Origin of the sequence: Rathayibacter sp. AY2B9 (assembly GCF_002931595.1) — a bacterium.
Lineage (GTDB): Bacteria > Actinomycetota > Actinomycetes > Actinomycetales > Microbacteriaceae > Rathayibacter.
In genome coordinates, this window is sequence record NZ_PSUB01000016.1 from 1 (window position 1) to 56,421 (window position 56,421).

Genomic DNA, 56,421 nt, shown 5'->3' on the forward strand with positions numbered 1-56,421 from the left:
GACCTCGTCCGCGTGATCCGACGCGACTGGCGCCCCCGCGGTGCCGGCCTCGTCGCCGCGGAGGGCGTCTACACCGTCACGGCCCCGCGACGTCGTCGGCATCGTCGGCCTCGTCCTCGCGATCGTCCTCGTCCTCGCGCAGATCGGGCGGACCGCGCTCACCACGGCCATCCCGGTCCTCGCGTTCCAGGGCGGCTTCGACACCACGCAGATCGGGGCGCTCTTCGCCGCCCTCGGGGTCACGATGCTCGTGCTCGCGACGGCGACCGCGATCGTCGGCGTCATCGGCGTCGCGCGGAAGGACCGCGCCCGGCTGCTCTCGGCCGTCACGCTCGGCGTCGGCGCGAGCGTCGCGATCGTCGAGCTGGGCGCGCTCGTCGTCCCGCCCCTGGTCGGCCTCTCCCTCCAGTACTGACGAGGCCCGCCGGAGCGGATCCCTCCGCCCGCCCTCGCAGGATCCGCACGGCGCCGCGTCCGTTCCTCGCGCTCCGCTGCGCCGCGACGGCTCTGCCGGCTTCCCGGCGATGCGCCAGGATGGGGGCATGACGACACGCGTGGACGGCCTCTTCGTCTACCCGGTGAAGGGCTTGACCCCGCAGCCGCTCCCCCGCGTCGAGCTCACCGCCGGCCGCGGCGTCCCCTTCGACCGCACGATCGCCCTCGCCCGCCCCGGCGGCGCCTACCGGCCCGGCATGCGGCACGGCATCTCCAAGCGCGAGTACTTCGTGCTCGTCGCCGAGGCGCGCCTCGCCGGCCTGACCACGCACCTCGACCCCGACAGCGGAGTGCTCACCGTCGACGTCCGCGGCCACCGGGTCCTCTCCGCCGACCTCGGCGCGGAGGACGGCCGGGCCGCACTGCGCTCCTTCGCCGCCCGCGTGCTCGACCTGCCGCCCGGCGTCGAGCCCGTGATCGCCCAGGACGCGGGGCGCCGCTACACCGACACGGCCCACAACTCCGATGTCGAGATGGAGTACGTCTCGCTGATCAACCTGGCGAGTGTCCGCGACCTCGCCGAGCGCACCGGCCGGAGCGTCGATCCGCTGCGGTTCCGCGGGAACATCCACCTCGAGGGGCTGCCCGCGTGGAGCGAGCTCGAGCTGCTCGGGCGCGAGCTCACCGCGGGCGGGCTGCGGCTGCGGATCACGAAGGCCACCGAGCGGTGCGCCGCGACCGAGGTCGAGCCGGGCACCGGTCGGCGCGACCTGCCGGTCCCTCGCCTGCTGCACGAGACCTACGGCCACGAGCTCCTCGGCGTCTACGCGGAGGTCCTCGACGGCGGCACGCTCGGCGTGGGCGACGAGCTGGTGCTCCGTGGCTGAGCTGCGGCTCGTGGTGGCCGAGCGCGAGGCGCTCACCCCGGCCGTCACCCGCTTCGTGCTGCGGAGCGAGGACGGCGCCCCGCTGCCCGGCTACTCCGCCGGCGCGCACCTCACGCTCACGACCCCCTCCGGCGAGCGCCGCAGCTACAGCCTCGTCGAGCCGGGATCCGCGGAGCCGTCGCACTACGCGATCGCGGTGCGCCGCGAGCCCGGGGGTCGGGGCGGATCGCGGAGCCTCCACGACGACGTCCGCGTCGGCGATGTCCTCTCCTCCGCGCCGCCCGCGAACACCTTCGCCCTCCGGCCCGCCGCCCGCTACCTCCTGATCGCCGGCGGGATCGGGGTCACCCCGATCCGCGCGATGGCCGCCGAGCTCCGGGCGCAGGGATCGGCCGTGCAGGTCGTCTACCTCAGCCGCACCCCCGAGGACACCGCGTGGCTCGACGAGTTCTCCGCCGACGGCTCCCTCGTGCACCACAGTGCGATCCACGGCCGGCTCGACCTCTGGCCGCTCGTCGCCGAGCCCGACGACGACACCCGGATCTACTGCTGCGGTCCGTCCGCGCTGATCGACGAGGTCCTCGCCCTCACGATGCACTGGCGCCCGAGCCGGATCCACGTCGAGGACTTCGCGGGCGTCGACGCCGTCGGCGACCGGGCCGTCCCCTTCGCCGCCGTCTGGGAGCCGACCGGAGCCGTCGTGGAGGTCCCGGCCGACCGCTCGCTCCTCACCGCGCTCCGCTCCTCCGGGATCGACGTCGACTCCTCCTGCGAGTCGGGCACGTGCGGCACCTGCCGCCTGCGCCTCGTCGGCGGGACGGCGGAGCACCGCGACCTGGTGCTGACCCCCGAGGAGCAGGACCGCTGGATCATGCCGTGCGTCTCGCGCTCCGCCGGCGGCGAGCTGGTCGTCGCCCCGGAGTGACGGAGCGACGGGGCCGGTCCCCACGCACGCCGGCCGACACGCGTCGGCCGTCGTGTGACGCCGCGTGACGGGCGCCCGGCGCCCGGTCCCGCGCATGCCTAGGCTCCCGGACGGGGGACCACGACCGTCACGACCGAAGGACTTCCGATGACCAGCACCTCCGTCCGCACCCAGCTCGACCAGTTCACCGTCGGCTTCGACGAGACGGTCGGCCCCGAGCTCGCCGCCGTCTTCTCCGGCGAGCGCGACGACCTCGTCGCCGCCGGCGCCCCGAGCGGAGCCGTCACCGCCGGCGACGCGCTTCCCGCCGCCTCCGTCGTGACCGTCGACGGCGACACCGTCGACCTCGCGGACGTCCTCGGCGCGGGCCCGGCCGTCCTCGTCTTCTACCGCGGAGCCTGGTGCCCGTACTGCAACATCACGCTCAAGCACTACAACGAGACCCTCGCCCCCGAGCTCGCGTCGCGCGGAGTCGCCCTCGTCGCGATCAGCCCGCAGACCCCCGACGGGTCGCGCGCGGCGGTCGCGAACGGCGACCTGGGCTTCACCGTCGTCTCCGACCCCGGCAACACGCTCGCGAGCGCTCTCGGCATCGTCACCGCCCCCAGCGGCGAGGCGCAGGAGGCGCACACCGCGCTCGGCTTCGCCGTGAAGGACAGCAACGCCGACGACACCCCGGCCGTCCCGTACCCGACCGTCCTGGTCGTCGACGCCGACCGGATCGTCCGCACGGCGGACGTGCACGTCGACTACACGACGCGCACGGAGACCGAGGAGATCCTCGCCGCTGTCGACGCGCTCTGACGCCTCCGCTCGCACCCTGAGCACGCGCGGCGGGTCGAGCGCACCCCCTCGCCCGCCGCGCCGCCGCTCCCTAGGCTCGACCCGTGACAGCGGAGACGGACGTGCTCGTGGTCGGCGGCGGTCCGGTCGGACTCCTGCTCGGCGCGCTCCTGGCGCGGGCCGGAGTGGACGTGCAGGTGTGGGAGCGGCGCTCCTCGGTACCGCGCGGCTCGCGGGCGATCGGCATCCATCCGCCGTCGCTCGACGCTTTCGCCGCGGTCGGTGCCGATGCTCCCGTGCTGGCCGAGGCCACCCGGGTCCGCGAGGGCGTCGCGCGCAGCCGGGGCCGCACCCTCGGCACGCTCTCGTTCGCACGCGCCTCCGCGACGCACCCCTACGTCGTCACCCTCGACCAGCACCGCACCGAGGCGATCCTCCGCGAGCGCCTCGAGGCGGCGTCCCCGGACGCGCTGCGCCCGGGGGTCGCGCTGACCGGCCTGCTCCGCCGCGGCTCCACCGTCGAGGCGACCGGCACCGGACCGGGCGGCGAGCCGGTCTCTGTCCGCACCGCCTTCGTCGTGGGAGCCGACGGCGCCCGGAGCACCGTCCGCGACCTGCTCGGGATCCGCACCACCGGCCGCGACTACCCGGACCGCTACGTGATGGGCGACTTCGCCGACCCCGAGCCCGGCGGTCTCACCGGCACCGCGCTGGTCGACGTCGGCCCGGCCGGAGTGGTGGAGTCCTTCCCCCTGCCGGGCGGTCGGCGCCGGTACGTCGCCCTGAGCGGCCCCGACCGCTCCCTCGGCGCCCCCGCCTGGCGGCCCGAGGAGGCCCCCGACCAGGAGGCCGCGCGCGCCCTGGCCGCCGCTGTCCGCGACCGGACGGGCGCAGACGCCGACCCGGAGACCTGCACGATGCTCAGCGGCTTCCAGGTGCGGCGCCGCGAGGCCGAGCGGATGGGCGTCGGCCGCGTCGTGCTCATCGGCGACGCCGCGCACGAGATCAGTCCGATCGGCGGGCAGGGCATGAACCTCGGCTGGCTCGACGCCGCCGAGCTCGCCCCGCTCCTGGCCGGTGCCGTGCGCCGCGGCGAGGCCGGCCCCTGGCCCGGCTTCGCCCGGCGGCGCACCACCGCGGCCCGGCGCGCGGCGCGGCAGGCGGAGGCGAACATGGCCCTCGGACGCCCGCTCGGCTCGCTCGCGCACCGCGGCCGCGAGGCGTTCCTCCGCACCGCCCTCGCCCTGCCGACCTCGGACCTGCTCGCCCGCGTCTACGCGATGCGCTGGTCCTGAGGGCGGCCGGTCAGCCGATGAGCCGCGCGCCCGCCAGCCCGAGCTCGACCACCAGCACGAGCGAGGCCGCGATCACCAGCCGGAACAGGGTGCGCGTGGGCGGGCCGGTCAGCACCAGGCGGATGCCCGCCGCGGCGAGCACGACCACCGCGAGGGTCCCGATCACCGCGAGCACCACGCCCGTCCCGCGCACCGGCTGGTCGCCGACGAGCTGTCCGACGAGCACGAGCAGCGCGGCCACCACCAGCGACCCGAAGGCGACGACTCCGGAGAGCCGCAGGCCGAGGCGGTGCGGGAAGCCGCGGACCCCGGTGGCCTCGTCGTCGACCAGGTCGGGGAGCACGTTCGTGCAGTGGATCGCGACGCCGAACACGGCGCCGGTCGCGATCGCCCACCAGGCGGGGACCCGGCCGTCGCCCGCCGCCACCGCCACCACCGGCAGCAGCCCGAAGGCGACCACGAAGGGAACGACGGACCAGACCGTGCGCTTGAGCCCCGCGTCGTAGGCCCAGCCCGCGGCGACCAGCACCAGGTGCGCGACCGCGGCGACCGGTCCGAGCAGCAGCGAGAGCACCACGGCGGCCGCGGCCGTCCCCAGTGCGGCGGTGCGGACGGCGCCCACGCCGATCAGCCCCTGCGCGACCGGCTTGTCGGTGCGCCCCACCGCGCGGTCGCGATCGGCGTCGATCCAGTCGTTCGCGAGCCCGATCGAGAGCTGCCCGAGCAGCACGGCGAGCGCCACCAGCACGACCTGCCCGAGCGGATGCCCGGACGCCGCCGCGATCACGGTCGCCAGCACGGTGACCGTCACGGTCGGCCCGGGGTGCGACGAGGCCAGCAGGAGTCGCACCCGGGACGTCATCCCGCCAGCCTACGGTCGCGGCAGCACAGCGGGGCGCCGGTCGCGCTCCCCGCCCCGGAGCGGGATCCAGCGTGGTCCGAGCGCGGCGCCCGCATCCGCCCGCGACGGGAATGGCCCGGGATGGGGCAGGGTTGCACCACCCGGCATCCCGACTCAGGAAGAAGGCCTCGTGGACCTCGTGCACTGGCTGTTCGACGCGCAGATCGTCATCGGCGAGCAGACCGTCCTCTGGCGGGAGGTCATCGGCAACGTCTTCGGGCTCCTCAGCGCCCTCGGCGGGATGCGGCGGAAGGTCTGGGCCTGGCCCGTCGGCCTCATCGGCAACGTGCTGCTGTTCACGGTCTTCATGGGCGCCCTGTTCGGCACTCCGAACCCCGTCAACCTGCTCGGCCAGGCCGGGCGGCAGGTGATGTTCATCCTGGTCAGCGTCTACGGCTGGTACCGGTGGACCCACCGCCCCGACGACTCGACCACCCTGATCGAGCCGCGCTGGGCGTCGTGGCGCACCCGCGGCCTGCTGGTGCTCGGGATGGTCGGCGGCACCGCGGTGCTGACTCCCGTGTTCCGCGCGCTCGGCTCCTACGAGCCGGTCTGGAGCGACGCGTGGATCTTCGTCGGCTCCGTCCTCGCCACCTACGGCATGGCGAAGGGCTGGACCGAGTTCTGGCTCATCTGGGTGGCCGTCGACCTGGTCGGCGTGCCGCTGCTGTTCTCGGCCGGCTACTACGCGTCGGGGCTGATGTACGTCTTCTACGGCGCGTTCACCCTGGTCGGCTTCTTCGTCTGGATGCGGCAGGGGACCCGTCCGTCCGCCGCTCCGATCACGGTCGGCTAGCTCTAGCAGCCCGCCGCCGCCGGCGGAAGTGGCCGTGCGGGAGGCGCTGTCGGTGGTCCACTGGGAGCGGAGGCGCCCGCCTCCCCCACCAGGAACGGACGCCATGCTCTCCCTCGTCTACTCCAGCCGCACCTCCGCCGGCTTCACGGACGCCGACCTCCCCGCGCTGCTCGCCCAGTGCCGCGCGAACAACGAGCGCCTCGGCCTGACCGGCATGCTCCTGCACCGTGACGGCCGATTCCTCCAGGTGCTCGAGGGGCCGGACGAGGTCCTGCGCGAGCGGATGGCCGTCATCGCCGCCGACGAGCGCCACGCGCAGCTGCGCACCCTCCTCGAGGAGCCGATCCGGGAGCGGCTGTTCCCGGAGTGGTCGATGACGTTCGAGTCCGCCGCCGACGCCGAGGCCGCCGGGCTGCGCACCTCCTTCGACGACCTCGACGACGCCGAGGCCGAGAGCGCGACGCTCCCGGCCCTGCGCGAGCTCATCCGCTTCTTCCGCGAGCGGAGCTAGGCGGAGCTGGGCGGAGCTATACGGGACGCCGGGATCGCGGCCGGTCCGCCGCCGGAACCCGACGCCCGTCAGTCCTCCGCCGAGGGAGGAGCGAGCCGGTCGAGCCGCGCCAGGAGCGGGGCGAAGCCGTCGCCGAGCAGGGCGCTCAGCGGCTCGCCGAACCAGAACCGCCAGACGGAGTCGAGCTCCTCGCCGGTGATCCGTCCTCGGCGCAGGAGGATGCTCGCGATCGGGGCCGCCTCAGACGCGTGCTCGTCGCGGGGAGCGCCGTCCTCGCGACCCGGCTCGAGTCCGTACGGATCGACCGCGTCGAGCTCACGCAGGACGGCCGCCAGCATCGCGTCACGGCGTTCCGCGGTCGCGCCGTCCTGATTCGTCGGTGCTCGGCGCTCCATCGCGAGAAGGTACCGAGCCCACTCCTCGTCGTCCATTCGTCGTCTCCGATCTGTCCGGATGCCGAGCCTTCTCGAGGCCTTTCTCTTCCTTCGGCGCCGGCTTGTCGAGGCACGGGGGAACCGCCTCTCCGACGGCTTGTCATCCCCCCGCGAGAAAGGCGCGGACGCCTTCCCGCGTCAGCCCCGAGGCGACGGCGAGCCGATGCTCGACGGCCCCGAGTCGGGCGGCTCCTCGGAGGGCCGCGGCCCTTTCTCCGCCCTCGCCGGAAGTCCCGCTCTGGAATGCCGCGAATTCCGCGGACACCTTATCGAGAGCGTCGGCGACATCGCCGGACACGCTCTCCGGCGGCTCGCCGAGATCGATGCGCCAGCCTCTCCCGGACTTCTCGTCGCTGTCGTTCACACCCGGGAAAGTACCCCGGACCGCAGGGTGGCGCCTGTGATCGCCCGACGCCGTCGCGCCCCAGGGATCCGTCGTCGACGTCCGAGCGCACACGCCTCCCGGTCCGGAGAGGACGGCCTTCGAGGACTGTCCCGCGGACCTCGTCGCCGTGCTCCGCTCCGATGCGGCCTTCGCCTCGGCCGAGGTCTTCGACGGCTGACCCGACCGCGTCGACCACCCGCTGCGACGACCGCGGGGCGGAGGCGCGGATCGCGTCGTTCCGGCGCGCCCGCACCAGCGGTGCCGGAACGTCCGGCCGATCCGGGAGCGGCACGCGTCCGAGCCGTCGAGGTTCCGTCGGTGTGCAGGGCCCCGCGCCGAGGGACGTAAAGTGTGCTCACACGCGCCCGCGGACGGGCGAGCCGCCCGTGAGGGCGCCCCGGTCCTGCGTCGGAGGCGCCGATCACAGAGAGCCGCGGTGCCCGATGCCGGAAGACAAGCCCGCGTCGCGGGCGCCGAGCATCTACGACGTCGCCCGCGCGGCCGGCGTCTCGCACCAGACCGTCTCCCGGGTCCTGAACGACCACCCGAGCCTCCGCGCCGAGACGAAGAAGCGCGTGCTCGAGGTCATGGCCGAACTCGACTACCGCCCCAACCTCGCCGCGCGGGCACTGGTCACCAGCCGCACCCGCACCGTCGGCGTGCTGTCCTCGCAGAGCCTGCAGTACGGTCCGGCCTCCAGCATCCAGGCCATCGAGGTGGCGGCGCGCGACGCGGGCTACCTCGTCGTCACAGCCAACGTCGACGGCACCGACGGCGCGTCGATCCAGGCCGGGATCCGGCATCTGCTCAACCAGGCGGTCGAGGGCCTCGTGGTCGTCGCCCCGCAGATCCGCGTCTTCGACATCCTGTCCGGAGTCGCGCTGCGCATCCCGCACGTGACGCTGCAGACGAGCGAGGACGACCGCGACGACGCGCTCTACGTCGACCAGATGGCCGGCGCCCGCATCGCCACCGGGCACCTGATCGACCTCGGGCACACCGAGATCGTGCACCTCGCCGGCCCGCAGGACTGGATCGAGGCCGAGGCGCGGATGCGCGGCTACCTCACCGAGCTCGACCACCGCTCGATCCCGCTGCGCCCGCCGCTGCTCGGCGACTGGAGCGCCGAGCGCGGCCACCGCGTGGGCCTCGAGCTCTCGCGCTTCCTCGACTTCACCGCGGTGTTCGCGGGGAACGACCAGATGGCGCTCGGACTGATGAGCGCGTTCCACGAGCGCGGGGTCCGCGTGCCGGAGGACGTCAGCGTCATCGGCTTCGACGACATCCCCGAGGCGGCGTTCTACTGGCCGCCGCTGACCAGCGTCCGCCAGGACTTCGTGGAGCTCGGACGCCGGTGCGTGGCCGCGCTGCTCAGCCTGATCGAGGGCGACCGGCCGGAGAAGGCGGCGCCGATCGCTCCGCAGCTGGTCGTCCGCGGATCCACGGCCGTCCCCCGGAGCGCGAGCGTCACCGCCTCGCGCTGACCGGCGGCCGCGACGCCCTCGCGCCGCGACCGCCCGGGATCACTCGCCGTGAGCAGCGATCGACACGTCGTTCCAGCGCTTCCAGGTCTCGAGGCGCGACTCGTAGTCCGCCGTCGCGATGCCCAGCGGCGCGCGCCCGAAGAAGATCCGCAGCGGCGGCTCGTCCGCGTCCACGACCGCGAGGATCCCGAGGCGCGAGGCCCGCGGGTCGCCCTGCTGAGCGGCGGAGGGGCGTCGGCTCGCTGCCTCCCGGACCTCGTCGTACGCGGCGATCGGCTCGCTGCGCGACGCGGAGGGACCGGACCAGTCGGTCGAGTACCCGCCGGGCTCGACGAGGGTCACGTGGATCCCGAAGCCGGCGACCTCGGCGGCCAGCGACTGGGTGAAGCCCTCGAGCGCCCACTTCGACGCGTGGTACGCGCCGATCGAGGGGAACGCGCTGATGCCGCCGATGCTGGACACCTGCACGATGTGCCCCGAGCCCTGCTCGCGGAGGATCGGCAGCGCGGCCTGGGTGATCCAGAGGGCGCCGAAGACGTTGGTCTCGAGCTGCGCGCGGACCTCCTCCTCGGTGAGCTCCTCGATCATGCCGAAGTGCCCGTAGCCGGCGTTGTTGATCACGACGTCCAGCCGGCCGAACCGCTCGGCCGCGGCCTGCACGGCGGCGAAGCCGGCCTCGCGGTCGGTCACGTCGAGGGTCAGCGGGAGGAACGTGTCGGGGTACTCCTCGACGAGGGCGTCGAGGGTCTCGATCCGGCGGGCGGTGCCGGCGACCGAGTCGCCGCGCTCGAGCGCCGCCTCGGCCCACTCGCGGCCGAAGCCCTTCGAGGCGCCGGTGATGAACCAGGTCTTCGTCATGGTGTGCGTCCTTTCGACAGTGCTGGACGCAACGCCGACGGCTCCGGCTCCCTTCCGGGGCCGGGGACCCTTGACAGCACCGCTCCGAGAGCGGACGACGCGCCGCGGGTGTCCCGTTACCGAGTCGAGACGTGCGCGTTGACACGAACGGCGCCGTCGGGTCTAGCATGACGCAATGTGATCGCTCACATGGCATCACATCTCCGCCCCGATCCCGAGGGCGGCCCTGCATCCACTGCATTCAATGACGAAGGAATCACAGTGACCACAATGAAGCGCGCTCTCATCGCCGGCATCGCCGGCGGAGCGATGATCCTCTCCCTCGCCGCCTGCTCCTCCGGAACCGGTGGCGGCTCGGGCTCGGGATCCGGCGACGGCGGCCTCGTCGGCGTCGCGATGCCGACCAAGTCGTCCGAGCGCTGGATCGCTGACGGCAACAACGTCAAGTCGCAGCTCGAGGAGGCCGGCTACCAGGTCGACCTTCAGTACGCCGAGGACGACATCCCCACCCAGGTCTCGCAGCTCGAGAACATGATCACCAAGGGCGCCAAGGCCCTGATCGTCGCCTCGATCGACGGCACCACCCTCACGAGCGTGCTCGAGGAGGCCAAGGCCAACGACATCCCCGTCATCGCCTACGACCGCCTCATCCGCGACTCCGAGAACGTGGACTACTACGCCACGTTCGACAACTACAAGGTGGGCGTCCAGCAGGCCACCTCGCTCCTCGCGGGCCTCGGTCTCACCGACCTCACCGGCGCGAAGGCCGCCGACGCCCCCGCCGGCCCGTTCAACGTCGAGCTGTTCGCCGGCAGCCCCGACGACAACAACGCCACGTTCTTCTTCAACGGCGCGATGGACACCCTCCAGCCGTACATCGACGACAAGACGCTCGTCGTGAAGTCCGGCGAGACCGACTTCAACACCGTCGCCACGCTCCGCTGGGACGGCGAGGTCGCCCAGAGCCGCATGGAGGACATCCTCACCAAGACGTACTCCGACGGCTCCAAGGTCCAGGGCGTCCTCTCGCCCTACGACGGCCTCAGCCGCGGCATCATCTCGGCTCTGACCGACGCCGGCTACACCGTCGGCTCCGACTTCCCGATCATCACCGGTCAGGACGCCGAGCTCGACTCCGTCAAGGCGATCATCGCCGGCGAGCAGTACGCGACCATCTACAAGGACACCCGCGAGCTCGCCAAGGAGGCCGTGAAGATGGCCCAGGCCGTGCTCGAGGGCACCGAGCCCGAGGTCAACGACACCGACACCTACGACAACGGCAAGAAGGTCGTCCCGTCCTTCCTGCTCGAGCCGGTCATCGTCACCAAGGACCAGATCCAGTCCGTCCTCGTCGACGGCGGCTACTACACCGACGCGGAAGTGAACGGCTAGTCCTCTCTCCTCACCCGAGAAGGAACACCCCGGGAGGGCGCCCACCGGGCGCCCTCCCCCACTACGAAGGAAGGGAGGCGGCGTGACCTCGAACATCCTCGAGATGCGCGGCATCACCAAGACGTTCCCGGGCGTGAAGGCGCTCCAGGACGTCACGCTCAACGCACAGCGCGGCGAAGTCCACGCGATCTGCGGGGAGAACGGCGCCGGCAAGTCGACGCTGATGAAGGTCCTGTCGGGCGTCTACCCGCACGGCACCTACGAGGGCGACATCGTCTTCGAGGACGAGGTGATGCAGTTCTCCAGCATCCGCGACTCGGAGGCGAAGGGCATCGTCATCATCCACCAGGAGCTGGCCCTCAGCCCCTACCTCTCCATCGCGGAGAACATCTTCCTCGGCAACGAGGTGCGCGGCTTCGGCGGCCTGATCGACTGGAACAAGACCAACCAGGAGGCCGCGGCGCTGCTGGCCCGCGTGGGTCTGCGCGAGAACCCGACCACCAAGATCATGGAGATCGGAGTCGGCAAGCAGCAGCTCGTCGAGATCGCGAAGGCGCTCTCCAAGCGGGTCAAGCTGCTCATCCTCGACGAGCCCACCGCGGCCCTGAACGACGAGGACTCGGACCACCTGCTCGACCTGATCCTGCACCTCAAGGAGCAGGGCATCACGTCGATCATCATCAGCCACAAGCTGAACGAGATCAAGAAGATCGCGGACACCGTCACGGTCATCCGCGACGGCAAGACCATCGAGACGATCGCTCACGACGACGTCACCGAGGACCGCATCATCAAGGACATGGTCGGCCGCGACCTCGACCACCGCTACCCGGACCACACGCCGCACATCGGCGAGGAGATCCTGCGCGTGGTCGACTGGACGGCCCACCACCCCCAGGACCCGACCCGCGTCATGGTGGACAAGGTCAACCTGACGGTGCACCGCGGCGAGATCGTCGGCATCGCCGGGCTCATGGGCGCCGGGCGCACCGAGTTCGCGATGAGCCTCTTCGGCCGCTCCTACGGCAGCCGCATCTCCGGCCAGGTCTTCAAGGCCGGCAAGGAGATCAAGATCCGCAACGTCTCGGAGGCGATCGCCCACGGGCTCGCCTACGCGACCGAGGACCGCAAGCACTACGGCCTCAACCTCATCGACGACATCAAGCGGAACATCTCGCTCGCGTCGCTCGACAAGGTCGCCCGCGGCGGACTCGTCGACGACAACCGCGAGTTCGAGGTCGCCAACGAGTACCGCGGCAGCATGAACATCAAGTCGCCGACCGTGCTCGCCAAGACCGGGAAGCTCTCCGGCGGCAACCAGCAGAAGGTCGTCCTGTCGAAGTGGATCTACTCCGACCCGGACGTCCTCATCCTCGACGAGCCCACCCGCGGCATCGACGTGGGTGCGAAGTACGAGATCTACACCATCATCAACCGGCTCGCGGCGCAGGGTAAGGGGATCATCGTCATCTCCTCCGAGCTGCCGGAGCTGCTCGGCATCTGCGACCGCGTCTACGCGCTGTCGGAGGGCCGGATCACGGGCGAGCTGCCCATCGCCGAGGCGACGCCCGAGGCGGTCCTCACCCTCATGACCCAGGAGAAGCAACGATGACCGATCTGCAGAACGAACCGTCCACCGCGGCCGGTGCGCAGGTGAAGCCCACCGAGAACGCCTTCACGAAGCGCCTCAGCCACGTGCTGGGCGACCTCGGCAAGAACGGCATCTTCATCGCCCTCATCGTGGTGGTGCTGCTGTTCGAGGTGATGACCGGCGGAATCCTCCTCCGCCCCCAGAACATCTCGAACCTGATCGTCCAGAACGGCTACATCCTGATCCTCGCCATCGGCATGGTGATGGTCATCGTGGCCGGGCACATCGACCTCTCGGTCGGCTCGGTCGCGGCGTTCGTCGGAGCGATCTCCGGCGTCTTCGCGGTCAACATGGGTCTCCCGTGGTGGCTGTCGATCGTCCTCTCCCTCCTCATCGGCGCCCTGGTCGGAGCGTGGCAGGGCTTCTGGATCGCGTACGTCGGGATCCCGGCGTTCATCGTGACCCTGGCGGGCATGCTGATCTTCCGCGGCCTGGCGCTCGTCGTCCTCGGCAACGCGAACATCGGCTCCTTCCCGACCGAGTACCGCGCGCTGGGCAACGGCTTCCTCACCGACCTGTTCGGCGAGACCGACCTCGACCCGCTGTCGCTCGTCATCGGCGCGCTCGCGATCGTCGCCTTCGCCGTGCAGTCCGTGCGCACCCGCCGCGGCCGCCAGAAGTACGCGCAGAGCGTCGAGCCGGGCGCCTGGTTCGTCACCAAGCTCGTCCTCGTCTCCGTCGTGATCGCGGCCTTCTCCTTCGCGCTGGCCACCTTCAAGGGCATCCCGGTCACCCTGATCGTGCTCGCCGTGCTCGTCCTGATCTACGGCGTGGTCATGAACCGCTCCGTCTTCGGCCGTCACGTCTACGCGATCGGCGGCAACCTGCACGCCGCGGAGCTGTCCGGCATCAAGACCCGCAACGTCACCTTCTGGCTGTTCGTCAACATGGGCGTCCTCGCGGCGCTGGCCGGCCTCGTCTTCACCGCACGACTCAACCTCGCCGGCCCGAAGGCGGGCGACGGCTTCGAGCTCGAGGCCATCTCGGCCGCCTTCATCGGCGGCGCGGCGGTCCAGGGCGGCGTCGGCACCATCGGCGGCGCGATCATCGGTGGCCTCATCATCGGCGTCCTGAACAACGGCATGTCGATCATGGGCATCGGCATCGAGTGGCAGCAGGCGGTCAAGGGCCTCGTGCTCCTGCTCGCGGTCGCCTTCGACGTCTACAACAAGCGCCGCTCGGGCGGACGCTAGGCCCTGCGGTCGTGCCCGACTGGTCGCGGTTCCTGCCGCTGAGCACCGGGCCCTCGGTCGACGAGACGGGCGTCAGCAACGACTGGCGCCCCCTCGTCGCCGAGAGGCTCGACCGCCTCGCCGTCCTGGCCGCCTCCCCCTCCACCACGGAGGGCGAGGCGGCCAGTGCCGTCTCCCGGGACGCCCTGCTCGGAGAGCTCGTCGTGCGGCTCTCGAGCAGCACCGGCCAGCGCCTCGCGACGCGGATGGGCGCCCGCGATGCCTCCTCCCCTCCCCCTGCCGCCGAGATCGCCCCGGCCCTGGCCGCTCTCGCCTCCGCTCGCCGCGCCGGCGCGGGTCCCCGCTCGGTCGCCGAGCTGGTCGAGGTCGTCCGCGTCGAGCTCGCCCTCTCCCCCGAGCCGCTCGCCCTCTCCTCCCGCATCACCGGCGGGGTGGCCCTGGACCGCCTGCAGCGCGCGCCGCTCGCGATCCGCGCCGCCGTCCGCGGTCGCACCCTCGCTCCGACCGACGCGGAGTGGGAGCTCGGCTCCGGCCCCGCCCTGCGCGTGCCGGCCGACGCGATCCTCCGCTTCCTGCTCGGCCTCGGCCCCTTCCCCGCCGAGCCGACCGCCTAGGCGGCGCCGCCTCCTGCCCCCGGGCGGAGGCGGTGCCGCGCCGGTCGTAGCATCGGAGGATGACGCGCTCACTGCCGAGAAGCACCCCGTCCGCCCGCTCCGTCGACGCCGAGGGAGTGCTGGCCTTCGTCGAAGGGGTCGAGGCCGCTCCCGGCGTCGAGCTGCACGGCCTGATGGTCGTGCAGGGCGGCGACGTCGTCGCCGAGGGCTGGTGGGCGCCGTACTCGGCCGAGCGGCCGCACCTCTTCTACTCGCTGAGCAAGAGCTTCACCGCGACCGCCGTCGGCCTCGCGGTCGCCGAGGGCCTGGTCGACCTGGACGCCACCGTCCTCTCGTACTTCCCCGAGCTCGACGACGAGATCACCGACCCGCGCTCGCGTGCGATCCGCGTCCGCCACGTCCTCGCGATGGCGAGCGGCCACTCCGCCGAGACGATCGACCGCGCCGAGGAGACGGATCCGGTCGACCTGGTGCGCGGCTTCCTCCTCCTCCCGCCGGAGCAGGAGCCGGGCAGCGTCTTCGCCTACAACCAGCCCTGCACCTTCGCCGCCGCCGCGATCGTGCAGCGCGTGAGCGGGCAGTCGCTGACCGACTACCTGCGCCCGCGCCTGCTCGATCCGCTCGGCATCGGCGAGGTCGCCTGGCATCGCGACGACTCGGGGCGCGAGCTCGGCTACAGCGGGCTGCACGCCACCACCGAGGCGGCAGCTGCGCTCGGACTGCTGTACCTGCAGGAGGGGCGCTGGGGCGACCGGCGGATCCTCTCGCCGGAGTGGGTCGCCGAGGCGTCCCGCGCGCACGTCCCGACCCACGAGGACGGCGGACCGGACTGGCAGCAGGGCTACGGCTTCCAGTTCTGGCGGTCGCTGCACGGCTACCGCGCGGACGGCGCGTACGGGCAGTTCAGCCTGATCGTGCCCGAGCACGAGCTCGTGATCGCGCTGACCGGCCAGACCTCGGACACGCAGACGCTGCTCGCGCTCGCCTGGGAGCACCTGCTCCCCGCCGTCGGCCGAGGGTCCACGGCGGAGGCCGACGCCCGACTGGCCGACCGGCTGTCGGAGCTCGCCCTGCCCCCGCTCGAGGGCGCCTCCCCCGCGACCGGGAGCTACACGCCGGTCGGATCGTGGCCCGACGCCGTCGAGGTGACGGCCGACGAGGGCGGCTGGACGCTCGCGCTGACCGAGGGCGACGAGCGCTTCACGGTGACGCCCGGCGCGGGAGCCTGGACCGTCGACGGGCCGTTCGCGGCGAGCGCCGGACCCTCGGGCGACGGAGTCCTGGTCGACGTCGTGTTCCTCGAGACCCCGCACCGCCTGCACGTCGAGCTCGGTCCCGACCGCACCGCCCGCGTCCGCTGGGAGACGGAGCCGCTGCACGACGGCCCGCTCGCCGGGCTGCGCGCCCCGCGCTGACGGCAGGGCCCGCTCCGCTCATCCGTCTCGAGCGGCCCGTCCGCCCCTCGGCGACGGGCCGTTCGCGACGGATCGAGAGGGGTCGCGCTCGGCCGTGCGGACCGCGCGCATCAAGCGGTGCTCACCGGGGGTCGACGAGTCGAGGAGCGGAGTGGGCACGAGGGTCCTTCCTGGGGGGCGGCGCTCTGGCACAATCGTCGGAGCACTGCTCCGGAACATTGCGGAGCACTGCTCCGGAACGTGGTGGAGCTGCGCTCGGAGACATTACGGAGCGCCGCTCCGAAAAGCAAGGAGAACCGATGAGCGACCGTGTGCCCCGCACGCCCGGCCGACCGCGGACGAGTCGCGACGCACTGCTCGCCGCCGCGGCGACGGTGTTCGTGGCCTCCGGCGTGGACGCGCCGGTCCGCGAGATCGCGGCGGAGGCCGGCGTCGGCATGGGGACGATCTACCGGCACTTCCCGACCCGCTCGGAGCTCGTGGTCGCCGTCTACCGCCACCAGGTCGAGGCCTGCGCGGAGGCGGGCCCACGGCTGCTCGCCGACAGCGCGACCCCGGAGGCCGCCCTCAGGGCCTGGGTCGCCCACTTCGTCGACCTCCTGGTGACCAAGCACGGCCTCGCCGTTGCGCTCCAGGGCGACAGCGCCGGATCCGACGCCCTGCACGCCTACTTTGTGGAGCGGCTCGTCCCCGTCTGCGGCGACCTGCTCGAGGCGGCACGACCCGCCCGGATCCCGGCGTCGAGTCTCAGCGGCTACATGCTCCTCAAGGGCATCGGCAACCTCTGCATCGGCGCCGCCCACGATCCGGACTACGACGCCGACACCCTCGTGCAGGCCCTCGTCACCGGAGCGCTGCAGGCGGATCAGCCCTGATCGCCTCCACGGTCCGCTCGACCGCGTCCTCGACCGCCGCCCTGCGGCTCGCGTCGTCCTCGCGCTCGGACTCGTGGACGAAGACGGCTGCGCCGCGCCGGGCTCCGCAGTAGTCGATGATCCCGTGCTGGATCTGCGTCAGCAGCGCCTGCTCGTAGCCGTGCCGCTCGTAGGTCCCGGCGGAGTCCCCCGCGACGAGGACGAGGTGGACGGTCAGAGCGCCGAGCCTGCGCTGCGTGCCGTGGACGGGGTCGATGTCGAAGGCCCAGCCGGCGAGGAAGACGCGGTCGATCCAGCCCTTCAGCAGCGCGGGCATCGACCACCAGTAGACGGGGAAGACGAGCACGAGGTGGTCGACGCCGTCGAGCCGGCGCTGCTCGCGGAGGACGTCGTCGGGAACCGGGCCGACACCGCGGTAGCGGTCCCGGTCGGCCGCGCCGAACCGCGGGTCGAAGCCCTCGGCGTCGAGGTCGGCCGTCTCCACTCCGTCGGGGCCGAGCTCCTCCCGCAGCCGCCGGGCGAGGGCGGCGGTGAGGGAGTCGCGGTCGGGGTGCGCGGTGACGAGGAGGGTGCTCACCGCTCCAGTGAACCGCACCCGCCCTGCGGCACCCCTGGCAGGATGACCCGGTGACTCCGCACCGCTCCCCCAGCCGCCCCGACGTCCTCTCCGTCGAGCTCGTCGGTGGACCGGAGCCGCTCGAGCTCGCCCTGCACGAGCACGACCCCGAGTGGTCCGCCCTGTTCGAGGAGCACCGGCGGCGCATCCTCGGGGCCGTCCCGGGCGTGCGTGTCGAGCACATCGGCTCGACCTCCGTCCCGGGCCTGCCCGCGAAGCCGATCGTCGACGTGCTGGTCGTCGTGCCCGACGTCACGGCGGAGGAGGACCACGTCGCGCCGCTGCTCGAGGCCGGCTACGTCCTGCGCACCCGCGAGCCCGGGCACCGGCTCGTCCGCACGCCCGGACGGGACGCCCACGTCCACATCTACGAGGAGGGTCATCCCGCGATCGACGCGTACCTCCTCCTGCGCGACCGGCTGCGCACCGACCCGGCCGACCGCGAGCTCTACCGCAGCACGAAGGCGTCCCTCCTCCTCCGGCGCTGGGAGGACGGGAACGACTACGCCGAGGCGAAGTCCGCCGTGATCGCGGCCATCCTCGAGCGCGCGAGATCCTCGCAGCCCTGAGATCGATATCCGGAAGAACTGAGCTGGCTCGACAGCGCTCGCCAGGCGGTCGGCGGCTAGGCCGCACCGCACGTTCGATCGCCTCGAGCCCTCCGGCTCGGGGGCGATCGCGGTTCGGGCGTCGGAGCTTCCGAATGTCCATATGTGAAAACCTAGGGGTATTAGGATCGACGCGTGCCCCGTCGCTCCCTCACCCGCTCCGCCGTCATCGATCGCGCCGCCGCGATCGCCGACGCCGATGGTCTCGCCGCCGTGACCCTGGCCGCCGTCGCCCGCTCGCTCGAGGTGCAGACGCCGAGCCTCTACACGCACGTCCGCGATCTCGCCGCACTCCGCGACGGCGTCACGGTCCTGGCCCTCGACGAGCTGTCCGACCGCATCGCCGTCGCGATCGCCGGACGCTCCGCCCGGGAGGCGCTGGACGGCTTCGCCGACGCCCACCGCTCCTTCGCGCGCGAGCGGCCGGGCCTGTGGGAGTCGCTGCAGCGCACTGCGGGGCCGGACGCGGTCGCCGCCCCGGCCGCCCGCCGCGTCGTGCAGCTCACAGATGCGGTCCTCCTCGGCTACGCGATCCCCGCCGAGGACCGGGTGCACGCCGTCCGAGTGACGGGCGCCGCTCTGAACGGCTTCCTCACCCTCGAACGGCTCGGGAGCTTCGCGCACAGCAGCCCGACCCCCGCGCAGTCGTGGAGCGAGCTCCTCGCCTGCCTGCACTTTCTTTTCAGCCACTGGACCCGCCGGAAGGACATCCCCGCATGATCAGCACACCCCTCACCGAACGGCTCGTCCACGGCGCGATCGAGCTGGAGGAGGTGCCCCGCGGAGTCCGGCCGCACCGCCTCCCCCGCGCGGTCCGCGAGCGCGATGCGGATGCGCAGCTCCTGCTGATGGAGGCGCAGCCCTCGGGTGTCCGGATCTCCTTCGTCACCGAGGCGCGACGGATCGAGCTCGACGTGCACGCGACACGGGTCGCCTATCGGGGGCTGCCCCGGCCGCGCGGCGCAGTCGACGCGGTCGTCGACGGCGAGATGACCGCCTCCCACGCGCTCACCGGAGGCGACGCGATCGAATTCGACCTCGCGACCGGTGACCGGGCCCTCCTCCCCGGACCTCTCGACACGGTCGGGCTCGACCTCCCGGCCGGGCCGTCTCGCGTGGAGCTGCTCCTCCCGCACAACGAGGCGGTGGACCTCGTGGCCCTGCGGTCCGACGCACCGCTCGAACCCGCGCCGCTCTCCGGCCCCGTCTGGCTGCACCACGGCAGTTCGATCAGCCAGGGCTCGAACGCGGCGCGCCCCTCGGGCATCTGGCCGGCCGTGGCCGCCCGGGCGAGCGGCGCCCGCCTGGTGAACCTCGGCTTCGGCGGGAGCGCACTCGTCGACCCCTTCACCGCTCGCGTGATGCGGGACACTCCTGCCGACCTGATCAGTGTCGCGCTCGGCATCAACCTCGTGAACCTCGACGGCATGCGCCGCCGCACCTTCGTGCCGGCGGTGCACGGCTTCCTCGACACGATCCGCGAGGGCCATCCCGCGACGCCGCTGCTCCTCGTCACTCCGCTCTTCTGCGGGATCCACGAGGACACGCCGGGGCCGGGCGACGTCGATCCCGCGTCCTTCACGACCGGGGCGCCGCGCTTCGTCGCGACCGGCGACCCGGGCGACACCGCGAACGGACGGCTGACCCTGCGGATAGTCCGCGAGGCGCTGGCCGAGGTCGTCGCCGCGCGCTCCGACGACCCGGACCTGCGACTGCTCGACGGGCTCGCGCTCTGCGGGCCGGACGACGCCCAGCGGCTCCCGCTCCCGGACGGCCTGCACCCGGATCCGGAAGCGCACGAGCTCATCGGCCGCCGGTTCGCGGAGCTCGCCTTCGGCCCGGGCGGGGCCTTCGCGCCGGAGCGCTGAGCGGCCAAGACGGAGCCCGGGCGGCCGTCCGACGCCCGGCCGTCGGTCGATCAGGATGTTGACGTCATCAGAGCCTCGTGGAAGCCTGATGTTTGCGTGAACATGCGCGAAGTCCCCGGTGCAAAGGAGCACAGCATGACGTCTCGACCACGAACGGCCGCCGCGGCGGTGGCCGCGCTGCTCGTCGCAGCACTCCTGGGAACAGGAGCGCAGTCGGCCTCGGCCGCCGTGGCCACGGATCCCGACGACGGAGTGCCGCGCACCTCGACGCCCGTGACCTACACCGACTACCCGGCGGTCCAGGACCCGGGCAGCACCGCGGCCGGCTACTTCCAGCCCTACTGGTACGACACCGACGGCCGCCACATCCAGGCGCACGGCGGCCAGATCGTCACCGTCGAGGAGGGCGGTCAGCAGGTCCAGTACTGGTACGGCGAGGACCGCACGAAGGGCTACTGGAACAGCCCCGGAGTCGCGGTCTACCGCTCCACCGACGGCCACAACTGGGAGAACAAGGGCACCGCGCTCCGCAGCGTCTCGGCTTCGGCCGACCTCGAGGCCCCTTACTTCGACGCGCTCTACGACACCGTCGACGACTCCGGAGCCCCTCGCGCCGACCGCATCGCGGAGCTCGACTACCACCTCGACACGACGCAGGCCTCGCCGAACACCGCCATCTTCGAGCGCCCCAAGGTCCTCTTCAACGAGAAGACCGGCAAGTGGGTCATGTGGTGGCACTCCGACGGCCGGACCACGCCGGGCGGCAGCACCTACGCGCGCTCGATGGCGGGAGTCGCCGTCTCGGACAGCCCGACCGGGCCCTTCACGCTCCAGGGCGTGTACCGCCTCTACAACCGCACGGACTACAAGGCCTGCACCGCCTCCGCCGTGCCCGGGCAGGCGCGGGACATGACCGTCTTCCAGGACGAGGACGGCACCGCGTACATCTCCTACTCCTCCGAGGAGAACTACTCGCTCTACGTGGCGAAGCTGGACGCCGACTACACCAACGTCGAGCGGACCACCACGACCGACACCCTCGACGCGAACCAGTACTCGGCCGACGGGACGTACCCCTACGTCTTCGCCGACGGTGCGGCCGGAGCACCGGTGCGCGGCACCGACTTCCAGATCGTGAAGGAGTGCGGACACCTCGAGGCGCCCGCGATCTTCGCCAACGGCGGCAAGTACTACACGATCGCCTCCGGGGCGACCGGCTGGGCGCCGAACCCGCAGACCTACTACACCGCCGACTCGATCCTCGGCGCGTGGACCCGCGGAGTCGAGAAGGGCGACGCCGACGAGAACGTCGCCTACAACGCGATCCCGGAGGGCGGCGACGGCCTGCTCTCGATCGGCGACTCCCGCAAGACGACCTTCGGCTCGCAGTCGACGAACGTCCTCACGCTCGCTCCCGGGAAGTACGTCTACATGGGCGACCGGTGGAACGAGGGCAAGTCGGACTCGACCTACGTCTGGCTCCCGATGACGGTCGGCGAGAACGGCCGCCTCGAGATGCGGAACCCGGCTCAGGAGGACCCGGCGCGCTGGGGATCCGGCTGGAACCTCTCCTACTGGGACGACAAGGGGGTCGGCGAGGGCGTGTGGTCGGTCGTGGACGCACGTCTGCCGAAGCAGGTCCGCCGCGGCGCCGACATCGCCGCCGCGCTCCCCTCGACGGTCTCGGTCGCGAGCAACGGCTCGACCCGCGACGTCGCCGTGACCTGGGCCGCCCCCGGCCCCGCCGAGCTCGGCACGGTGCAGGTGACGGGTACGCTCGCCGCCGACGCCGGGTTCTCCTCCGGCCGCCGCTTCACCCGCACGATCGAGGTGGCGGAGCCGGGCATCGCGAACCTCGCTCCCGGAGCGTCCGTCGCGGTCTCGAGCCGCACGGACCTCGCTGGCAAGCTCATCGACGGCGACGTGAAGGGCAAGGGCTGGGACGACTGGTCCTCGTCCGGCTACCCGCGCGACAGCCGCCTCTCCTTCTCCTGGGGCGCCGCGCAGAACCTCGACTCGGTGACGGTCAGCACCTACAAGGATGGTGCGACCGCGACCTGGCCCTCGAGGATCGAGGTCGAGTACCAGGTGAACGGCGCATGGACGACCTCCTCGGTCGCCACCACCCTCAGCCAGGCCGCGACCGGATCCGCCCCGACGGCGATCCTCGACCTGTCCTCCCTGCCCGACACCACGGGCCTCCGCCTGCACCTCACCAGCGCGGCGAACACGTGGCAGTCGGTCTCGGAGGTGCAGATCTGGGGCACCGCGCCGCCGACGAACGTCTGCCGCGTCCCCGGAGCCGCGGTCTCGGCGTCGTTCAGCCAGACGAAGTACGCGACCCTCCCCGCGAAGAACGCCTGCGACGGCAACGTGAGCACCCCCTGGTCGACCTGGACCGACGGCACCTTCGCCGGCAGCGCCGAGTTCACGCTGACGAACACCGAGGCGCACCGCGTCGCCGGGCTCACCTTCACCAACACCGAGGGCACCCTGGCGTCGGTGAGCGTGGCCTACCGCGCCGAGGACGGCACCTGGAAGCCGACCACCACGCAGAACGTCGCTCCGGCGGCGAACGGCACGCTGACCACGATCCCGTTCGCGGCGGTCTCGGCCACCGGCCTGAAGCTGACCTTCTCCACGCCGGGCTCGTTCCTCAAGATCGGCGAGATCGTCGTCCCCGAGGCGGCCGCCCCGGCGCTGACGGTGCCGGTGACCGTGACGTCGCGCTGCGTGGCCGGGAAGGCGGTGCTGACTGTCCTCGCCAAGAACGGCGGCACCGCTCCGATCGACGTCGCGATGGCCTCGGCCTACGGCTCGAAGACGGTCACCGCGGTGGCCGCGGGCGCGAGCGGATCGGCCGCGTTCACCACCCGCCTGGCGAGCATGCCGGGCAGCCAGGTGACGGTGACCGCCACGGCGGGCTCCGAGACCCTCGCGCAGACGGTGGCCTACCCGGCCCGCGTCTGCTGAGCGCACGGCGGCCGGTCGACCGGTCGTGACGGAGGAGGGAGTGCCCGTGGGCGCTCCCTCCTCTGCATGTGCGGCACATCATCCGAGGCGCAGGGCGAGTGCGGGCTCGAGGCGCGCGGCTCAGGGCTCCAGATGCCGAAGGACGTGCCGGGCCTGGGCGGGAGCGCCGTCACGTCGATCTCCGCGGGCGGGAAGGAACAGCCGCTCCCCCGCAGGCGCTCCCCGAGAAGGAGATCGGTCGCCTGATCGATCCGGCTCAGCGCCGCCTCGTCGAGGAGGTGGGCGCACGAGCATGGCCGAGCCCGCTGGCGCGCTCCGCGGCACTCCACCCGGAAGCGGGGGTGCAGAGCACTTCGCGCTCCTGGTAGTAATCACAGGCGGGCGCATCGCAGAGCCCGCAGAACTGGACCGTCCGTGACCCGCACCACCCGCGCTCTCGCCGCGTTCGTCCCGACGACGACCCTCGTGCTCTCCGTGGTGTTCGCCTCCGCCGCACTCGCGCCCGAGGCGATGACCGCGCCGGAAGCGGTGTCGACGCCGACCGCCGCCTCGCCCACGGAGGATGCGGCGCCGACTGCGGACCCCTCCGCTCCCGGTGCGGAATCCGGCGCCTCCGACCGCCGCTCCTCGAGCCCCTCCTCCGCGGACCCCGTCGACCCCGCGCAGCCGACGACCGGCTCCTCCCCCGCGGACCGGCCCGCCACAGACCCGCCCGCCGCGGACCGTCCCGCCGACTCCGCCTCCGCCACCCCGCCCGACGCCGCCGATCCCCTCACCGGCGAGGACCCGGTCCGCACGCCGCCCCTGCTCCACGACCTCGACGGAGTGGACGTCGACGTCGACATCACCCCTCCGGCGCAGCCCGGCTCCCTCTCGCTCTCCGTCGCCGCCGACGCCGTCGACCTCGCCGAGTCGGGCTCCACCGCCCTCCAGCGCCGGTTCACGGGCGGGCTCCCCACGGTCACCGTCACCGACTCGCGCGTCGGCGCGCAGAACGACTGGTACGTCCTCGCCTCGGCGAGCGCCCTCACCGGCCCGAGCGCCTCGATCGGAGCCGACCACCTCGGCTGGACCCCGCGCCTGATCACCGGCACCGGCGCCGTCGCGGGCGATCCGGTCGCCTCCTCCCTCGAGGGCGGCGCGGGCCTGCGCGACGCGCTGCTGCTCGGAGCCGCCGGCGGGGCCGGCACCTGGAGCGCCGACGCCGAGCTGCGGCTGCTGGCCGAGCCGGACGTCGAGGCCGGCTCCTACCGCTCGACGATCACGCTGTCGCTGTTCGCCTAGGCGCGGACCAGCGCAACGGCCGGGGACCGCGCCCCGCGGTCACTCCTGAGCGACCGCGACCGCCACGACGAGCGCGGAGTGGACCGTCGGCTCCGAGACGGCGAAGTAGCGGCTCGAGCCCTCGATCCAGGCCTCGGTCGCACCCTCCCTGGTGCGGAAGCGGACGGGCTCGTCGCTCGAGGTCCCGCGCCCGTCGGCCTTCGCGACCGCCTGCGAGCGCAGATCGGCGAGCACCTGCTCCGCCGTCGTCGCCCCGGAGGCCACGAGGTCGCGGACGCTGCGGGCGCGCACCGCGTCGATCCCGATGTCGCGTCCGGTCGCCAGCGCCGCGACCACCGCGCCGTCGCAGTGCGCGATGCTGATCCGCATCCGCTCCAGCGCCGGGTGCTCGCCGCGGAGCACCGGGCGGCCGTGCGGTCCGGAGCAGCGCTCGCAGCGCGCGTCCACGGCGACCTCGAGGGGATCGATCCCGAGCGTCTCGGCGGCAAGCTCGCGCACGAGGACCCGGCCGAGGAGGAAGCCGTCCCGGACCTCGCGCCGACTCGTCGCCTCGTAGCGCAGGCGCTCGGCGAGGGTGAGCAGGCGCAGCATCCGGTGGCGGGCGGAGTCGAGGACCTCGGGCCGCGCCCAGCGCAGCTGCACGTCGTCGGTGGCGAGGAGGGGGAGTCCGGTCATGCCCCGGACGCTACGCACGCCAGGCGACATCGGCGTGACGGGAGGGTGGCCGGAGGGAGACGGGCCGCTGTTGACTGGGAGGCGTGCAGACCTTCCTCCCCTACCCCGACTTCCACCGCAGCGTCCGCGCCCTCGACGGCAAGCGGCTCGGCAAGCAGCGCGTCGAGACGCTGCAGGTCATGCGGGCGCTGACCGTCCCGGGGTACGGCTGGCAGAACCACCCCGTCACGCGGATGTGGCGGAGCTACCGACCGGCGCTGATGACCTACCAGCGCGAGACCTGCGCGGAGTGGACGGAGCGCGGCTTCGCCGACACGTGCCTCGTGAAGACCGAGGAGGCCCTCGCCGCCGCCCCGGAGGATCTCGCCGCCTACCTGACCGGCGACTACCCGCTTCCGCCGTGGTTCGGCGACGAGCGGCTGCACCTCTCGCACCGCTCGAAGCTCGTGGCCAAGGACGAGGACCACTACGGCCCGCTGTTCCCCGGCACGCCGCCGGGGCTCGACTACCTCTGGCCCGTCGGCGCCTGAGCTCAGGCCGCGGGCGGGCGGAGGAACGGGATCGCGATGCGCGGACGGAACACCTCGCGCTGGTTCGCCTTCACCAGTCCGCAGATGATCAGCACGAAGTGCACCAGCCAGAGCACGGCGAACAGAGTGATCGGGATGCCGATCGGGTAGAAGCCCTTCGCGAGCGGGGTGTCGGAGGCGGCGAAGAGCAGCACGACGTGCGCGCCGAGCGTCACGACCCCGATCAGGATCACCGTCAGGCCCCAGTTCGCCGCGTTCCGCGCGTTCTCGGCGGCGAGCCCGCCCTTCCTCCGGGCGGAGGGGTACACGGACGCCATGACGATGCCGCCCACGATCAGGCTGAGGAACGGGATCCCGATGAACGCGAGGAAGCCGAGAGCGTACGAGAGGGCGCCCGTGGGCGGTGCGGGGACGGCCTGCGGGGGCGCGACCGGAGCGGCCTCCGGGGTCGTCGCGTCGGCCGGTCGGGGGTCGGAGGAGGGGCTCGCCATGCCGACAGCCTAGGGAACACCGTCCCCCGGGTGGCGGTCAGGGTCTTTTCAGGCCTCTGGCCGGGCCTTCGTCTTCGGGGGCTCTCGGGTTAGTCTGTCGAGGTTGACCTGCCGCACGGAGCGTGCAGGGCGTCGGCCGCGGTCGTCGCAGCATCCGGGGGGATTCGCGAAGGAGAAGGTTTGGCGTCCGACAGAAGGACCACCGGCGGTGTGGTCAAGGCGATCGTGGGCTTCCTGGGCATGAGCGTCGTGGCCGGAGTCCTCGTGACCGCCACCGTCACCCCGGCCGTGGCGCTCGCCGGAGTCGCCGCGAACCAGTCGATCGGCGTCTTCGACGGCCTGCCCGACTACCTCGAGGTCGACAAGCTCTCCGAGAAGAGCAACATCTACGCGACCGGCTCCGACGGCCCGCAGCTGCTCGCCTCCTTCTACGTCGAGAACCGCGTCGAGGTGCCGCTCGACCGCATCGCCCAGGCCGCCAAGGACGCCGCCGTCTCGGGTGAGGACCCCCGCTTCTACGACCACGGCGGAGTCGACCTCCCCGGCACCCTCCGCGCCGTCGCGCAGACCTACGTGCTCGGCAACGACGTGCAGGGCGGATCCTCGATCACCCAGCAGTACGTGAAGAACGTCCTCGTCGAGAAGGCAGTCCGCAACATCTCGGACGACGCCGAGCGCGCGGCCGCGATCGACGAGGCCACCCGTACCTCCCCCGAGCGCAAGCTCCGCGAGATGAAGCTCGCCATCGGCCTCGAGAAGCAGTACACCAAGGACCAGATCCTCCAGGGCTACCTCAACATCGCGTTCTTCGGAGGCACCACCTACGGCCTCGAGACCGCCGCGAACTACTACTACGCGACCTCGGCCGCGGACCTCTCGATCGCCCAGGCCGCGAGCCTCATCGCGATCGTCAACAACCCGGCCGTCCTGCGGATCGACCAGCCCGACAACCCGGACAACGGCGCCGCGAACGGCTACGCCCGCAACAAGGACCGCCGCGACTACATCATCGGCAAGATGCTCGAGGAGGGGAAGATCTCGCAGGAGGACCACGACGCCGCCGTCGCCGCTCCGATCGAGCCCCGCATCACCCAGCCCAGCACCGGCTGCTCGACCGCGGGCAACGCGGGCTTCTTCTGCGACTACGTCACCAACGTCCTGAAGAACAACGAGATCTTCGGCGCCGACGAGGACACCCGCTGGACCAACTTCCGCCGCGGCGGCCTCGACGTCTACACGACGCTCGACGTCGGCCTGCAGGATGCGGCCGTCGCCGCCGTCGACGCGCAGGTCCCGCAGACCTGGAACTTCGACGTCGGAGCCGTCTCCGTCAGCGTCGAGGTCGGATCCGGGCGCGTGCTCGCGATGACGCAGAACAAGAAGTACTCGCAGGATCCGGACGTCCTCACGACCGACCCGTCCTACAGCGCCGTGAACTACAGCACCGATCGGGCCAACGGCGGATCCTCCGGGATCCAGCCGGGCTCGACCTACAAGCTCTTCACCCTGGTGGAGTGGCTGAAAGAGGGCCACAGCATCAACGAGTCGGTCGACGGGACGCGCAAGTCCACCTGGGGCACCTTCACGGACTCCTGCGTCTCCGGCGGCACCGACACGAGCAACGAGACGAGCGCGAAGAACGACGAGGGCGGCACCGGCGAGGTCGGCACCCCGGTGTCCTTCACGAAGACCTCCCTCAACACCGGCTTCGTCGGCATGGCCCGTGAGCTCGACCTGTGCGGCATCCGCGACACCGCGGTCGACATGGGCGTGAAGCAGGGCAGCGGCGAGGAGCTCGAGCACAACCCGTCGTCGGTGCTCGGCACGAACTACGTCTCGCCCCTCTCGATGGCCGGCGCCTTCGCCACCATCGCCTCCGGCGGCACGACCTGCGACCCCGTCGCGATCGACCGCATCACCGACTCCGCCGGAGCCGACCAGCCGGTGCCCCCGGCGAACTGCCGCCAGTCGATCGACCGCAACGTCGCCGCCACCGCGGCCGTCGCGCTGCAGGCGACCTTCACCGGCGGCGGGACGGCCGTGGCCTCCCGCACCGGCGACGGCGTTCCGCTGATCGGCAAGACCGGCACCACCGACGACGCGAAGGCCACCTGGATGACCGGAGCGAGCACCCGCGTCGCGACCGCCGTCGGCGTGTTCAACGTGAAGGGTGACGCGAACCTGCGCCTCGGCCGCTACTCCTTCGACTCCGGATCCGCCGCCACCGCGCGCCACCGCATCTGGCCGGTCGTCATGCGCGCCGCCGACGCGACGTACGGCGGGACGGAGTTCCCGGAGGCCGACGGCTCGCTGCAGGTCGTCCCGAAGGTCGACATCCCGGATGTCGTCGGGCTCTCCTCCGCCGACGCCGAGGCCAAGCTCGAGGCGGCCGGCTTCGGCGTCGTGCAGGGCGGCACGGAGGCGAGCGACGCCGCGGTCGGGACGGTCACCCGCGCCGACCCGTCGGGCTCGGCCCCGCGCGGCACCGCGATCACCGTGTTCACCAGCTCCGGCAACCAGAAGACCGTGCCGAACGTGACGGGCCAGGATCTGGAGGCCGCGAAGAACGCCTTCGGCGCAGCCGGCTTCACGAAGATCACGCTCGCCTGCGCCGAGGACCCGAAGGCGCCCGACGCCGGCCAGGTCACCGGGCAGGAGCCGGCCGGCGGCTCCCCCGTCGCTCCGGACGCCACGCTGAAGGTGACGATCACCGCGAAGAAGTGCCCCTGACCGGCGCCTGACGGCTCGCGAGAACGCGTCCGGCCCGCGAGGATCCTCGGATCCCGCGGGCCGGACGCGTTCCTGTCGGACGACGGCGTCGGAGCCGGGCCTACTGCCCGCGGCCCCGGATCGCGCCGACGATCGCGACGGTCGCGAAGTAGACGATGAGGGCCAGCACGCCGAACGAGGCGAGCGCCCCGCTGGCCTCGGCCCAGGGCCGTCGCTCGTCCGTCATGGTGCCGGGCATAACGATGTCGAGGGCGAACATGCCCACCGCCAGGGCGAAGCAGACGAGGCTCAGCACGAGCAGCGCCCGGACCGCCTTGCCCACGGGGTCGTAGTAGCGCGGGTTCGACATCGTGCCTCCGGTTCTCGTGCTCTCGTGTCTATCCCGCCCGGACCGCTGTGGCAAGCCGTGGGGACGCGAAGACCCCCGCCCCTCCCCCTCTGCGGGCGCCGCTCACGATGACGGACGGTGCCGTCGTCACGAGCGGTGTCTCGCGGGAGGAGGAGGGACGGGGGTCGGAGCGGGACCGGCTACGCGGCCAGCGGGAGGGCGGCGGCCGAGGTCACCAGCAGCTCGCCGCCGACGGCGTCGACGCGGACCGCGCCTCCGTCGGAGACTTCGCCGCTGACGAACAGGTCGGCGATCCGGTCGTCGATGGAGCGCTGGACGAGCCGGCGCAGGGGCCGGGCGCCGTACTGCGGCTCGTAGCCGTTCTCGGCGAGCCAGTCGACGGCCGCCTCCGTCACCTCGAGCGTCACCTCGCGGGGAGCGAGGCGGGAGCGCGTGGTGTCGAGGACGATGCCGACGATCTCCCGCAGCTGCTCGCGGCCGAGGCGGCGGAACAGGACGATCTCGTCGATCCGGTTGAGGAACTCGGGGCGCATCGCCTCGCGGAGACGGCCCATGACGCGATCCCGCAGGTCCTTCTCCGAGGCGAAGCCCTCGGCCGACGCGTCGCTCTGAGCGACGAAGCCGAGCGCACCCGACCGCGAGGCCAGGAACTCCGAGCCGAGGTTCGAGGTCATGATGATCACCGTGTTGCGGAAGTCGACCGTCCGCCCCTGGCCGTCGGTCAGACGCCCGTCGTCGAGCACCTGCAGCAGCAGGTTGAACACGTCGGGGTGCGCCTTCTCGATCTCGTCGAAGAGGACCACCGAGTACGGGTTCCGGCGCACGCGCTCGGTCAGCTGACCGGCCTCGTCGTAGCCGACGTACCCGGGAGGGGCGCCGACCAGCCGCGAGACCGTGTGACGCTCGCCGAACTCGCTCATGTCGAAGCGGATGACCGACTGCTCATCGGCGAAGAGGGAGCCCGCGAGGGTGCGCGCCAGCTCCGTCTTGCCGACACCGGTCGGGCCGAGGAAGAGGAACGAGCCGACCGGGCGCGAGGAGTCGCCGAGGCCTGTGCGGCTGCGACGGACAGCCCGGGCGACCGCGGTGACCGCGTCGTCCTGGCCGATGACCCGCTGGTGCAGCTCGGTCTCGAGGTGCGCGAGGCGCTCGCGCTCCCCCTCCGTGAGCCGCGACACCGGGATGCCGGTGGCGCGGGCGATGACGGCCGCGATCTCGGTCTCGCCGACGACCGCTTCCGCGGGGGCACTGCCGGTGGCCGCGTCGAGCTCCGCCTGCACGGCGCTGATCTCGTCGCGGACGCGGGACGCCTCCTCGTAGTGCTCGGCCGAGACGGCCGCGTTCTTGTCGGCCTCCAGGGTCGCCAGACGCTCGAGCAGAGCTCCGGTGTCGACGCCGGCTCCGAGGCGGAGGCGGAGGCGCGCGCCGGCCTGGTCGATCAGGTCGATCGCCTTGTCGGGCAGCACGCGGTCGGTGAGGTACCGGGCCGAGAGCTCGACGGAGGCGCGCAGGGCCTCGTCCGTGAAGCGCACGCGGTGGTGCTCCTCGTAGGCGGGGCGCAGGCCGTGCAGGATGGCGACCGCGTCCTCGATGCCGGGCTCGCCGACGCGGACCGGCTGGAAGCGCCGCTCCAGTGCCGGGTCCTTCTCGATGGTGCGGTACTCCTTGAGCGTGGTGGCGCCGACGAGGTGCAGCTCGCCCCGGGCCAGACGCGGCTTGAGGATGTTGCCCGCGTCCATGCCGCCCTCGCCGCCGCCGCCCGCACCGACCACGGTGTGGACCTCGTCGATGAAGACGATCAGCTCGCCGGAGTGCGCCGCGATCTCGTCCATGGTGCCGGTGAGGCGCTCCTCGAAGTCGCCGCGGTAGCGGGTGCCGGCCAGCATGCCGGGGAGGTCGAGGGAGATCACGCGCTTGCCGCGCAGCTGCTCGGGGACCTCCTCCGCCACGATCGCGCGGGCGAGGCCCTCGACGATCGCGGTCTTGCCGACGCCGGCCTCGCCGACGAGCACCGGGTTGTTCTTGGTGCGGCGGCTGAGGATCTCGACGGTCTGCTCGATCTCGTCGGCGCGCCCGATGACCGGGTCGAGCCGGCCCTCGCGGGCGAGAGCGGTGAGGTCGGTGCCGAACTTGTCGAGCATCGGAGTGTCGGAGGCGGGCTGTCCCGCCTCCTGCTGCTGCGGGGCCTCGGTTTCGCGCATGCCCTGGGTGAGGGCCTCGGCGGTGACGCCGGCGCGGGCGAGGACCTGCCCGGCGGGGGCGTCCTGGCCGAGCACGAGCGCGAAGAAGAGGTGCTCGGGCTCGATGTAGGTCGAGCCGCTGGAGCGGGCGACCTGGTAGGCGTGGAACAGCGCGCGCTGCGCGCTGGGGGTGATGGTGGCCGCGTTCTGCGAGGCGTGGGCCTCGTCGGCCTGCGGGAGGCGCGCCTCCGCGGCGGTGGCGATGGCGGCGGGGTCGACGCCGATGCGGCGCACGGCCTGCGAGACGGTCTCGTCGTCGATGAGCACGCGGAGCACGTGCAGGGCGTCGAGCTCGGTCTGGCCGCGCTCGAGGGCGAAGCGTCCTGCGGACTGCAGGATGTCGCGGGTACGGGCGGTGAGGAATCGGCTGAGGTCGATCGACCGCGCCGCGCGGGCGCGCTCACCGTCGAGGTAGCGGGCGAGGAAGTCGTCGAACGAGCTCGCTCCGGCCTCGCTGTAGTTGTCGGGCACCTGTCCTCCTGAGGAAGTTGAGTCGGTTACGCTCAAGTTCAACGCAGGGGTGCCGTTCCTATTCCCGCCCCTCCCCCGCGAGATGCCGCTTCGGTCCACGGCATACCGCGACGGGCGTTCCGACCGGCGTCTCGCGGGGACGGGAAGAGGCACGGACTCCGGGGAGTCCGTGCCTCTCTGCGCCGACGCGCATTTCCTCCGGGGTGGGAGCTCTAGGGGACGAGGTAGCCCGCCGCGCGGAACAGCTCGTACCACTCCGGCCGCGTGAGCGGCAGATCGGAGCCGAGGGCCGCATCGCGCACGCGCTGCTCGTTCGTCGTGCCGAGCACGACCTGCATGCCCGCCGGGTGGCGGGTGATCCAGGCGGTGGCCACGGCGATCGCCGGGACCCCGTACGTCGCTGCGAGCCGGTCGATGACGGCGTTCAGCTCGGGATAGGCCGGGTTGTCGAGGAAGACGCCGGTGAAGAACCCCGCCTGGAAGGGCGACCAGGCCTGCACGGTGATGTCGTTCAGGCGGCAGTAGTCGAGGATGCCGGCGTCGCGCATGACGGACTGGTCCTCGCCGACCATGTTGGAGGCGACGCCCTGCGCGATCAGCGGCGCATGGGTGATCGAGAGCTGCAGCTGGTTCGCCACGATCGGCTGGTTCAGCGACTTCTTCAACAGCTCGATCTGGTACGGCGTCTGGTTCGAGACGCCGAAGTGCTTCACCTTGCCGGACGCGTGCAGCTCGTCGAACGCGCGGGCCACCTCATCGGGCTCGACGAGCGCGTCGGGCCGGTGCAGGAGCAGCACGTCGACGTAGTCGGTGCGCAGCGCCTTCAGCGAGCCCTCGACCGAGGCGATCAGGTGCTCGTACGAGAAGTCGAAGTAGGGGCCGTCCGGGACGATGCCCGCCTTGGTCTGCAGGACGACCTGCTCGCGCTCCGACGGGGTGAGCGCCATCGCCTCGGCGAAGCGCTCCTCGCAGCGGTGCAGCTCGCCGCCGTACACGTCGGCGTGGTCGAAGAAGTCGATGCCGGAGTCGCGGGCGGCGCCGACGAGGCCGCGGATCGCCTCGTCGCTCATCTCGGGGATGCGCATGAGGCCGAGGACGACGTTCGGGGAGTCGACACCGGAGGTGCCGAGGGGGACGTGCTTCACAGGGAGTGCTCCTTCGTTGGATACCTCGTCCACGGTAGGCGCCCCGCCTGGGCGCCGTCCAACAGGGGGCGCTGGTGCGATTCATCCGGTGGAGTGGTGAATCGGCGGAGGGCGTTGAGGATGCCGGACGAACGTGGTGCCGCGACGCCGATTCCGCGGCAGGGAGGGAGTCCTTCGTCGTTCGTCCTGAGTTCTGAACGGCTTGTCCGCGTATCCCGACGGTGGAAGGCTGCCGCCATGACGATCGAGGTGCGCGCGGCCACCGTCTTCGACGACCTGGCGACGATGGTCGGCCCGAAGCGCCCCGACGCGAGCGTGTGCTGGTGCCTGAGCTACCGGCTCCGCTCCTCCGTCGAGAACCGGGCTCTCGCCGGTCCCGCTCGCGGCGCCCGGGTGCGGGAGCTCGTCGCGGAGGACCCTCCGCCCGGCGTCCTCGCGTACGACGGCGACCAGGTGGTCGGCTGGGCGGCGGTGCACCCCCGGGCCGACACGAGCTACGCGACGAACCGGCGCATCCCGCACGTGGACGCCCTCGACGCATGGAGCGTGTGGTGCCTCCGCGTGCGGCCCGGCTTCCGCGGGCGCGGGATCTCGCATCCGCTGCTCGAGGGCGCCGTCGAGTTCGCCCGAGCCCACGGGGCACCGGCGATCGAGGGCTACCCGGTCGACAACGCCGGCACGGAGGTCGACCGGACGATGGCGTACGTCGGCACGCGCTCGCTGTTCGAGCGCGCCGGCTTCGAGAAGGCCGCGGACACGACCTCGGTGCTCGACGGCTTCCCCCGGGTGCTGATGCGCCTGGCCCTCTGAGGCGCGCACGACGGCCGCTCCGGCCCCGCTCCGCGAGACACCGACGTGCCGCGCGAGGCGCCGCCGACAGGACGGCGCCTCGGCGACAGGGCGGCGCCTCGCCGGGTGCGGTGACCCGGCGCCCGCCCGCCGCCCGGAGACGAGGAACGGCCCCTCACCCGCGAGGGGAGGGGCCGTTCGCCGTGGAGGCCGGGACGTGGTGTCGACGCCTAGAAGTCCCAGTCCTCGTCCTCGGTGTTCACGGCCTTGCCGATCACGTAGGAGGAGCCGGAGCCCGAGAAGAAGTCGTGGTTCTCGTCCGCGTTGGGCGAGAGGGCCGACAGGATCGCGGGGTTCACATCGGTGACCTGCTTGGGGAACATCGGCTCGTAGCCGAGGTTCATCAGCGCCTTGTTGGCGTTGTAGTGCAGGAACTTCTTGACGTCCTCGGTCAGGCCGAGCTGGTCGTAGAGGTCCTGCGTGTACTGCGCCTCGTTGTCGTAGAGCTCGTAGAGCAGCGAGAACGTGTAGTCCTTGATCTCGTCGCGCTTGGCCTGGTCGACCCGCTCGAGTCCCTTCTGGAACTTGTAGCCGATGTAGTAGCCGTGCACGGCCTCGTCGCGGATGATCAGGCGCACGAGGTCGGCCGTGTTGGTGAGCTTGGCGCGCGAGGACCAGTACATCGGCAGGTAGAAGCCCGAGTAGAAGAGGAACGACTCCAGCAGCGTGGAGGCGACCTTCCGCTTCAGCGGGTCGTCGCCGCGGTAGTAGTCCATCACGATGGACGCCTTCTTCTGCAGGTTCGGGTTCTCCATCGACCAGCGGAAGGCCTCGTCGATGTCCTGGGTGTTCGACAGGGTCGAGAACACCGAGGAGTACGACTTGGCGTGGACCGACTCCATGAACGCGATGTTCGTGTAGACGGCCTCCTCGTGAGGCGTGATCGCGTCCGGGATGAGCGAGACGGCGCCGACGGTGCCCTGCACGGTGTCGAGCAGGGTGAGCCCGGTGAACACGCGCATGGTGAGCTGCTGCTCCTGGTGCGTGAGCGTGTTCCACGACTGGATGTCGTTCGACAGCGGGACCTTCTCGGGCAGCCAGAAGTTGCTCGTGAGGCGGTTCCACACCTCGACGTCCTTGTCGTCCTGGATCCGGTTCCAGTTGATCGCCTGGACGGAGTCGACGAGCTTGAGCTTCTCGGGGGGAGTCATGATTCCTTCTCGCTGCTGCGGATGGGTCGTGCGGAGGGGGGTGGGGCTGCGTGCTCTAGAGCATGCACGAGACGCACTGGTCGAGCTCGGTGCCCTCGAGCGCCAGCTGACGGATGCGGATGTAGTAGATCGTCTTGATGCCCTTGCGCCAGGCGTAGATCTGGGCGCGGTTGACGTCGCGGGTGGTCGCCGTGTCCTTGAAGAAGAGCGTGAGCGAGAGGCCCTGGTCGACGTGCTGCGTGGCGGCGGCGTAGGTGTCGATGATCTTCTCGTAGCCGATCTCGTACGCGTCCTGGTAGTACTCCAGGTTGTCGTTCGTCATGAACGGCGCCGGGTAGTAGACGCGGCCGAGCTTGCCCTCCTTGCGGATCTCGATCTTCGACGCGATCGGGTGGATCGAGGACGTCGAGTTGTTGATGTACGAGATCGAGCCGGTCGGCGGGACGGCCTGCAGGTTCTGGTTGTAGATGCCGTGCTCCATGACCGAGGCCTTGAGCGCACGCCAGTCGTCCCGGGTGGGGACCGCGATGCCCGAGTCGGCGAAGAGGCGGGAGACGCGCTCGGTGGCCGGCGCCCACTCCTTCTCGGTGTAGGTGTCGAAGAACTCGCCCGAGGCGTACTTCGAGTCGGCGAAGCCCTCGAAGGTGGTGCCGCGCTCGATGGAGAGGTTGTTGGAGGCGCGCAGGGCGTGGAACAGCACCGAGTAGAAGTAGATGTTGGTGAAGTCGATGCCCTCCTCGGATCCGTAGTGGATCCGCTCGCGGGCGAGGTAGCCGTGCAGGTTCATCTGGCCGAGGCCGATGGCGTGCGACTTGTCGTTGCCGTCCTCGATCGAGCGGACCGAGGTGATGTGCGACTGGTCGGACACCGAGGTGAGGCCGCGGATCGCGGTCTCGATGGTGCGGCCGAAGTCGGGCGAGTCCATCGTCAGCGCGATGTTCAGCGACCCGAGGTTGCAGGAGATGTCCTTGCCGATCTGCGCGTAGGAGAGGTCCTCGTTGTAGGTCGTCGGAGTGTTGACCTGGAGGATCTCGGAGCAGAGGTTGGACATGTTGATGCGGCCCTTGATCGGGTTCGCCTGGTTCACCGTGTCCTCGAACACGATGTAGGGGTAGCCCGACTCGAACTGGATCTCGGCGATGGTCTGGAAGAACTCGCGCGCCGAGATCTTGGTCTTCTTGATGCGCGGGTCGTCGACCATCTCGCGGTACTTCTCCGAGAGGGAGATGTCGCCGAAGGGGATGCCGTAGACCCGCTCGACGTCGTAGGGCGAGAAGAGGTACATGTCCTCGTTGTTCTTCGCGAGCTCGAACGTGATGTCGGGCACGACGACGCCGAGGGAGAGCGTCTTGATGCGGATCTTCTCGTCGGCGTTCTCGCGCTTGGTGTCGAGGAAGCGGAGGATGTCGGGGTGGTGCGCCGAGAGGTACACCGCTCCCGCGCCCTGGCGCGCGCCGAGCTGGTTGGCGTAGCTGAAGCTGTCCTCGAGGAGCTTCATCACGGGGATGATGCCCGAGGACTGGTTCTCGATCTGCTTGATCGGGGCGCCGGCCTCGCGGATGTTCGAGAGCGAGAGGGCGACGCCGCCGCCGCGCTTGGAGAGCTGGAGCGCGGAGTTGATGCCGCGGGCGATCGACTCCATGTTGTCCTCGATGCGCAGCAGGAAGCAGGAGACGAGCTCGCCGCGCTGGGCCTTGCCTGTGTTGAGGAAGGTCGGGGTCGCGGGCTGGAAGCGGCCGGCGACGATCTCCTCGACGAGGGCGGTCGCGAGCGTCTCGTCGCCCTGGGCGAGGCCGAGGGCGGTCATCACGACGCGGTCCTCGAAGCGCTCGAGGTAGCGCTTCCCGTCGAACGTCTTGAGCGTGTACGAGGTGTAGTACTTGAACGCGCCGAGGAAGGTCGCGAAACGGAACTTCTTCGAGTACGCCAGGTCGTTGAGCTGCTGGATGAACTCGAACGAGTACTGGTCGAGCACGGCCTGCTCGTAGTACTCCTTCTCGACCAGGTAGTCGAGGCGCTCCTTGAGCGTGTGGAAGAACACCGTGTTCTGGTTGACGTGCTGCAGGAAGAACTCGCGAGCGGCCTCGCGGTCCTTGTCGAACTGGATCTCTCCGTTCGGGCCGTAGAGGTTCAGCATCGCGTTGAGCGAGTGGTAGTCCATCTGTGCGGCGTCGCGGGGAGCGTCGATCACTGCTGCGTCCAAAACGTGTCCAATCCTTCGTCGACGGCGCGGACGTCGTCGGGTGTTCCGAATACTTCGAATCGATAGAGGTGCGGCACCTCGCACTTGCGGGCGATGATGTCGCCGGCGAGGCAGTACGCCTCGCCGAAGTTCGTGTTGCCGGCGCCGATGACGCCGCGGATCAGGGAGCGGTTGCACGGATCGTTGAGGAACCGGATGACCTGCTTGGGGACCGCTCCTCCGCCGTTGCCGCCGCCGTAGGTGGGGAGGACGAGCACGTACGGCTCGTGGACGTGGAGCGTGTCGAGGGCGGCTCCGTCGCGGCGGGCGTGGAGCGGGATGCGCTGCGCCGGCCGTCCGAGCTTCTCGATGAACCGGTGCGTGTTCCCCGAGCTGCTGGAGAAGTACACGAGCCCGCTCATCCTTCGGCCCCTCTCCCCGTCAGCTGCTGTTCTCGGTCCCGCCTCTGAGGCGACTGCGTGGTGAGCCGCAAGGCGGAGGAGGAAGCCGCAGCGGCGCTACGGCGCCCGCCGACGACGTCGCGGATCGCCGCCCGTGCGCCTCAGAGGGTCGCGATCTTGTCGGGGCGGAAGCCGGACCAGTGGTCGTCGTCCGTGATGACGACCGGCGCCTGGAGGTAGCCGAGGGCCTTGACGGCCTCGAGGGCCTTCTCGTCCACGGAGAGGTCGAACACCTCGTAGTCGATGCCCTTGCTGTCGAGGGCGCGGTACGTCGCGGTGCACTGGACGCAGGAGGGCTTGGTGTAGACCGTCACAGCCATGGGTGTCGCCTTTCGGAGGGGGTGTCCCGGTGCCGCTCCCCGACCGGCGGCTCGCGATGCGGGCGGGGTCGGAGGGTGGTCCGGGTGAGTTCTGGGTGCCGGTGGGGCTCTCGCTCCGACCTGCTCAGCAATACTACATATAGGGGGCGGGCCGGTGTCAGCCCACTAGACGTAGTAGTTACAGCCGTGTAGTTATCCACCGGTTCCTCGCCCGTTCATCCACAGGCCGGAGCCCGTGGAACCGCGGAAGGACGCGGATCCGGACGAACCATCCACAGGTGTGGACAGAAGGATCCCGTTCACTATGTACAACGCGCCACGGCGTGTCGGCATGCCCGACCGGTGGGGTCCGCGCGGCGGCTCGACCACAAGATGTGGTGGTCGGATCGCATCGCGGTGCATGCCCGGACGGTGCGCCCGACCACCGACACCGCGAACGGTCAGAGGAGCTGCGCGGCCCACTCCCGGGCGACGGCGCGCAGGTGCGGGAGCGGGTCCGCGAGGGCCGCGGACGAGGAGCCCGCCGCCTCCGTCAGCGACACCGCCGCGGTGAAGCCGGGAGTCGGCGTCGCGATCGCCCCGGCGACGAGGAGCGTCCGCGCCCCGGCCGCCTCGGCGAGCGCGAGGACGTGCACCGGGACCTTGCCGGCGGCGGACTGCGCGTCGAAGCGCCCCTCCCCCGTGATGACGACGTCCGCGCCCGCGAGGAGCGCCGGGAGCCCGATCGCCCGTCCGACGGCGTCGGCGCCGGAGGTCGGGCGCGCGCCCCAGGCGAGCAGCCCGAAGCCCGTCCCGCCCGCCGCCCCGGAGCCCGGCGCATCGGGATCCGCGTCCAGGTGCGCGGCGAGACGGCGGAGGCCGCTCTCGAGGAGGAGGACGTCCTCGGGGCCGGCCCCCTTCTGCGGTCCGAAGACGCGGGCCGCCCCGGAGTCGCCGAGCAGCGGGGTCGCGACGTCGCTGAGCACGACCGCGCCTCCGGGCGGCAGAGGACGCAGCGCGCGGAGGTCGGCGGCGGCGAGCGCGGGCAGCGCACCGCCTCCCTCGCCGAGGTCGCGGCCGGAGGCGGTGGAGAAGCGTGCGCCGAGCTCGCGGAGCGCTCCGACTCCGCCGTCGGTCGAGGCGCTGCCGCCGATCGCCAGCAGCAGGGCGTGCGCCCCCGCGTCGAGGGCGGCGGCGATCGCGCGGCCGAAGCCGCGCGTGTGCGCGGTGAGCGGTCGGAGCGGGTCGAGCAGCGTGATGCCGCTCGTGGAGGCGAGCTCGACGACGGCTGTCCCGTCGGGGAGCAGCAGCCACCAGGCGCGGACCGGCCGGTCGTCCGGGCCGGGGACGACGACCGGCCGCCGAAGCGACCCCGGGACCGCGAGTGCTAAGGCCTCGACCGTGCCCTCTCCTCCGTCGGCCATCGGCGCGAGGACGATCTCGTCCCCCGGGCGCGCAGCGCTCCAGCCCTCGGCGATCGCCCGCGCGACCTCGACCGCGCTCGCCGACCCCTTGAAGGAGTCGGGCGCGACGACGACCCTCAGCCTGCCCACGCAATCAGTGTGGCACCGCGCCCGGCGCTCAGAGCGGGGTCGCGAGCCGGTAGCCGCGCTTGATCACCGTCGCCACGAGCCGCGGTTCGGGGAGGGCCTGACGGAGGCGGCTGACGGCGACGTCGACCGCGTGGTCGTCGAGAGCCTCCGGCGCGGAGGCCGCGAGGACGTGACGCGCGACGGTCGCGCCCTCGGCGGCGACGAGAGTCCGGAACAGCGCGAGCGCGACCGGGGTCAGCGCCACCCGGGTCCCGGCCAGGACGGCGTGCCGGCCTCGGAGCTCGAGAACGCCGAAGGCCGTCTCGATGCGGGGCGACGCCTGCTCGAGGTGCTCGCAGGTCAGGCGGATGAGCGCGCCCATCCGGAACCGGTCCGGCACGACCGGGAGGATCCCTGCCTCGACCAGGGGTGCTGCGGTCACGGGGCCCACGGCGGCGGCGACCACCGTCTCGCGGAAGGCCGCCTGGAGGTCGTCGAGGCGGCCCGCGGCCTCCGCGACCGTGAAGAGCGCCTCCACCGCCGGCGCGCTGGTGAAGGTGACGGCGTCGATGCCCCCTCCGCAGACCGCGTCGATCAGCCGCAGCACCCGGGCGGAGTCCTCGTGCACGCTCCAGCGGTAGGGCGCGGCCGTGAGCACCCGGGCGCCGGCGTCGCGGAGACGCTGCAGCTGAGCCGGGTCGGTGAATCCGTGCAGCTGCACCGCGATCGTGCGGCCGGCGACGCCCTCGCGCAGGGCCAGGTCGACGAGGGAGGTGGTCGTCTCGCGCTCGCTCATCCCGTGGTCGTCGAGACCCGCCGCACGGATCGCTCCGCGCGCCTTGGGTCCGCGGACGAGGATCCGCGCGGAGGACAGCGCGTCGGCCAGCTCGATCCCCGCGGCGTCCGCGGCCTCGAGCCAGCGCCGCAGGCCGTAGGAGGTGGTGGCGAGGAGCACGTCGGGACGGGCGGCGACGATGGCGCGGGTCTCCTCCTCGAGCGCGCCCTCGGTGTCGACGCCGCGCATGCGGATGGTGGGGGCGTGCGTGACGGCGGCACCGCGGCGCTCGAACGCGGCGATCAGGTCCTCGGAGCGGCGGTCGGAGGTGACCCCGATGCGGAAGCCGTCCAGCTGGTCGGGTCGGAACCCCACGGCGGCGTCGGGATCGGTGCCGGTCATGCTCGGCCCCCTCGGGGTCTCACGCGGTCAGTGCATCGACCGCTCGGGCGATGCTCTCGGGGTCCCCCGCATCATGGCACGCGGCCTGCCGGACCACCTCGCCGATGACGATCACGGCGGGCGAGCGCGGTGCCAGCTCGGCGAGCAGGCCGAGCACTCCGCCGACCGACGAGACCGTCGTGCGCTGGTCGCGCGACCAGCCCCGCTCGACGATCGCGAGGGGCGTGTCGGCGCGCATCCCGGCGCGCTGCAGCCCGGCGACGAGGTGCGGGAGGGTGTTCACGCCCATCAGCACCACGATCGTCCCGCCCAGCCCGGCCAGATGGCCGAGCTCCTGCTCGCTGAACGGCGCATGGCCCGAGACCACGGTGAAGGCCCTGCTGACCTCGCGGTGGGTGACCGGGATCCCGGCGGCGGCGGGCACCGAGATCGCGCTGGTCACTCCGGGGACGACCGTGGAGCCGACGCCGGCGAGCCGGCACGCGCGCACCTCCTCCGACCCGCGGCCGAACACGAACGGATCGCCGCCCTTCAGGCGCACGACGTCCAGACCCGCGAGGGCCCGCTCGATCATCAGCCGCTCGATCTCGTGCTGCGGCACCGCATGATGACCCGGCGTCTTGCCGACGTCGATCAGCTCGGCGCCGGGCGCCCACTCGGCCAGGCCCTCGTGCGGACCGAGCCGGTCGTAGAGCACCACGTCCGCGTCGCGGAGGGCGCGGCGGGCGGCGAGGGTCATCAGATCCGGATCGCCGGGGCCGCCGCCGACGATGCTGACGTGCCCGACCGGCCGGGTCGGCGCGGGGGCCTCGTCGACGATCCAGGGGCAGAGCTCGGCCGCCGCTGCTCGGAGCGGCGCCGGCCCCTCCACCCACACGATCAGGGCCGGGGGCGCCGGGGTGAGCGCGTCCTCCGCCTCGTGCCGCTCGACGAGTGCGCCGGCGGCTCGGTAGCGGGCGAGCACGCGGCGGGTCCCGGAGGCGGTGCCGATCACGAGCACACGGCGTCCGGCGAGGTCGAGGGAGAGCTGCATCACGAGTCCGATCCGATCCCGGCCGGACCGACGGGGATCCTCGGCCCCGCGACCAGCACGGGTCCGTCCGGTCTCTCGTCCCGGCCGGCGGGCCGGACCTGCCCGCGCTCGCGCACGGTCGCGACGCGCGGATCCGCGGTGTCCGGGGCGTTCACGAAGGAGCGGAAGCGGCGGAGCCGGTCGGGATCGGCGAGGGTCGCCGCCCACTCGTCGACGTAGGTGTCGACGTGCGTGGCCATGGCGGCCTCCAGCTCGGCGGCGATGCCGAGCGAGTCCTCGCAGACCACCTCGCGCACGTGCTCGAGTCCGCCGGGGAGCTCCTCCTGCCAGCGTGCGGTCCGCTGGAGCCGCTCGGCCGTCCGCACGTAGTACATGACGTAGCGGTCGATGTAGCGCACCAGGGTCTCGTCGTCGAGGTCCTGCGCGAGCAGCTGGGCGTGCGCCGGCTGGTAGCCGCCGTTGCCGCCGACGTAGAGGTTCCAGCCGAGGTCGCTCGCGATGACGCCGATGTCCTTCCCCCGCGCCTCGGCGCACTCGCGGGCGCAGCCGCTGACCCCGAGCTTGAACTTGTGCGGCGAGCGGAGACCCCGGTACCGCTCCTCGAGGAAGACCGCCATCCCGACCGCGTCCTGGACTCCGAAGCGGCACCAGGTCGATCCGACGCACGACTTGACCGTGCGCAGCGACTTGCCGTACGCCTGACCCGACTCGAAGCCGGCGTCGACGAGGAGGCGCCAGATCTCGGGCAGCTGCTCGAGGCGGGCGCCGAACATGTCGATCCGCTGCCCGCCGGTGATCTTCGTGTAGAGGCCGTACTGCTCGGCGACCTCGGCGATCACCTTGAGCTTCGCCGGCGTGATCTCGCCCCCGGGGATCCGCGGGACGACGGAGTAGGTGCCGTCCTTCTGCATGTTGGCCAGGGCGCGGTCGTTGGTGTCCTGCAGCGGCGCCTGGCCGCCGTCGAGGATGTAGGCGTTCGTCTGGGTGGCGAGGACGGAGGCGATCACCGGCTTGCACACGTCGCAGCCCAGCCCGGAGCCGAAGCGCTCCATCACCTGCTCGGCCGAGTGCAGCCCGAGGATGCGGACCGACTCGAACAGCTCGCTGCGGCTGAGCGCCACATGCTCGCAGAGGGCGCGGGAGACCTCGACGCCCGCACGGATCAGCTCCGTGTCGAGCAGCTTCTTCACCAGGGGCACGCACGATCCGCACTGGGTGCCCGCGCGGGTGCAGGCCTTGAGCGGCCCCAGCTCGGTGCACCCCTCGCCGATCGCGTGGCGGACCTCGCCGACCGAGACGTTGTTGCACGAGCAGACCTGGGCGTCGTCCGGAAGGTCGCCCGAGGGCGCCTCCGCCCCCGCCGCCGCGAGGTAGGCGCCGGGCTCGGCCGGCAGCTCGCGCCCCAGCAGCGGGCGGAGGGAGGAGTAGGGGCCCGCGTCGCCGACGAACATCCCGCCGAGCAGCGTGCGCGCATCGTCCGAGACGACGACCTTCTGGTAGAGACCGCGGGCCGGATCGGCGTAGACGACCTCGAGCGCTCCCTCCGTGGTGCCGAGGGCGTCGCCGAAGCTGGCGACCTCCACGCCCGAGAGCTTGAGCTTGGTGGCGTCGTCGACCCCCGGGAAGGTCGCGTCGCCGCCGAGGATCCGGTCGGCGACCACCTCCGCCATCGCGTTGGCGGGTGCGACGAGCCCGACCGTGCGGCCGGCGATCGCGGCGACCTCGCCGATGGCCCAGACTCCCGCCCTGCTGGTGCGGCAGGCCTCGTCGACGACCACGCCTCCGCGCGGTGCGACCTCGATCCCGACCGCTCGGGCGAGCTCGTCGCGCGCCGTGATCCCGATGGAGAAGACCACGAGATCGGCGCTGATGCTGCTGCCGTCGGTCAGCGCGACGCCGAGCACCGTCCCCGTCGGCGAGGTGAGGATCGCGGTGGGCCGGTTGCCGAGGTGCAGCGCGATCCCCTGCGCCGAGATGATGCGGCCGAGGGCCTGCCCGGCGCCCTCGTCGAGCTGCGCGCTCATCAGCCAGCGGCCGGAGTGGACGAGGGCGGTGCGCGCACCGAGCCGGTGCGCGCCTCCCGCCGCCTCGAGGCCGAGCAGACCGCCGCCGACCACGACCACGATCGCGGGGCGTCCGCGCCGGGCGCGGAACGCGGCGAGCTCGGCGACGAGCCCGTCCACGTCCTCGAGCGTGCGGTAGACGCGGCCGTGCTCGGCGCCCTCGATCGGCGGGACCGTGGCGGAGGAGCCCGTCGCCAGGACGATCTCGTCGCCCTCGAGGGAGCGGCCGTCCGCGAGCTCGACGCGCAGGCGGTCGGGATCGATCGCGACGACACGGGAGGAGGTGATCAGCCGCGCCGACTCCCACAGAGCGCCGTCGCCCAGAGTCAGGTCGTGCTCGCCGTCGAGGCGCTTCGAGAGTGCGACGCGGTCGTAGGGACGGTGCACCTCCTCGCCGAGGACGGTGATCTCCAGCGCCTGGTCGCCGGCCCGGGCGACGAGCGCGTCGACCAGGCGGTGCGCGGCGGGTCCCGCTCCGACGACGAGCACGCGTCGGGGCCGGGCGGCGGGGTTCGCTCCAGGAGTCATGACGTCCACCGTAGGGACGGCCCGTTTCCCCGCCGTTGCCCCGGTGTAACAGCGTGTGACGCGCGCCTCTCGGCGAGCGCCGCAGGCCGTGAGGGCTTCGTTACGCCCGTGACACCGGAGGCGTGCTCGCACGAAACGCGCGATCCCTACCGTTGCCTCATCGCGTCCGACCGGATGCGGTGGCCCACCCGCAGGAAGAAGGCGCAGCGATGACCCTCCTCGATCGGCTCGCCCCCGCGACCGCCACCACCTGGGTGCCGGTCTGCGCCGTCGGCGACCTCGAGCCGCTCTGGGGCGAGGCCGCCCTGGTCGGCGGTGTGCAGCTCGCCCTGTTCCTCCTGCCCGACGGGCGGGTGCGGGCCGTCTCGAACCTCGACCCCGCGACCGGCGCGGCCGTGCTCTCGCGCGGCATCGTCGGCTCGCGTCTGGTCGACGGGGTGCAGCGGCCCACGATCGCCTCGCCCCTGCACAAGGACGTCTTCGACCTCGAGACCGGCGCCTGCTTCACACGAGCGGAGCTGCACCTCGCCACCTGGCAGGTGCGCGAGAGCGACGGCACGATCGAGGTCGCCCAGCGGACCGCTCTGGTCGCCGCGTCCCACGGGACCTCCGACGACGACGGGAGACGTGCCGTCGCCGCGCTGGTCGAGGCGGTCCGCCGGGCCAACCCGGCGCTGGACGTGCTCGACTCCTTCGTCGACGTGCAGCAGCCCGACGTCCCCGCGACCCTGGGCTCTCTCGAGCCGGGCCGGCCGGCGGTGGTCGTGCCGCTGCTGCTCTCGGCCGGCTACCACGTGCACGTCGACCTGGCCGAGGCCGCGGCGGAGGCGGAGCGGCCGGTGCGGGTCTCGGGCGCGCTCGGACCCGATCCCCGCCTGGCGCGCGTGCTCGCCCGCCGGCTCCACGAGGCAGGGCTCGACGACGGCGACCGCGTCGTGCTCGCCGCTGCCGGCTCGAGCGACGCCGGTGCCGTCGCGGACTGCTGGACCACCGGCCGCCTCCTCGCCGCCGAGCTCGGCCGCGAGGTGAGCACCTCGTTCATCTCGGCCGCCGAGCCGCGGGTCGCGGAGGCGGTCGCCGCCGAGCGCGCCGCCCACCCCGGCGCGCGCGTCGTGGTCGCCACCTACCTGCTCGCGCCCGGCTACTTCGCCGGCCTGGCCGCCTCCGCGGGGGCCGACCTCGCCTCCGCTCCCCTCCTCACCGCCGTCGATCCGCCCGCCCGCGAGCTGGTCGACATCGTCTCGGAGCTGTTCGGGCGCAACGCCTGACGCCTCCTCCCCGCACCACCACCGCTCCACCTCCCCGTCCCGAGCGCGCCCTCGCGCGCGCCGCCCACCCTCCGGAGGACCACGATGACTGCTGCACCCCCGACCACCGTCCCCACGACCGCCGCCACATCCACCGGCATCATCCGACGGCCGGGCCGCTGGATCGACGGCTGGAACCCCGAGGACCCCGCCCAGTGGGAGGCGGAGGGACGCTCCGTCGCCGCTCGCAATCTGAGGTGGTCGATCTTCGCCGAGTTCCTCGGCTTCGTCGTCTGGCAGCTCTGGTCGGTCGTCGTCGTCTCGCTGCCGGCGGCCGGGTTCGCCTTCGACACCGGGCAGATCTTCTGGCTCATCTCGATGCCGAGCCTCGTCGGCGCCACCCTGCGGATCCCGTACACGTTCATGGTCCCCCGCTTCGGCGGCCGCAACTGGACGATCGTGTCGGCGGGCCTCCTGCTGATCCCGAGCGTCGGACTCGGCATCGCGGTCTCGAATCCGGAGACCCCGTTCGGCGTCATGCTCCTGGTGGCCGCGCTCGCCGGCTTCGGCGGCGGCAACTTCGCCAGCTCGATGGCGAACATCACCTTCTTCTACCCGCACGCGCAGAAGGGCTGGGCTCTGGGGCTCAACGCCGCGGGCGGCAACCTGGGCGCCTCCGTCGCGCAGCTCGTCGTGCCGATCGCGATCACCGTCGGCGCCGCGGCCACGCTGAACCTGCCGATCGCCGGCTTCCTCTGGGTCCCCCTGATCGTCGTGGCGATGATCGGCGCCGCCAAGCGCATGGACAACCTCTCGACCGCGAAGTCCGACGTCGCCGCCTCCCTCGCCGCGCTCCGCGAGCCGCACCTCTGGCTGCTGGCCGTGCTCTACATCGGGACCTTCGGGTCCTTCATCGGATTCGCCGGCGTGTTCCCGAAGCTCATCGCCGACACCTTCCCCGAGTTCTCCGGCTTCGCCGTCGGCTCGGCGACGGTCGGCCTCGCGTTCCTCGGCTCCCTGGTGGGCTCGCTGTCCCGCCCCTCCGGCGGCCGTCTGGCCGACCGCTTCGGCGGAGCGCCTGTCACGGTCCTCGCCTTCGTCGCCATGGGCGCCGGGATCCTCGGCGTGATCGCGACACTGCCGCTCGGCAGCTTCTGGCTCTTCCTCGCCTGCTTCCTCGTGCTCTTCTCGGCGGCCGGCATCGGCAACGGCGCGACCTACCGCATGATCCCCACGGTGTTCGCCCTCCGCGCCCGCCAGCGCGGTGACGACGGCATCGGCGCCCAGCGCACGTCCGCCGCGGCGCTCGGCCTGATCTCGGCGATCGGCGCCTACGGCGGCTTCGTGATCCCCCAGCTGCTCGGCTTCTCCAAGACCGAGTTCGGCGACTACACGACGGCGCTGGGCTGGTTCGTCGGCGCCTACGCGGTGATGCTCGCGATCACGGCCGGCGTCTACCTCCGCCTCGCCGCGAAGACGGGGACCCGGATCTGACGATGAGCGCCCCCGCCCCGACCGACTCCCACTGCCCGTACTGCGCCCTGCAGTGCGCGATGACGCTGACACCCGCGGCGGGCCCCGTACCCGTGGCGGTCGAGGGGAGGGAGTTCCCGACGAACCGGGGCGGGCTCTGCGCCAAGGGCTGGACCTCCGCCGAGCTGCTGGCGAGCGGACAGCGCCTGGTCTCCCCGCTGCTGCGGGGCGCCGACGGCGTCCTCGCGGAGGCGTCGTGGGAGGAGGCGCTCGACGCGGTCGCCGGGGCGGTGCGCGGCGTCCGGGAGCGGCACGGCGCCGACGCGGTAGCCGTCTTCGGCGGCGGGGGCCTCACCAACGAGAAGGCCTACCAGCTCGGGAAGTTCGCTCGGATCGCTCTCGGCACCTCCCGGATCGACTACAACGGCCGCTTCTGCATGTCCTCGGCCGCGGCGGCCGGCAACCGCGCCTTCGGCGTCGATCGCGGACTGCCGTTCCCGGTGTCCGATCTCGACGACGCCGACACGATCCTGCTCCTGGGCTCGAACGTCGCCGCGACGATGCCGCCGCTGCTCGCCCACTTCGCCGGTGCCCGCTCGCGGGGCGGCCTGGTGGTCGTCGACCCGCGCCGCTCGGCCACCGCGCGGCTGACGGAGGACGGCGCCGGCACGCATCTGCAGCCCGCCCCCGGGACGGATCTGCCGCTCCTGCTCGGGCTGATCCACCTGGTCTTCGCTGAGGGCCTCGCCGACACCGCCTACCTCGCCGCGCGCACGACCGGCGTCGAGGCCCTGCGCCGCAGCGCCTCGTCGTGGTGGCCGGAGCGCACGTCCGCGGTCACGGGCGTGCCGACCTCGCTCCTCCGCTCCCTGGCGCGCCGGCTCGCCGAGGGGCGGTCGTTCGTGCTGACCGGCCGCGGGGTCGAACAGCACGTCGACGGCACCGACACCGCGACCGCCGCGATCAACCTCGCTCTCGTGCTCGGCCTGGTGGGCCGCGAGGGGTCGGGGTACGGCACGCTCACCGGTCAGGGCAACGGCCAGGGCGGACGCGAGCACGGCCAGAAGGCCGATCAGCTCCCGGGGTACCGCTCCATCCGCGATCCGGAGGCGCGGCGCCACGTCGCCGCCGTCTGGGACGTGACGCCCGAATCGATCCCCGGCCCGGGCCTGCCCGCCACCGCCCTGCTCGCCGAGCTCGGACGCTCCGTGCACTGCCTGCTGGTGCACGGCTCCAACGTGGTCGTCTCGGCTCCGGACGCCGACGCCGTCCGCGCCGGGCTCGAGGCCCTGGACACGCTGGTCGTCTGCGACTTCTTCCTCTCCGAGACCGCCGCGCTGGCCGATGTGGTGCTCCCGGTGCCGCAGTGGGCGGAGGAGGAGGGCACGATGACCTCGCTCGAGGGCCGGGTGCTCCGCCGCCGCCGGGCGATCGACCCGCCGGCGGGAGTGCGCAGCGAGCTCTGGATCATGAGCGAACTGGCGCGCCGTCTCGACGCCCCCTCGAGCTGGTCGACCGTCCCCGCGGAGGTGTTCGACGAGCTGGCCCGCGCGTCCGCGGGAGGCGTGGCCGACTACTCCGGCCTCTCGCACGCCCTGCTCGACACCGGGATCGCCGCCCACTGGCCCTACCCCGCGGGCGGCACGGGGACGCCGCGCCTCTTCGCTGAGCGCTTCGGGCACCCCGACGGCCGGGCGCGCCTGGTCGCCGTCATCCCCGCCGTCCCCGTCGTCGTGGACCGCGGCGAGGAGCTGACCCTGGTGACCGGCCGCTACCTCCAGCAGTACCAGTCGGGCACCCAGACCCGGCGGGTCGCGGAGCTCGATGCGGCCCGCCCGGAGGCTCGACTCGAGATCCACCCGGCGACCGCCTCCCGGCTCGGCGTCAGCGACGGAGCACCTGTGGCGATCGGGAACGCGCGCGGCGTGGTCCGCGCCCGCGCGAGCGTCACCGCGGACATCCGCCACGACACGGTGTTCCTGCCCTTCCACTACGCGGGTGAGCAGTGCGCGAACCTCCTCACCGAGGCCGTCGTGGACCCGGTGTCGTCGATGCCCGAGTTCAAGCGCACGCGGGTCTGGGTCCGCGCGGAAGGGACGGCACATGCCTGAGACACCTCCCGAGCGGATCGTCCTGATCGGCTACGGACCCGTCGGCTCGCGCTTCGTCGAGGAGCTGCTGCCGGCCGTGCGGGCCGGTCTGGTCGCGCTGACGGTCGTCGGCGCCGAGGGCGACGACCCCTACAACCGTGTCCTGCTCGCGGAGTACGCCGTCGGCCGGGCGACCCGCGAGCGCCTCGACCTCGGCGACCGGACGGCGGCGGAGGCGGCGGGCGTCGTCCTGCGCCTGGGAGCGGCCGTCGTGGGGATCGACCGCGCGCGGAACGTCGTGCGGCTGCACGACGGCGAGCGGCTCCCCTACGACCGCCTCGTCCTGGCGACCGGCGCCCGGGCGAACGTGCCGACCCTCGCCGGGATGGAGCGGGCCCGACGTGAGCGGACGGTGCGCGCCGCCGATCCGGAGTCGCTCGACGCGGGCTCCCGGCCCCTCCCGGAGAGGGTGGTGGCGCTGCGAGACCTGGCCGACGCCCGGGTGGTCCGCGAGGCCGTGCGCTCCGGCGCTCGCCTCGTCGTGCTCGGGGCGGGAGTGCTCGGGATCGAGTTCGCCCTCGCCGCCGCCGAGCAGGGCGCGCAGGTGGTGGTCGTCTTCCACGGCGACATCCCGATGGCCCGCAATCTCGACACGGGCGGGGGGCGGATGCTGGCCGCGGCCGCCCGCGCGGCCGGCGTCGAGATGGTGGCGCACGCCCGGTCCGAGAGCGTCCTGCTCGCGCACGACGACCGCGGCCGTGCGCACTTCCAGGCGCTCGTCTGCGCTGACGGCAAGCAGATCGAGGGGGATCTGCTGGTGCTCTCGTGCGGTGTCGGTGCGCGGGTCGAGCTGGCCGCGGGCGCGGAGCTCGCCGTCTCGACCGGGATCCTCGTCGATGAGCAGCTGCGCAGCTGGAGCGACCCGGACGTCTTCGCGATCGGCGACTGCGCGCACGTCGCCCCCCGCGGCTCGGCCCTCCCCGACGGCCGCGTGCCCGGCGGACCGAGCGGACTGATCGGTCCGGGATGGGAGCAGGCGGACCGGCTCGCAGCGCGGATCCGGGCGGAGGCGGAGGGCCGCTGCGGCGAGGAGCGCGTCCCCGACGCCCGACCGGCGGTCGTGATGCTGAAGGCCGAGGGCGTCGACCTCGTGGCAGGAGGCGACGTGGCCCCGGAGCCGTGGGACCCGCACCGCCCGGGCGAGGAGCACCTCGAAGTGACGCTGTGGGCTGACCCCGCCCGCGGGGGCTACGCCAAGCTCGTGACCGCGGGAGGAGTGCTGCGCGGGTTCGTCTCGGTGGGTCTGCCCAGGGTCGGCGCCGAGCTCAGCCTCCTCTTCGAGCGGGGCTCGGAGCTGCCGGCGGACCGGTCGAGCCTCCTGCGTTTGGACGCCCCGGATGCGGGTGCCGCGGCGACCGGCGATCCGTTCGCCCCCGATGCCACGGTCTGCTGGTGCAACGGCGTGACGGCGGCGGTGATCACCGATGCGGCTGCGGCGGGACACGGGACGGTCGCCTGCGTCGGGCGGGCGACCCGCGCCGGCACGGGCTGCGGCGGCTGCACCGGGCGCATCGCCGAGCTGCTCGCGCGGACGGCGGTCCCCGCCTGATCGCCGCGAAAACCGGGCCTCGCCGCCTCAGCGGTCGAGCGCCTCCGCGAGGCGCCGGGTGACCGCCCGCAGTTCGAGCTCGGCCCCGCGGACGCGCTCGTCGAGAGCCGCCGCGGTGTCGGCGGCCTGCTCGGCGGCCGCCGCACCCGCCGCCTCGGACGAGGCGCGGTCGGCCGCGACCGACGCGCTGAGCTCGTCCAGCGCCGCCCGGAGGCCCGCCGACTCGTCGCGCAGCACGGAGACGTCGCTCTGCACCGCGCTCAGCTCGCCGCGCAGCCCGGCCACCTCGTCGCGCAGGGCCGCCGTCTCGGCGCGCAGCTCCTCCGTGCGCAGCCGCGCCTGCTCGAACCAGGGGGCGACCAGCCGGTGCACCGCGTCGCGGAGCACGACGCCGCCGCGGCCGAGCCGGGTGGGCGCGGAGCCGGGGTCCTGGAGGAAGTCGTGGTCAGTGGTCATCGTCGTGGTCCCGTCCGGAGAAGCGGCGGTGGAGCACGTCCATCGCCCGCAGATCCTTGTCCATGATGTCGGCCTCGAGGGTGGTGTCGGCGAGGCGGTCGGCGAGGCCCGGCCGGGAGCGGCGCTCGAGCGAGGCCTCGATCAGCTCGACGGACCGCTCGAACGAGAGCGGTCCGCGCGCCGCGGCCCGGCCCCGCCGACCGAGCGCCTCGAGGTCCACCTCCCCGCTCGCCACGTCCCGCATCGCCTCGAGGAGCGCCGGGGCGGAGCGGGTGATCTTGATGCAGTCGACCCCGTCGATGAGGAACTCCGCGACTCCGCTGGCCGCCGTCACGATCGGCACGGCGCCCGCCGCGGCCGCCTCGACCGGCGCGACGCCGAACGCCTCTCCGGCCCAGGTCGGGAAGAGGAACGCGTCGGCGCGGCCGTGCGCGGCGAGCACCTCGGCGTGGGGCGTCGGTCCGTGGAACTCGACCAGGCCGTCCAGGCCCGCCTCGTCCGCCCGGGCGCGCCAGCCGTCCACGTCTCCGTCGCCGTAGAGGTCCACGCGGAAGTCGCGGGTCTCCTCCGCGAGAGACGCCGCCGCCTCCAGCACCAGCCCGACGCCCTTGTGCTCGCCGAGCGACGCGGCGAACGTGAACCGGGTGGTCCCGCCCTCGCGGTAGCGCCGCGGCTCCGCGGTGTCGGGGGGAACGGACACTCCCCGCCCGATCACCTCGACCTCGCCCAGGCTCAGCCCGCCGGCCTCGATCGCGTCGACGAGCGAGCGGCTGACCGCGACGATCTCGCCGCGGTCGAAGTGGTCGGGGGCCTGGGCGCCGTAGACGCGGAGCACGCGCTCGGGCAGCCCGTCGACCAGGGCGTTCGGGATGCGGTCGCCGAGGTTCCACATCCACGGGGCCTCCACCGCCCGCAGCAGGTCGATCAGCGCGAGGCCGCCGATCCCGAGCAGGTTGAAGGCCACCACGTGGGTCGGCGCGAAGTCGCGCAGCTCCTCGAGCAGGATGCGGGTGTTCTCGAACCGCGAGACGGCGCTCTCGTGGTGCAGCAGCTGAGCGATCTCGCCGCCCGTCTGCGGCAGCGGGAAGTAGGTGCGCAGGCTCAACGTGCGGTGCACCTCGACGCCCGAGGGCTCCGGCGGCAGGTAGGTCGGCGTGGTCAGCACGCGCACGGTGTGGCCGCGGGCCGCCATCGCCTCCGCGACGCGCGCACAGGTCATCTCGTATCCGCCGAGCACCTGGGGCGGATAGAGGTTGCTCACGAACAGCAGGCGCATCAGCGCACCTCCCCTCTCGCGGAGGCGTCCGCCGCGATCCGCGCCGTCACCTCGGGCGTGTAGGCCGCGCGGGCCTGGCGGTCATTGCCGCCGTCCCAGTAGTTGACGAGGTAGAGCCCGGACTGCTGCGTGCGCGGCACGAACGGGAACAGCTGGGCCCGGGGCTCGATCTGCGCGATCCGGTAACCGGCGTCGACCGCGCGCACGTGCAGCCAGATGTCGTCGGCGTCCGGGGCGATCTCGCGGAACGCCTCCCCGTGCGCGGCGATCTCGCCGAGGAGCGGGGCGGGCAGCAGCTGCCCGGAGACGGAGGTGCCGAAGACATCGGTCGACGCGCGCGTGTCGGCGACCGGCGTCCAGCTCGTGTACGGAGCCACGGCGCCGTCGACGATCCCCACCCGGTGGGCGCGGTAGCAGAGCACGGTCTCGCGTGGGTAGCGCGAGCGGGCGTCGAGCAGGCCCCTCAGCCAGGTGCGCGGGTACACGATGTCGTCGTCGGAGGTGACGAGGTCGCGCTCCCCCGCCCGGCCCGAGAGCAGGTGCGGGTAGTACTTCGTGTGCACGCGGTAGCCGTCGACCAGGCGGATCTCGACGCCGCGGCGGCGGAGGCGTCGCAGCGGCGCGGGCAGGTCGGCGTGCAGGGCCGGGTCGTCGAGCCAGAGCACCAGGCGCGCGGGCCGGGCGTCGCCGCGGGCGATGGACTCGAGCGCCACGTGGACCCGCTGCAGCCGCTCGCCGTGCGTGGTCATCGTCACCACGACCTCGCCCGCCGGATCGACCGCGGAGCGGCGGGAGAAGCGGTTGGCCAGGTCGAGCAGCAGCAGCTCGCGCCGGAGCGCGGGCGAGGGGTGGTCGATCGGCCGGGCGGCGATCACGGCGGCGCGGCGCTCCGAGAGGCGCTGAGGGGCGGAGCGGACGACCCGGGCCGCGGAGCGCAGCCGCGTGCGGGGGCGGACACGACGGCCCAGCGCCGCGAGGCGCGTGCGGGGCCGGACGCGCCGGCCGACGGCGGCGAGAGCGGGATGCATCGGTCCAGGTTAGCCGGAGGCGCCCGGGGGCCCTGCGCCGGTCAGGGCTCGTCGACGACCGCGAAGGCCCGCACCGGGAAGGTCCCGAAGCCCCGCACCTTCGGCGGCACGGCGGTGAAGCGCGCCCCTGTCGCCGGCAGCCCGCCGAGGCCGGTGAGGTGCTCGACGACGTGCACTCCCGCGGCGAGGAGGGCCGAGTGCGCGGGCCGCGATCCGCCCGACTCCGTGTCGTCGATGTTCACCGAGTCGATGCCGACCAGCACCGCGCCGGCGGCGACGAGCGCCTCCGCCGCCTCGCCGCTGAGGAAGGGGGCGCCCCTGCCGTACCCGGGCGTGGCGAAGTGCGCGTCCCAGCCGGTGCGGAGGAGGACGGCGGCGCCGCGGACGTCGAGTCCCGCGACCGCGTCCGAGCCGATGCCCCGTTCGCTGGCTCCGGTCGCGTCGACCACGACGGTCGGCAGGTCGACCAGCGTCTCGAGCGGGAGAGCGGCGAGATCGGCTCCGCCCTCGTAGCGGTGGAACGGGCTGTCGAGGTAGGTGCCCGTGTTGCCGATCATCTCGATGACGTCCATCGCGAACTCGGTGCCGGGCGCGTAGGAGGCGCGGGACGCCTCACGCGTGAGGTGCGGCCGGATGCGCGGAGCGGGCAGGCCCGGGTAGGTCACCAGCCCGTCCGCGACGGTGTGGCTGAGGTCGACGAAGCGGCGCGAGGAGGTCATGCGCCCGATCCTGGCAGGGGCCGGATCGGGCGCACCATCGAGATGCCGCCCCGCGGGGCGGCGTTCCCGCCTCTACTTCTTCGGCAGCGCCGCCGACAGGTCCGCGATCAGGTCGGACGAGTCCTCGAGGCCCACCGAGAGGCGCACCAGCGATTCCGAGACCTCGAGCGGCGTGCCCTTCACCGACGCGTGCGTCATCTCGCTCGGGTAGCCGATCAGCGACTCGACGCCGCCCAGCGACTCCGCGAGCTGGAACAGCTCGGTCGACTCGGCGAACTTCCGGGCGGCGCGCGGCGTCGCGAGCTCGAGCGAGAGCATCCCGCCGAACCGCGACATCTGGCGCTTCGCCAGCTCGTGGCCGGGGTGCGAGGGCAGGCCCGGGTAGTGCACGGCCGTCACCGCCGGGTGCTCGACGAGGAACTCGGCGACCGCCTGCGCGTTGACGGAGTGGCGCTCCATCCGCACCCCGAGGGTCTTGATGCCGCGCACCGTGAGCCACGCGTCCATCGGGCCCGAGATCGCTCCGACCGCGAACTGCAGGAACGCGATCTTTTCGGCCAGCGGCCCCGAGCGCAGGGCGAGCGCGCCGCCGACGACGTCCGAGTGGCCGCCGAGGTACTTCGTGGTCGAGTGCACGACCACGTCGGCACCGAGGGCCAGCGGCTGCTGCAGGGCGGAGGAGGCGAAGGTGTTGTCGACGACGACGATCAGGTCGTGCGCGTGGGCCAGGTCGGCGAGCTCGGCGATGTCGCTGATGGTCATCAGCGGGTTCGACGGGGTCTCGACCCAGAGCATCTTCGTCTCACCGGGGACGATCGCCCGCTGCACCTCGCGGAGGTTCGACATGTCGACGGCCGTGTTGCGCACGCCCCAGGCGCTGTGCACCCGGTCGATCAGGCGGTGGCTGCCGCCGTACGCGTCGTTGCCCAGGACGACGTGGTCGCCGGGCGCGAGGGCGGCGCGCAGCAGGGTGTCCTCGGCGGCGAGGCCCGAGGAGAAGGAGTAGGCGACGTCCGCGCCCTCGAGCGAGGCGATGAGCTCCTGGAGCGAGTCGCGCGTGGGGTTCGCCGAGCGGGCGTACTCGTAGCCGCCCCGGAGACCGCCGATGCCGTCCTGGACGAACGTGGAGGTCATGTAGACGGGCGGCACGACCGCCCCGGTGGTCGGATCGAACTCCTGGCCGGCGTGGATGGCGCGGGTGTCGAAGTGCTGCTTCTTGGGCATGGTGCGGGCTCCCTGGGTCGGAGGTGCGGAGGCGGCGGCCGTCAGGCCGTGGCGTAGGTGAGGAGGTCCTGTCGGGTGATCACCGCGACGGGCTTGCCCTCGTCGGTGACGAGGAGGGCGCTGTGCTCGGTGAGCGCGGCGCGGGCGGCGGTGATGCTCTCGCCGAGCCCGATCAGCGCGAGCGCGTCGCCCACGCAGTCGCCGAGCGGGTCGTTCATCGAGGCGGATCCGGCGAAGACGCGGTCGAGCAGCTCTCGCTCGTCGACGGCTCCGACGACCTCGCCCATCACGACGGGCGGCTCGGCGGTCAGCACCGGGAGCTGCGAGACGCCGTACTCGGTCATGATGCCGATCGCGTCGCGGATCGTGTCGGTCGGGTGCGCGTGCACGAGCGCCGGGAGGTCGGCCTGCCCGCTCGCCGCCCGCGCGCGGAGCACGTCGCGGACGGTGCCCTCGTCGCGCATCCCGAGGAAGCCGTAGGAGCGCATCCAGCGGTCGTTGAAGATCTTGCCGAGGTAGCCGCGCCCGCCGTCCGGCAGGAGCACGACGACCACGTCGTCCGGCCCGAGACCGGCGGCGGCCTTGAGCGCGACGGAGACGGCGAGCCCGCTCGATCCGCCGACGAGCAGCCCCTCCTCGCGGGCGAGGCGGCGGGTCATCGCGAACGACTCGGCGTCGCTGGAGGCGATGATCCGGTCGACCACGCTCGGGTCGTACGCGCTCGGCCAGAAGTCCTCGCCGACGCCCTCGGTCAGGTACGGGCGACCGCCGCCGCCCGAGTAGACGGAGCCCTCGGGGTCGGCGCCGACGATCTGCACGCGGCCCTCCGACACCTCCTTGAGGTAGCGGCCGACGCCGCTGATGGTGCCGCCCGTGCCGACTCCCGCGACGAAGTGGGTGAGCCGACCGGCGGTGTCGCGCCAGATCTCGGGGCCCGTGGTCTCGTAGTGGCTGAGCGGTCCGTTGAGGTTCGCATACTGGTTGGGCTTGAAGGCGCCGGGGATCTCGCGGGCGAGGCGGTCCGAGACGGAGTAGTAGGAGGCGGGGTCCTCCGGAGCGACGGCCGTCGGCGTCACGACGATCTCGGCCCCGTAGGCGGTGAGGACGTTGCGCTTGTCCTCCCCCACCTTGTCCGGCAGCACGAACACGCAGCGGTAGCCGCGCTGCTGCGCGACGAGGGCGAGGCCGATGCCGGTGTTGCCGCTGGTCG

General features: G+C 72.6%; 50 protein-coding genes (1 of these 50 only partly in view). 26 read left to right on the top strand and 24 right to left on the bottom strand.

The features are described 5' to 3' along the window. The first annotated feature begins 40 nt into the window (after positions 1-40). The 5 genes from C5C25_RS13525 (at position 41) to C5C25_RS13545 (ending at position 4,325) form a co-directional block, all read left to right on the top strand. The gene (locus C5C25_RS13525; protein ID WP_104250908.1) at positions 41-415 is read left to right on the top strand and encodes a hypothetical protein; all 375 of its coding nucleotides are present in this window, start codon (positions 41-43) and stop codon (positions 413-415) included. A 127-nt stretch (positions 416-542) separates the two neighbouring features. After that, positions 543-1,322 carry an MOSC domain-containing protein gene (locus tag C5C25_RS13530; RefSeq protein ID WP_104324789.1) on the top strand — a complete coding sequence of 260 codons (780 nt, stop codon included), beginning with the start codon at positions 543-545 and terminating at the stop codon, positions 1,320-1,322. Then, positions 1,315-2,247 (top strand): PDR/VanB family oxidoreductase, encoded by a 933-nt coding sequence (locus C5C25_RS13535; protein ID WP_104250910.1) that lies wholly within the window; start codon positions 1,315-1,317, stop codon positions 2,245-2,247. The genes C5C25_RS13530 and C5C25_RS13535 overlap by 8 nt, the downstream gene beginning before the upstream one ends. Before the next feature lie 147 nt (positions 2,248-2,394). Then, positions 2,395-3,051, top strand: coding sequence for a peroxiredoxin-like family protein (locus C5C25_RS13540; RefSeq protein ID WP_104250911.1), 657 nt, complete (start codon positions 2,395-2,397; stop codon positions 3,049-3,051). Positions 3,052-3,134: 83 nt separating this feature from the next. Beyond that, positions 3,135-4,325, top strand: a complete 1,191-nt coding sequence (locus C5C25_RS13545; RefSeq protein WP_104250912.1) for an NAD(P)/FAD-dependent oxidoreductase — start codon at positions 3,135-3,137, stop codon at positions 4,323-4,325. Positions 4,326-4,335: 10 nt separating this feature from the next. On the opposite strand, the gene C5C25_RS13550 is transcribed toward C5C25_RS13545, so the two are convergent. Next, positions 4,336-5,187 carry a UbiA family prenyltransferase gene (locus C5C25_RS13550; RefSeq protein WP_104250913.1) on the bottom strand — a complete coding sequence of 284 codons (852 nt, stop codon included), beginning with the start codon at positions 5,185-5,187 and terminating at the stop codon, positions 4,336-4,338. Positions 5,188-5,356: 169 nt separating this feature from the next. On the opposite strand from C5C25_RS13550, the gene pnuC reads away from it, so the two are divergent. Together pnuC and C5C25_RS13560 are read left to right on the top strand one after the other, a co-directional pair. Beyond that, positions 5,357-6,022: a nicotinamide riboside transporter PnuC gene (pnuC, locus tag C5C25_RS13555; RefSeq protein ID WP_104227403.1), complete on the top strand. Its 666-nt coding sequence runs from the start codon at positions 5,357-5,359 to the stop codon at positions 6,020-6,022. A 103-nt stretch (positions 6,023-6,125) separates the two neighbouring features. Continuing rightward, positions 6,126-6,533: a BLUF domain-containing protein gene (locus C5C25_RS13560; protein WP_104250914.1), complete on the top strand. Its 408-nt coding sequence runs from the start codon at positions 6,126-6,128 to the stop codon at positions 6,531-6,533. Positions 6,534-6,601: 68 nt separating this feature from the next. On the opposite strand, the gene C5C25_RS13565 is transcribed toward C5C25_RS13560, so the two are convergent. Next, complete coding sequence (locus C5C25_RS13565) at positions 6,602-6,928, bottom strand: hypothetical protein (RefSeq protein ID WP_146079481.1); 327 nt, start codon at positions 6,926-6,928, stop codon at positions 6,602-6,604. Positions 6,929-7,067: 139 nt separating this feature from the next. Further along, positions 7,068-7,331 (bottom strand): hypothetical protein, encoded by a 264-nt coding sequence (locus C5C25_RS13570; protein WP_104250916.1) that lies wholly within the window; start codon positions 7,329-7,331, stop codon positions 7,068-7,070. 464 nt (positions 7,332-7,795) lie between these two features. On the opposite strand from C5C25_RS13570, the gene C5C25_RS13575 reads away from it, so the two are divergent. Beyond that, on the top strand, positions 7,796-8,836 hold the full coding sequence (locus tag C5C25_RS13575) for a LacI family DNA-binding transcriptional regulator (protein ID WP_104224986.1): 1,041 nt from the start codon (positions 7,796-7,798) through the stop codon (positions 8,834-8,836). A 39-nt stretch (positions 8,837-8,875) separates the two neighbouring features. Here C5C25_RS13575 and C5C25_RS13580 read toward each other — a convergent pair whose 3' ends face one another. Further along, positions 8,876-9,694 carry an SDR family oxidoreductase gene (locus tag C5C25_RS13580; RefSeq protein WP_104250917.1) on the bottom strand — a complete coding sequence of 273 codons (819 nt, stop codon included), beginning with the start codon at positions 9,692-9,694 and terminating at the stop codon, positions 8,876-8,878. 270 nt (positions 9,695-9,964) lie between these two features. Between C5C25_RS13580 and chvE the strand changes: the two genes are divergently transcribed. The 6 genes from chvE (at position 9,965) to C5C25_RS13610 (ending at position 16,834) form a co-directional block, all read left to right on the top strand. Then, complete coding sequence (gene chvE / locus C5C25_RS13585; RefSeq protein ID WP_104224984.1) at positions 9,965-11,086, top strand: multiple monosaccharide ABC transporter substrate-binding protein; 1,122 nt, start codon at positions 9,965-9,967, stop codon at positions 11,084-11,086. An 82-nt stretch (positions 11,087-11,168) separates the two neighbouring features. After that, positions 11,169-12,698 (top strand): multiple monosaccharide ABC transporter ATP-binding protein, encoded by a 1,530-nt coding sequence (mmsA, locus tag C5C25_RS13590; protein WP_104227396.1) that lies wholly within the window; start codon positions 11,169-11,171, stop codon positions 12,696-12,698. Beyond that, positions 12,695-13,930 carry a multiple monosaccharide ABC transporter permease gene (mmsB, locus tag C5C25_RS13595; RefSeq protein WP_104224982.1) on the top strand — a complete coding sequence of 412 codons (1,236 nt, stop codon included), beginning with the start codon at positions 12,695-12,697 and terminating at the stop codon, positions 13,928-13,930. Before mmsA ends, mmsB begins: the two co-directional genes overlap by 4 nt. Before the next feature lie 11 nt (positions 13,931-13,941). Further along, on the top strand, positions 13,942-14,544 hold the full coding sequence (locus C5C25_RS13600; protein ID WP_104250918.1) for a hypothetical protein: 603 nt from the start codon (positions 13,942-13,944) through the stop codon (positions 14,542-14,544). Between the two features lie 59 nt (positions 14,545-14,603). Beyond that, a complete protein-coding gene (locus C5C25_RS13605; RefSeq protein ID WP_104250919.1) occupies positions 14,604-15,959 on the top strand; it encodes a serine hydrolase in 1,356 nt (451 codons plus the stop codon). 299 nt (positions 15,960-16,258) lie between these two features. Continuing rightward, on the top strand, positions 16,259-16,834 hold the full coding sequence (locus C5C25_RS13610; protein WP_104250920.1) for a TetR/AcrR family transcriptional regulator: 576 nt from the start codon (positions 16,259-16,261) through the stop codon (positions 16,832-16,834). Here C5C25_RS13610 and C5C25_RS13615 read toward each other — a convergent pair. Then, positions 16,803-17,411 carry an NAD(P)H-dependent oxidoreductase gene (locus C5C25_RS13615; RefSeq protein ID WP_104250921.1) on the bottom strand — a complete coding sequence of 203 codons (609 nt, stop codon included), beginning with the start codon at positions 17,409-17,411 and terminating at the stop codon, positions 16,803-16,805. The genes C5C25_RS13610 and C5C25_RS13615 overlap by 32 nt on opposite strands. Positions 17,412-17,461: 50 nt before the next feature. Between C5C25_RS13615 and C5C25_RS13620 the strand changes: the two genes are divergently transcribed. The 5 genes from C5C25_RS13620 (at position 17,462) to C5C25_RS13645 (ending at position 24,183) form a co-directional block, all read left to right on the top strand. Beyond that, positions 17,462-18,019: a GrpB family protein gene (locus C5C25_RS13620; protein WP_104250922.1), complete on the top strand. Its 558-nt coding sequence runs from the start codon at positions 17,462-17,464 to the stop codon at positions 18,017-18,019. Between the two features lie 174 nt (positions 18,020-18,193). Continuing rightward, positions 18,194-18,778, top strand: a complete 585-nt coding sequence (locus C5C25_RS13625) for a TetR-like C-terminal domain-containing protein (protein ID WP_104224976.1) — start codon at positions 18,194-18,196, stop codon at positions 18,776-18,778. Next, on the top strand, positions 18,775-19,926 hold the full coding sequence (locus C5C25_RS13630; protein ID WP_104250923.1) for a GDSL-type esterase/lipase family protein: 1,152 nt from the start codon (positions 18,775-18,777) through the stop codon (positions 19,924-19,926). The genes C5C25_RS13625 and C5C25_RS13630 overlap by 4 nt, the downstream gene beginning before the upstream one ends. A gap of 135 nt (positions 19,927-20,061) precedes the next feature. Continuing rightward, positions 20,062-22,899, top strand: coding sequence for a discoidin domain-containing protein (locus C5C25_RS13635; protein WP_104250924.1), 2,838 nt, complete (start codon positions 20,062-20,064; stop codon positions 22,897-22,899). A gap of 414 nt (positions 22,900-23,313) precedes the next feature. After that, positions 23,314-24,183: a hypothetical protein gene (locus tag C5C25_RS13645; RefSeq protein WP_104250926.1), complete on the top strand. Its 870-nt coding sequence runs from the start codon at positions 23,314-23,316 to the stop codon at positions 24,181-24,183. Positions 24,184-24,222: 39 nt separating this feature from the next. Here C5C25_RS13645 and C5C25_RS13650 read toward each other — a convergent pair whose 3' ends face one another. Continuing rightward, positions 24,223-24,858, bottom strand: a complete 636-nt coding sequence (locus C5C25_RS13650; RefSeq protein ID WP_104250927.1) for a 4'-phosphopantetheinyl transferase superfamily protein — start codon at positions 24,856-24,858, stop codon at positions 24,223-24,225. A gap of 83 nt (positions 24,859-24,941) precedes the next feature. Between C5C25_RS13650 and C5C25_RS13655 the strand changes: the two genes are divergently transcribed. Next, positions 24,942-25,388: an MSMEG_6728 family protein gene (locus C5C25_RS13655; protein WP_104250928.1), complete on the top strand. Its 447-nt coding sequence runs from the start codon at positions 24,942-24,944 to the stop codon at positions 25,386-25,388. A gap of 2 nt (positions 25,389-25,390) precedes the next feature. Here C5C25_RS13655 and C5C25_RS13660 read toward each other — a convergent pair whose 3' ends face one another. Beyond that, complete coding sequence (locus tag C5C25_RS13660) at positions 25,391-25,879, bottom strand: DUF4870 domain-containing protein (protein WP_104250929.1); 489 nt, start codon at positions 25,877-25,879, stop codon at positions 25,391-25,393. A gap of 180 nt (positions 25,880-26,059) precedes the next feature. Between C5C25_RS13660 and C5C25_RS13665 the strand changes: the two genes are divergently transcribed. After that, the gene (locus C5C25_RS13665) at positions 26,060-28,609 is read left to right on the top strand and encodes a transglycosylase domain-containing protein (RefSeq protein WP_258068718.1); all 2,550 of its coding nucleotides are present in this window, start codon (positions 26,060-26,062) and stop codon (positions 28,607-28,609) included. A gap of 100 nt (positions 28,610-28,709) precedes the next feature. Here C5C25_RS13665 and C5C25_RS13670 read toward each other — a convergent pair whose 3' ends face one another. The 3 genes from C5C25_RS13670 to C5C25_RS13680 form a co-directional block, all read right to left on the bottom strand. Next, positions 28,710-28,958, bottom strand: coding sequence for a hypothetical protein (locus C5C25_RS13670; RefSeq protein ID WP_104224361.1), 249 nt, complete (start codon positions 28,956-28,958; stop codon positions 28,710-28,712). Positions 28,959-29,137: 179 nt separating this feature from the next. Then, entirely contained in the window at positions 29,138-31,669 is a 2,532-nt protein-coding gene (locus C5C25_RS13675) for an ATP-dependent Clp protease ATP-binding subunit (protein WP_104250930.1), read from the bottom strand. A gap of 212 nt (positions 31,670-31,881) precedes the next feature. Then, positions 31,882-32,814, bottom strand: coding sequence for an aldo/keto reductase family oxidoreductase (locus tag C5C25_RS13680; RefSeq protein ID WP_258059515.1), 933 nt, complete (start codon positions 32,812-32,814; stop codon positions 31,882-31,884). Between the two features lie 237 nt (positions 32,815-33,051). Between C5C25_RS13680 and C5C25_RS13685 the strand changes: the two genes are divergently transcribed. After that, positions 33,052-33,624: a GNAT family N-acetyltransferase gene (locus tag C5C25_RS13685; RefSeq protein WP_104250931.1), complete on the top strand. Its 573-nt coding sequence runs from the start codon at positions 33,052-33,054 to the stop codon at positions 33,622-33,624. Between the two features lie 209 nt (positions 33,625-33,833). On the opposite strand, the gene nrdF is transcribed toward C5C25_RS13685, so the two are convergent. The 8 genes from nrdF to nirB form a co-directional block, all read right to left on the bottom strand. Then, on the bottom strand, positions 33,834-34,814 hold the full coding sequence (gene nrdF / locus C5C25_RS13690; protein WP_104224358.1) for a class 1b ribonucleoside-diphosphate reductase subunit beta: 981 nt from the start codon (positions 34,812-34,814) through the stop codon (positions 33,834-33,836). 55 nt (positions 34,815-34,869) lie between these two features. Next, positions 34,870-36,975: a class 1b ribonucleoside-diphosphate reductase subunit alpha gene (gene nrdE, locus C5C25_RS13695; protein ID WP_104250945.1), complete on the bottom strand. Its 2,106-nt coding sequence runs from the start codon at positions 36,973-36,975 to the stop codon at positions 34,870-34,872. Positions 36,976-37,001: 26 nt separating this feature from the next. Beyond that, entirely contained in the window at positions 37,002-37,418 is a 417-nt protein-coding gene (nrdI, locus tag C5C25_RS13700; protein ID WP_104224357.1) for a class Ib ribonucleoside-diphosphate reductase assembly flavoprotein NrdI, read from the bottom strand. Positions 37,419-37,558: 140 nt separating this feature from the next. After that, positions 37,559-37,777: a glutaredoxin-like protein NrdH gene (gene nrdH / locus C5C25_RS13705; protein ID WP_068255139.1), complete on the bottom strand. Its 219-nt coding sequence runs from the start codon at positions 37,775-37,777 to the stop codon at positions 37,559-37,561. A 440-nt stretch (positions 37,778-38,217) separates the two neighbouring features. Further along, on the bottom strand, positions 38,218-39,300 hold the full coding sequence (locus C5C25_RS13710) for a glycerate kinase (protein WP_219814412.1): 1,083 nt from the start codon (positions 39,298-39,300) through the stop codon (positions 38,218-38,220). A gap of 37 nt (positions 39,301-39,337) precedes the next feature. Beyond that, positions 39,338-40,465 (bottom strand): uroporphyrinogen-III synthase, encoded by a 1,128-nt coding sequence (locus tag C5C25_RS13715; RefSeq protein WP_104250933.1) that lies wholly within the window; start codon positions 40,463-40,465, stop codon positions 39,338-39,340. A 19-nt stretch (positions 40,466-40,484) separates the two neighbouring features. Continuing rightward, positions 40,485-41,498, bottom strand: coding sequence for a uroporphyrinogen-III C-methyltransferase (gene cobA / locus C5C25_RS13720; protein ID WP_104227191.1), 1,014 nt, complete (start codon positions 41,496-41,498; stop codon positions 40,485-40,487). Further along, positions 41,498-44,089, bottom strand: a complete 2,592-nt coding sequence (gene nirB / locus C5C25_RS13725) for a nitrite reductase large subunit NirB (protein WP_104224354.1) — start codon at positions 44,087-44,089, stop codon at positions 41,498-41,500. The genes cobA and nirB overlap by 1 nt, the downstream gene beginning before the upstream one ends. 209 nt (positions 44,090-44,298) lie before the next feature. Here nirB and nirD point away from each other — a divergent pair, with 209 nt between their 5' ends. The 4 genes from nirD (at position 44,299) to C5C25_RS13745 (ending at position 50,508) form a co-directional block, all read left to right on the top strand. Next, positions 44,299-45,357, top strand: coding sequence for a nitrite reductase small subunit NirD (gene nirD, locus C5C25_RS16960; protein ID WP_104250934.1), 1,059 nt, complete (start codon positions 44,299-44,301; stop codon positions 45,355-45,357). Between the two features lie 84 nt (positions 45,358-45,441). Beyond that, complete coding sequence (locus tag C5C25_RS13735; protein WP_104224352.1) at positions 45,442-46,830, top strand: MFS transporter; 1,389 nt, start codon at positions 45,442-45,444, stop codon at positions 46,828-46,830. A 2-nt stretch (positions 46,831-46,832) separates the two neighbouring features. Then, a complete protein-coding gene (locus C5C25_RS13740) occupies positions 46,833-48,920 on the top strand; it encodes a molybdopterin oxidoreductase family protein (protein ID WP_104250935.1) in 2,088 nt (695 codons plus the stop codon). After that, positions 48,913-50,508, top strand: coding sequence for an NAD(P)/FAD-dependent oxidoreductase (locus tag C5C25_RS13745; RefSeq protein WP_104224350.1), 1,596 nt, complete (start codon positions 48,913-48,915; stop codon positions 50,506-50,508). Before C5C25_RS13740 ends, C5C25_RS13745 begins: the two co-directional genes overlap by 8 nt. Before the next feature lie 27 nt (positions 50,509-50,535). Here the strand turns inward: C5C25_RS13745 and C5C25_RS13750 are convergent, their stop codons facing one another. The 6 genes from C5C25_RS13750 to C5C25_RS13775 form a co-directional block, all read right to left on the bottom strand. Then, positions 50,536-50,964, bottom strand: a complete 429-nt coding sequence (locus C5C25_RS13750; protein WP_104250936.1) for a hypothetical protein — start codon at positions 50,962-50,964, stop codon at positions 50,536-50,538. Further along, entirely contained in the window at positions 50,954-52,240 is a 1,287-nt protein-coding gene (locus C5C25_RS13755; RefSeq protein ID WP_104250937.1) for a glycosyltransferase, read from the bottom strand. The genes C5C25_RS13750 and C5C25_RS13755 overlap by 11 nt, the downstream gene beginning before the upstream one ends. Continuing rightward, positions 52,240-53,268, bottom strand: a complete 1,029-nt coding sequence (locus tag C5C25_RS13760; RefSeq protein ID WP_104224347.1) for a glycosyltransferase — start codon at positions 53,266-53,268, stop codon at positions 52,240-52,242. Before C5C25_RS13760 ends, C5C25_RS13755 begins: the two co-directional genes overlap by 1 nt. Positions 53,269-53,309: 41 nt before the next feature. Beyond that, positions 53,310-53,987 (bottom strand): cyclase family protein, encoded by a 678-nt coding sequence (locus C5C25_RS13765; protein WP_104250938.1) that lies wholly within the window; start codon positions 53,985-53,987, stop codon positions 53,310-53,312. Between the two features lie 72 nt (positions 53,988-54,059). Further along, positions 54,060-55,211, bottom strand: coding sequence for a cystathionine gamma-synthase (locus C5C25_RS13770; protein ID WP_104224345.1), 1,152 nt, complete (start codon positions 55,209-55,211; stop codon positions 54,060-54,062). A 41-nt stretch (positions 55,212-55,252) separates the two neighbouring features. Then, positions 55,253-56,421: the 3' portion of a cystathionine beta-synthase gene (locus C5C25_RS13775; protein ID WP_104250939.1), read on the bottom strand. The gene runs 208 nt beyond the window's last position; 1,169 of the gene's 1,377 nt are visible here — the last part of the coding sequence; the start codon falls outside the window, past its right edge; its stop codon occupies positions 55,253-55,255.

What these genes read in the sequence shown, in the direction of transcription:
- C5C25_RS13530 (WP_104324789.1), top strand. Translation starts at nt 543, where the DNA reads ATGACGACACGCGTGGACGGCCTCTTCGTCTACCCGGTGAAGGGCTTG.
- C5C25_RS13540 (WP_104250911.1), top strand. Translation starts at nt 2,395, where the DNA reads ATGACCAGCACCTCCGTCCGCACCCAGCTCGACCAGTTCACCGTCGGC.
- C5C25_RS13550 (WP_104250913.1), bottom strand. Translation starts at nt 5,187, where the DNA reads ATGACGTCCCGGGTGCGACTCCTGCTGGCCTCGTCGCACCCCGGGCCG.
- C5C25_RS13560 (WP_104250914.1), top strand. Translation starts at nt 6,126, where the DNA reads ATGCTCTCCCTCGTCTACTCCAGCCGCACCTCCGCCGGCTTCACGGAC.
- C5C25_RS13565 (WP_146079481.1), bottom strand. Translation starts at nt 6,928, where the DNA reads ATGGAGCGCCGAGCACCGACGAATCAGGACGGCGCGACCGCGGAACGC.
- C5C25_RS13575 (WP_104224986.1), top strand. Translation starts at nt 7,796, where the DNA reads ATGCCGGAAGACAAGCCCGCGTCGCGGGCGCCGAGCATCTACGACGTC.
- C5C25_RS13580 (WP_104250917.1), bottom strand. Translation starts at nt 9,694, where the DNA reads ATGACGAAGACCTGGTTCATCACCGGCGCCTCGAAGGGCTTCGGCCGC.
- chvE (WP_104224984.1), top strand. Translation starts at nt 9,965, where the DNA reads ATGAAGCGCGCTCTCATCGCCGGCATCGCCGGCGGAGCGATGATCCTC.
- mmsB (WP_104224982.1), top strand. Translation starts at nt 12,695, where the DNA reads ATGACCGATCTGCAGAACGAACCGTCCACCGCGGCCGGTGCGCAGGTG.
- C5C25_RS13605 (WP_104250919.1), top strand. Translation starts at nt 14,604, where the DNA reads ATGACGCGCTCACTGCCGAGAAGCACCCCGTCCGCCCGCTCCGTCGAC.
- C5C25_RS13610 (WP_104250920.1), top strand. Translation starts at nt 16,259, where the DNA reads ATGAGCGACCGTGTGCCCCGCACGCCCGGCCGACCGCGGACGAGTCGC.
- C5C25_RS13630 (WP_104250923.1), top strand. Translation starts at nt 18,775, where the DNA reads ATGATCAGCACACCCCTCACCGAACGGCTCGTCCACGGCGCGATCGAG.
- C5C25_RS13635 (WP_104250924.1), top strand. Translation starts at nt 20,062, where the DNA reads ATGACGTCTCGACCACGAACGGCCGCCGCGGCGGTGGCCGCGCTGCTC.
- C5C25_RS13650 (WP_104250927.1), bottom strand. Translation starts at nt 24,858, where the DNA reads ATGACCGGACTCCCCCTCCTCGCCACCGACGACGTGCAGCTGCGCTGG.
- C5C25_RS13660 (WP_104250929.1), bottom strand. Translation starts at nt 25,879, where the DNA reads ATGGCGAGCCCCTCCTCCGACCCCCGACCGGCCGACGCGACGACCCCG.
- C5C25_RS13670 (WP_104224361.1), bottom strand. Translation starts at nt 28,958, where the DNA reads ATGTCGAACCCGCGCTACTACGACCCCGTGGGCAAGGCGGTCCGGGCG.
- C5C25_RS13685 (WP_104250931.1), top strand. Translation starts at nt 33,052, where the DNA reads ATGACGATCGAGGTGCGCGCGGCCACCGTCTTCGACGACCTGGCGACG.
- nrdF (WP_104224358.1), bottom strand. Translation starts at nt 34,814, where the DNA reads ATGACTCCCCCCGAGAAGCTCAAGCTCGTCGACTCCGTCCAGGCGATC.
- nrdE (WP_104250945.1), bottom strand. Translation starts at nt 36,975, where the DNA reads ATGGACTACCACTCGCTCAACGCGATGCTGAACCTCTACGGCCCGAAC.
- nrdI (WP_104224357.1), bottom strand. Translation starts at nt 37,418, where the DNA reads ATGAGCGGGCTCGTGTACTTCTCCAGCAGCTCGGGGAACACGCACCGG.
- nrdH (WP_068255139.1), bottom strand. Translation starts at nt 37,777, where the DNA reads ATGGCTGTGACGGTCTACACCAAGCCCTCCTGCGTCCAGTGCACCGCG.
- C5C25_RS13715 (WP_104250933.1), bottom strand. Translation starts at nt 40,465, where the DNA reads ATGACCGGCACCGATCCCGACGCCGCCGTGGGGTTCCGACCCGACCAG.
- cobA (WP_104227191.1), bottom strand. Translation starts at nt 41,498, where the DNA reads ATGCAGCTCTCCCTCGACCTCGCCGGACGCCGTGTGCTCGTGATCGGC.
- nirB (WP_104224354.1), bottom strand. Translation starts at nt 44,089, where the DNA reads ATGACTCCTGGAGCGAACCCCGCCGCCCGGCCCCGACGCGTGCTCGTC.
- nirD (WP_104250934.1), top strand. Translation starts at nt 44,299, where the DNA reads ATGACCCTCCTCGATCGGCTCGCCCCCGCGACCGCCACCACCTGGGTG.
- C5C25_RS13735 (WP_104224352.1), top strand. Translation starts at nt 45,442, where the DNA reads ATGACTGCTGCACCCCCGACCACCGTCCCCACGACCGCCGCCACATCC.
- C5C25_RS13740 (WP_104250935.1), top strand. Translation starts at nt 46,833, where the DNA reads ATGAGCGCCCCCGCCCCGACCGACTCCCACTGCCCGTACTGCGCCCTG.
- C5C25_RS13745 (WP_104224350.1), top strand. Translation starts at nt 48,913, where the DNA reads ATGCCTGAGACACCTCCCGAGCGGATCGTCCTGATCGGCTACGGACCC.
- C5C25_RS13750 (WP_104250936.1), bottom strand. Translation starts at nt 50,964, where the DNA reads ATGACCACTGACCACGACTTCCTCCAGGACCCCGGCTCCGCGCCCACC.
- C5C25_RS13755 (WP_104250937.1), bottom strand. Translation starts at nt 52,240, where the DNA reads ATGCGCCTGCTGTTCGTGAGCAACCTCTATCCGCCCCAGGTGCTCGGC.
- C5C25_RS13760 (WP_104224347.1), bottom strand. Translation starts at nt 53,268, where the DNA reads ATGCATCCCGCTCTCGCCGCCGTCGGCCGGCGCGTCCGGCCCCGCACG.
- C5C25_RS13765 (WP_104250938.1), bottom strand. Translation starts at nt 53,987, where the DNA reads ATGACCTCCTCGCGCCGCTTCGTCGACCTCAGCCACACCGTCGCGGAC.
- C5C25_RS13770 (WP_104224345.1), bottom strand. Translation starts at nt 55,211, where the DNA reads ATGCCCAAGAAGCAGCACTTCGACACCCGCGCCATCCACGCCGGCCAG.